The organism is Variovorax robiniae (genome assembly GCF_037889955.1).
GTDB classification, from domain to species: domain Bacteria; phylum Pseudomonadota; class Gammaproteobacteria; order Burkholderiales; family Burkholderiaceae_C; genus Variovorax; species Variovorax robiniae.
The window spans coordinates 1-55,037 of the sequence record NZ_JBBKZS010000014.1; the positions used below are offsets into that span (position 1 = coordinate 1).

Here is a 55,037-nt window from a genome sequence, read left to right on the forward strand (position 1 = left end):
GAAAGGGGGAACGAGCTACAGTTATCCACAGTCGGCGTTCACGATGCCGGCCTCCGTCCCCGGGTCAAAGTTCAACCGGCAGGGTGGGTCAGAATTCAACCGGCGCCGACATGACAAGGCGCGATCTCGTAGTTGTCCTGCAAGGTCCTGTAGTCGACGCGCCTGGCGCGCGAAAAGAACATCCGCGCTTGCGCATGCGACAGCGCCACATCAGAGGGCCGACACGAGGCCGGCGCTGCCGAGCGGAAGTCCGCCACATACAAGTCGGTGAATCGGTCCCGCGCATATCCTGGCGCACCACAGGCAGCGAGGAACACCGCTGTGGCAAGCGCACCGACGCGGACAACTATTGCCATCGCGGAGCGGAGCGCCTGGCCAAGACCCGGCTGTCGATCAGCATCCCGTCCTTGTCGATGGTGGACATGTGTTTTCTCCCTGAAGTTGTCTTTGTGGAATCCGCCGCAATCGTAGCCTGCTGCATTGCAGCGAAAATGCACGCCACCGCACACTGACGGACCCATCGCCCTACCGGACCGCCTTATCCAGAACTCGCCAAAAACCCTGCGCCAACCCGCATGGCCATTGAGGAATAAGCTTATCCGCATAAGGCGTGCACCAAAAAATAGTTTGCTTCCATAAGCACTCCTCCGAGAATCGCCGCCTCTTGGGCTGGCGTTGGCCGCACCCGACTTCAAGACTTTCACGATGTACCAATACACAGATTTCGATCGCCAGTTCGTGCAGCAGCGCGCGGCGCAATTCCGCGACCAGTTGGAGCGCTGGCAAGCCGGCAAGCTGCATGAAGACGAGTTCCGCCCGCTGCGCCTGCAGAACGGCTGGTACGTCCAGCGTTACGCCCCGATGCTGCGCGTGGCCGTCCCCTACGGCGAACTCTCCAGCAAGCAACTGCGCGTGCTGGCCCGCATCGCGCGCGAATACGACGAGCCCGAGGCCGAGGTCTACAAGAACGCCCTCAAGACCCAGGGCAAGCTCGGCACGCACAAGCTGCCGACGCACTACGCGCACTTCTCGACGCGCCAGAACGTCCAGTACAACTGGATCCCGCTGTCCAAGTCCGCCGACGTGATGGACCTGCTGGCCTCGGTCAACATGCACGGCATCCAGACCAGCGGCAACTGCATCCGCAACATCACCAGCGACGAACGCGCCGGCATCGCCATCGACGAAGTGGCCGACCCGCGCCCCTACGCGGAAATCATGCGCCAGTGGAGCACGCTGCACCCCGAGTTCGCCTTCCTGCCGCGCAAGTTCAAGATCGCCATCACCGGCGCCTCCGAAGACCGCGCCGCCACCGGCTGGCATGACGTGGGCCTGAACCTGGTCAAGAACGCCGCCGGCGAAATCGGCTTCCGCGTGCAGGTCGGTGGCGGCATGGGCCGCACGCCGATCATCGGCACCGTGCTGCGCGAGTTCCTGCCGTGGAACCAGATCATGAATTACATCGAGGCCGTGGTGCGGGTCTACAACCGCTACGGCCGCCGTGACAACATCTACAAGGCGCGCATCAAGATCCTGGTGAAGGCCGAAGGCCAGCGCTACATCGACGACGTCGAGGCCGAATACAAGCAGATCGTCGAACACGACGGCGGCCCGCACACCATCACGCAGGCCGAGTACGACCGCGTCGCCGCCTCCTTCGTCCCGCCGACGCTGGCCACCCGCGTGCTGCAAAGCGCCGAGCAGACCGACGCCGACCTGCGCCGCTTTGCCGCCGACGACGTTCAATTCGCGCGCTGGCTGGCCCGCAACGTCGCGCCGCACAAGAACCCCGCGCTGCGCGCCGTCACGCTGTCCTTCAAGCGCCTGCACCAGGCGCCGGGCGATGCGGATGCCAACCAGCTCGAGACCATCGCCACGCTGGCCGACCGCTTCTCGGCCGGCGAAGCCCGCGTCACGCACGACCAGAACGTGGTGCTGCCCTGGGTCCACGCCGAAGACCTGCACGCCCTGTGGCTCAACGCCCGCGAGGCCGGCTTCGCCAGCGCCAACGTGCGCCTGCTGACCGACATGATCGCCTGCCCCGGCGGCGACTTCTGCGCGCTGGCCAACGCCCGCTCGATCCCGATCGCCGAAGCCATCACCGAGCGCTACCAGGACCTGGACGAGCTCGACGACCTCGGCGAGATCGACCTGCACATCAGCGGCTGCATCAACTCCTGCGGCCACCATCACAGCGGCCACATCGGCATCCTCGGCGTCGACAAGGACGGCAAGGAGTGGTACCAGGTCACCCTCGGAGGCTCCGACGGTTCGCTGCTCAGCGGCACGCCGCAGGCCGGCAAGGTGGTCGGCCCGTCGTTCTCGGCAGCCGAAGTGCCAGACGTGATCGAAGCCGTGCTCGGCACCTACCGCGACACGCGCAACGCCGGCGAGACCTTCATCGACACGCTGCGCCGCGTCGGCATCGACCCGTTCAAGGCTTCCGCCAACGGTGCGCGCTTCAAGGTGGAGGTGGCAGCATGAACCGCGCACTCCAGATCCTCGCCGCGGAAGAGCACATCGACGATGGCGACCCGAAGGTGCTCCAGCTCCCGAACGATGCCGACCCGCAGGCCATCGAGGTCTGCCTGGCCGACATCGAGCGCATCGACCTGGTGTTCCCCAAGTTCACCGACGGCCGCGCCTACAGCCAGGCCTTCCTGCTGCGCCGCCGGCTCGGCTTCAAGGGCGACATCCGCGCCACCGGCGACGTGCTGATCGACCAGTTGGTGCAGATGCAACGCACTGGCTTTTCCAGCGCGGTGCTGAAGGAAGGCGTCGACGCCTCCGATGCACAACGCCAGTTCGATCGCTTCGCGGCCTTCTACCAGGGCGACGCGGTGCAGACCGCGCCGCACTTCACCGCCACGGCCTGAGCCCGTAGCGTGCAACGCACCGGCAACCCGCTCGACGAGCGGTGCCGGCAAGCAGCGTGCATTCCGCGCCGCCCGGCGGAGACTTTGAGCAAGTCCTCCGCCGGCCCCACATCCGCCACCTTGGCAGTCACAGCTGCGAACTCTCGCCGCAACTACGTGCCTGAGGCCCTCGCGCGGCCACCCTCCTGTCCGCCCTGCGTCACCTCCTGGTGCGTCTCCTGCGCAAACTTGTCGGCCAGCGCCAGCAAGCCGCGCGCGCTGATCGGACCGCCATGGACATGGCGCGTGTAGTGCCAGTTGTGCAGCACGATCTCCAGGAAGGTGCCCTCCTCGACCGACACCACGTGCACGAACCCGTAGCGCGTGCGAATGGCGCCCAGCAAGGCCTTCTGGTCGGTCGAATCCTCGATCGGATGCAGCCCCCAGGACACGGGCTTGGTCACTGCCTGGCGCGAAGTGCTTGATTCGAAGTTCATTGGTTCTCCGGGGAACGTGGGCGACGGCTCGCACTGGACCTCGCTCACTCCAGCAAGGCTCGCATCATGAATGATCAATTGCCGTGCATTTTGGAAACCTTTGAAACCAAAAGCATTACAACTCCGCACTTGATCCCGACTGAGGCGCACTCGTCGGCTGGCTCGACCCTCACGATCCCTCGCCCCGCTTGCCGCAGAACGCCGGCTGCAACGCCTCGCCGCGTTCTTATCCGGATTGACGCCCTGATCGCCCCGCAACCCGCATGAACACTGGCGCATTTGCTTATCCGCATATAGCGCGAATAAAAAGATAGTTTGTTTTCATAAGCACCCTCCCTACAGTTCGATCCCGACCGAGCCCACGCTGCCAAGCACGGCGAGCCGGCCCTTGATCCCTCGATGCACATGAACGCCATTTCCCTCTACGCCAAGCCCTCCGCCGACTTCGACGCGAAGGTCGCCGAAAGCGTCGCGCTGTTGCAGCGTGCCGTCCGCGACTACGCACCCATCACGCAAGCTTCGAGCCTGGGTGCGGAGGACATGGTGGTCACCGACCTGTTGCAGCGCCACCATGTGCAGTCGTCCATCTTCGTGCTCGAGACCGGCAAGCTGCATCCGGAGACCGTCGCGCTGATCGACCGCCTCGAATCGCACTACGGCCGCGAAGTCGACCGCTACTATCCGAACCCCGCTGCCGCCGCCGCCTTCGTTGCCGAGAACGGCGAAGAAGCGATGTACCGCAGCCTCGGCCTGCGCAAAAGCTGCTGCGACATCCGCAAGATGGAGCCGCTGGAGCGCGCCCTCGCCGGCAAACGCGCCTGGATCACCGGCCTGCGCCGCGAGCAATCGGGTGCGCGCGCCGAGGTCGAATTCATCGAGCATTCGCAAGTCACCGACAGGAACGGTGTCGAAAGCACACGCACCAAGATCAACCCGCTGGCCCGCTGGACCTGGGGCGACGTGTGGCACTACATCGCGACCAACAAGGTGCCCTACAACCCGCTGCACGACCAGTTCTTCCCCAGCATCGGCTGCGCCCCCTGCACGCGCGCCGTCACCCTCGGCGAGGACTTCCGCTCCGGCCGCTGGTGGTGGGAGCAGGAAAGCGCCAAGGAATGCGGCCTGCACGTGGCTGCCGACGGCACGCACGAGGGCGAGGAGCCCGCGGCGTTCGAACCGTTGTCGGCCGTGTCCGTCATCCCGATCCGCGCCATCCCGAATTGAATTTCCACTGAGCCTCATGAACGCACGTACCGATACCGAACTGCTGCAACCGATGCACTCCCCTGCGCGCCTGTCCAACACGCACCTCGACGCGCTCGAGGAAGAAACCATCTTCATCCTTCGCGAAGTCGCTGCGGCCTTCGAACGCCCGACACTGCTGTTCTCCGGCGGCAAGGATTCACTGGTGCTGCTGAAGTGCGCCGAGAAGGCCTTCGGCGTGGGCCGCATTCCGTATCCGCTGCTGATGATCGACACCGGCCACAACTTCCCCGAAGTGACCGACTACCGTGACCAGCGTGCCAAGGAACTCGGCGCTGAACTCATCGTGCGCAGCGTCGAGGATTCGATGGCCCGCGGCACCGTTCGCCTGGCGCATCCCGGCGAGTCGCGCAACGCGCACCAGTCGGTGACGCTGCTCGAAGCCATCGAGGAATTCCGCTTCGACGCCCTCATCGGCGGTGCCCGCCGCGACGAGGAAAAGGCACGCGCCAAGGAGCGCATCTTTTCGCACCGCGATTCCTTCGGCCAATGGCAGCCGAAAGACCAGCGCCCGGAACTGTGGACCCTGTTCAACACGCGCCTGGCCCCGGGCGAACACTTCCGCGTGTTCCCGATCTCGAACTGGACCGAGCTCGACGTCTGGCAATACATCGAGCGCGAACACGTCGGCCTGCCGTCCATCTACTACACGCACAAGCGCGAAGTGGTCGAGCGCCGCGGCCTGCTGGTGCCGGTGACCGGCCTCACGCCGGCACGTGACGGCGAGCAGATCCAGGTGCGCGACGTGCGCTTCCGCACCGTCGGCGACATCACCACCACCTGCCCGGTCGAGAGCCTGGCCGCCGATGCCGGCGACGTGGTGATCGAGACGCTGAGCGTGGACGTGAGCGAGCGCGGCGCGACGCGCATGGACGACATGACCTCCGAGGCTTCGATGGAGAAGCGCAAAAAAGACGGCTACTTCTAGCCCACCCCCAAGGGCTTCGCCCTCCCCCTTCGAGGGGGCAACACCAGCGGCCCGGCAAAGCCGGTTCCGCGGTGTTTCCCGAACAGAGATCTGAGAGCTGGAGATTGATTTGAACGCGACGACTTTTTCTGAAGCATCGACCATTGCGCAAGCCGCCCATGGCGACACCAGCACGGCCCTGCGCTTCATCACCTGCGGCAGTGTCGACGACGGCAAGAGCACCTTGATCGGCCGCCTGCTGGTCGACAGCAAGACCGTGCTGCAAGACCAGCTGGCCGGCGTGCAGCGCGGCGGCGAGACCGACCTGGCCCTGCTCACCGACGGCCTCTCCGCCGAGCGCGAGCAAGGCATCACCATCGACGTCGCCTACCGCTATTTCTCGACCGCCAAGCGCAAGTTCATCATCGGCGACGCGCCGGGCCATGAGCAGTACACGCGCAACATGGTCACCGCCGCCTCGGCCGCCGACGCCGCCGTGGTGCTGGTCGATGCCACCAAGCTGCCCTGGGCCGGCGAAGTGGCCGACGGCGAGATCGTCGTTCAGGACTTGCTGCCGCAGACGCGCCGCCACACCCTGCTGTGCAACCTGCTGCGCGTGCAATCCATTGTGTTCGCAGTCAACAAGCTCGACGCGATGAACGATGCCGAGGTCGCCTTCGAGCGCATCTCGACTGCGCTCATCGCCTTCGCCGAAGCGGCCGGCGTGCAAGTCGCGGCCATCGTGCCGATCTCCGCGCTCAAGGGCTGGAACGTGGCCTCGCGCCATGCCGACTGGTGCAACTACGAAGGCCCGAGCCTGCTCGAACTGCTGGAGCAACTGCCCGTAACCGAGAAGGACGAGGCCGTGCCCTTCGCCTTCCCGGTGCAGTGGGTCGAGAAGTTCTCCTCGTCGGCCGACACCTCGCAAGGCCGTCGCGTGTTCTGGGGCCGTGTGGCCAGCGGCCACATCGAACCCGGCCAGCGCGTGACCGTGCTGCCGAGCAAGCAGACCGCCACCGTGGCCCAGGTGCTGAACCATGTGCGCCAGCCGCACGCCGTGCATGCGGGCCACAGCGCCGGCATCGTCCTGGACCGTGAGCTCGACGTCTCGCGCGGCGACTGGCTGCTGGAGCCCGAAGCCTTCGAGCCGGTGCGCGAGATCACGGCCACCATCGCCTGGCTCGACGACGAGCCGCTGGTCGCGGGCCGCGTCTACTGGGCGCTGCAGGGCCATCGTTGGGTCAAGGCCAAGGTCGCGCGCATCATCGACCGCGTCAACATCACGACGCTCGGCTCTGAGCCCGCCACCCAGCTGGAAGCCAATTCGATCGGCGACGTGGTGCTGTCGTTGCAGCAGCCGCTGGCCGTGCTGCCCTTCACCAGATCGCGCGCGCTCGGCTCGCTGGTGCTGGTCGACACAGCCACCCACAAGACCTCTGCAGCCGTGCTCGTGCAGCCTTCCGCCACAACCAACTAAAATAGCGGGTTTCCCCCGATCACCAGCTTCAGCAAAAGAACATGACCCACGTCGTCTCCGAATCCTGCATCCGTTGCAAATACACCGACTGTGTGGACGTGTGCCCCGTGGACTGCTTCCGCGAAGGCCCCAACATGCTGGTGATCGACCCCGACGAATGCATCGACTGCGCCGTGTGCATCCCGGAGTGCCCCGTCAACGCGATCTACGCCGAGGAAGACCTCCCGGCCAACCAGATCGCCTTCATCAAGCTCAACGCCGAACTTTCGCTGGCCGACGGCTGGAAGAGCATCACCAAGCGCAAGCCCGCGCTGCCGGATGCGGAAGAGTGGAAGGATGTGACGGACAAGATTGGCGAGTTGGTTCGCTGAACTGTTTGAAACGGACATCCGCACGCAGAGGACGCGAAGGTTTCGCGAAGGACGCGAAAGGACATCCGAAATTCTCTCCTTGACTCTTTTGCGTTCTTCGCGCACTTCGGCGCTCTTCCTGGCGGCTCGCGACCGCTTTCGAGTCAATGCAGCCTCTCATTGAAACCGACGCGCTGATCATCGGCGCCGGCCCGGTCGGGCTGTTCCAGGCCTTCCAGCTCGGGCTGCTCGAGATCTCCTGCCATATCGTCGACGCGCTGCCCCGTGCGGGCGGCCAATGCGTCGAGCTGTATGGCGACAAGCCCATCTACGACATTCCCGGCACGCCGCGCACGACCGGGCGTGGGCTGGTCGAATCCCTGCTCGAGCAGATCGCGCCGTTCAAGCCGACCTTCCACTACGGCGAGCAGATCGCGACGCTGGAACGCCAGCCGGATGGTCGCCTGCTGCTGGGTACTTCGGCAGGCAAATCCTTTCTGGCGAAGACCGTCTTCATCGCAGCCGGCGTCGGCGCGTTCGTGCCGCGTCGCATGACGGTCGAAGGCATCGCGCGCTTCGAGGGCACAAAGCTTTTCTACCACCCCGATGCGCTGGAGCGCTTCGCCGGCCAGGACGTCGTCGTGCACGGCGGCGACGATGCAGCCCTCGACACCGCGTTGTCACTGGTCGGCCAAGTCAAGCAGGTCACCCTGCTCTTCCGCCGCGATGCCTTTAATGCCGACGACGCGCTGGTGGCGCGTTTCCGCGAAGCCGTCTCCGCAGGCGCAGTGAAACTGGTCATCGGCCAACCCACGACCTTCGACGGCACGCAGGTACAGGTGGCAACACCCGACGGACAAACCATCGAACTCCCCGTCGACGCCCTGATCGCCTGCCTCGGCATCTCCCCCCGCCTCGGCCCCATTGCCGATTGGGGCCTGGAACTGGAGCGCAAGCAGGTCCCGGTCGACACCGAGCGCTTCGAAACCCGCGAGCGCGGCGTCTTCGCAGTGGGCGACATCAACACCTATCCCGGCAAGAAGAAGCTCATCGTCTGCGGCTTCCACGAGGCCACCCTGGCCGCCTGGGCCGCCACCACCATCGTCTTTCCGGGCCAGTCGATCCCGCTGCAATACACCACGACCAGCACGCGCTTGCACACGCTGCTCGGCGTCGGCTGAACCTCCAGAAACGCGGCGTTCAGCCTGTCACCTTCGCGGCGCCGACAGCGCTGGCGAGGACGTCGAATTCATCCGACCATTCACGCATCCACGCATCGCGCGTGCTGCCGTCGATCCAGGCTGCGCGAAGCCCGTTCAGCATGAAGTCGCGGAGTTGCGCAATCGAGCAGCCCAGGTGCGTGTACATCAGTTGCCAGGCACCCGTCGGTGTCACGTTGTGCATCGTCGGGTCGTCGGTGTTGGGATGGACAGCGAGGCCGAGTTGCACCATGCGCCGGATCGGATGGTCCAGCGCCCAACGCTCCGGCGGCAAGGTGCGCAGGTAGTGCGAGTTGGTCGGCACCACCGTGAACACGATGCCGCGCTCGGCGTATTGGCGCGCAAGCTCGGGGTTATCGACGATGGTGTAGCCGTGGTCGATGCGGTCGCAGTGCAGCAACTCGACCGCGGTGCGTACATTGGGCCAGGGCATCCCGAACTCGCCTGCGTGAGCCGTCGTGCGCAGCCCGGCACGTCGGGCGCTGGCGTAGGCGGTGGCGAACCATTCCGGCGGATGGTCCACCTCGCGGTAGTCCATGCCGATGCCCACCACCTCGGGAACGCGGTGCGTCGTCACCCAGTCGACCATGGCGACGGCTTCGGCGGGGTCGGCTTCCCGATCGATGCTCGGCACCAGGCGGCCGATGATGCCGTGGTCCCGTTCGGCATCGCGGATGCCGGCGACGATGGCGGCTTGCGCCTCGGGATAGGGGATGCCGGAGACGCGGACCGTGCCTGTCGGATTCCAGAAGAACTCGCTGTAGCGCACGCCGTGGGCTGCCGCGTCTTCGAGGTATTCGAAGGTGATCCGGTAGAGGTCATCCGCGGACACCAGCAGGTACTGGTCGAGCGCGCGAAGTGCCTTCAGCACGCCGACCGGCTTCTCGCCACGGATGTAGAAGGCGTCGATTTCCTGCGTCGACATCGGCGCCCCGCTCTTGCGCGCCAGCGCGGCAAAGGTCGCATGGCGCACGCTGCCGAGCAGGTGGCAGTGCAGTTCCGCCTTGGGCATCTGGCGAAACAGCGCGTGGTGCGCTGGGGTCAGCGCCGGGGAGGTCGGCGCCGGTGGCATCACGCCGTGGGTTTCGTAGTTCATGGGATCGGGAGAGCTGTGCTCAATGCGGATGCACGATGGTCCAGAAGTAGTACGCCATGGGCGCGGCCAGCACGTACATGCCCCAGTGCAACTCGCGCGGCCGGCCGCTCAGCAACTTCACCAGCACGAAGCACAGCAAGCCACCCGCGATGCCGGTGCCGAAGCTGTTCGACAACAAGGTCAGCAGCACCATCAGCATCACCGGCAGTCCATCGCTGAAGTGCTCGAAGTCGACGTGCCGGATGGTGCTGAACATCGACAGGCCGATGACGATCAGCGCTGGCGCCGTCGCCTCCTTCGGGATGGCCAGCGCGATCGGAATGAAGAACAGCATCAGCGCGAACATCACCGCGGCGGCCAGGGCCGCCAGGCCCGTGCGCCCGCCCGCCTCCACGCCGGCCGCAGACTCGATCAAGGCGGTCAGCGCCGGCACGCCCAGTGCGGCGCCCACCGTTGCCGCGATCGAATCGACGACGAAGGGGCGGTTCACATCCGGCATGTTCCCGTGCGCGTCGAGCAGGCCCGCCTTGGCGCCCACGGCCAGCGTCGTCCCCAGCGTCGAGAAGAACTCCGACGCAAAGAACACGAACATGAACGGCGCCGCCGCAAGGGTCAGCGCGTCGGCGATGTTCAACTGGAAGGCCACCGGCGCCATGCTGTGCGGCAGCGCGACCCACTCGCCGGGCAGCTTCGTGACACCAAGCGGAATGCCGGCGAGTGCGGCAAGGATGATCGCGAGCAGGATCGCGCCCGGCAGCTTGCGTCCTTGCAGGAAGACGATCAGGGCCAGGCCGATCAGGGCGACCCACACGCCTGGGTGGGTGAAATCGCCCAGCGCGTAGGCATTGGTCTTGGCATTGGCGACCAGCATGCCCGCGTTGCGGAAGCCCAGGACGGCAATGAAGATCCCGATCGAGGCGCCCAGGCCCATCTTGATCTGCATCGGGATGATGCGCGTCACCACGCTGCGCGCACCGGCGAGCGTCAGCGCGAGGAACAACAAGCCCGACAGGCACGCGATGCCCAGGCCCGTCTGCCACGGCATGTGCGCCTCGGCGGCGAGCGTCACGCCCAGCAGCACCGAGCCGCCGATGCCAGGGCCGACGAGAAAAGGCAGGTTCGCATAAAGGGCCATGAAGGTCGTCCCCAGCGCAATCACGACGATGGTCGCCGTGGTGGCCGCACCCCGGTCCATGCCGCCGACGGCCAGAAGCGACGGAATGACCACCAGCAGATAGGCCGCCGCCAGGAACGATGTCAGGCCGGCGGTCAGTTCGACGCGTGGGTTCGTGCCTCTTGCGTGCAGCTTGAAGCGTCGCTCGAGCCAGGATGCCCCCCGCACCCCGGGCGACGAATTCATGGAAGGCGGCTGAAGGGGCGAATCGGCATCGATGAGCGTGGACATGGCGGGCCTCGGCGTGTGGCGGAAACGGCGACCAGACCGGCATTGCGGCTGGAACGGAATCGAGTCTAGGATCCGGATCTCGATAAAGACAGCCAATATTTTTTATAGAAGCATTGATCCAGCTTATGGCCGAGAAAGCCCCTGTCGCGCCCCGGATTCCCCTGCTGCCCGCACTCACCCTGCGCCAGGTGCAGTACTTCGTCGTGCTCGCGCATGCCCGCAGTTTCACCCTGGCCGCGCAAAGCCTGTCGATCAGCCAGCCGGCGCTGACCGCGGCGATCCGGCAGATCGAGTTCCTGCTCGGGGGACGTCTCTTCGATCGTTCTTCGCACCTGCTCGCCCTCACCGAGGCGGGAACCAATGTGTTGCCGCTCGCGGAGCGCCTGCTCAATACCGCCCTCGGCACCTTCGACGACGTGGCCAGCCTGTTGGCCGAAGGCGTCCAGACCGTGCGCATCGGGCTGATTCCTTCCGCCGCGGACTGGCTGATGCCCCGCCTCAAGACGCTGCGCGCACAACAGCCCGGCCTGGTGTTCAGGCTCTCCGACATGTCGAACACCGCACTCATCGAGGCCGTGCAGAGCCGACGCGTCGATGTCGGCATCGGCGTCAAGGATGCGCAGGCGCTCCGGCACGACCTCGTGTTCGAGGACCTGTTCGAGGACGACATCGTCGTCGTCGTGCATGCCAAGGACCCTTTGGCACGCCACAAGAAGGTCGCCTGGGCACAACTCGCGGGACAAGCGCTCGCCGTGTTCGCGCATGGGAATGTCAGCGAGACCTTGGCGCAGGCCGGCACCGCCTTGGGGCTGCAGCTCAGGCCGTCGTTCCAGATGGATTACGTCGAACCCATCCATGCGCTGGTTCGAAACCAGATGGCCTTGGCGATCATGCCGCGCCTGTACACGCTGAACCTGCATGACCCGGTGCTGGTGACGCTCGGGCTCACGCAACCGCATGTCACCCGGACGATTTCCATGCTCTCTGCCGCGATGGAAGACCGCAGTCCGCAGGTGGCCGCCTGCCGCGCGTGGATTTCCCGGCAGGTCTGAAGCCTTGCCGGCGACACGACGCACCGTCCGGCGTCGAAGCCTAGAATGCAGGTTCGCTAGGGGTGCTGGGTCGGCTTGCCGTCCCGGCTGAGAAAGTCCCTTTGAACCTGATAGCGCCCCCGTGCTTGCATGGAGGCCCGAGGTAATCCTCGCGCAGGGAAGCTGGTCCGGCGGCCTCCACGTTGTCTCGCGTGCACTCACAGCCATCGGACCGCGACCTGCCAATCACTTTGCAATGGAGCAAATGGATGGCGCAGCCTTCTGACAATTCTTCTTCCCCGGCCCGCAACGAGGCACTCACGCCGTTGCCGGATTCCGCCCGCGCCTTCCGCTGGCACGACCATGCGTCGCTGTGGTTCAGTCTGGGCGTCGGCCTGCTGGTGATGCAGGTCGGGGCCTACCTGGTGCCCGCCGTGGGCACCCGCGACGCGGTTGTGGCCATCCTGCTCGGCTCCTGCGTCGGCGCCGGGCTGCTGGCCTGGACCGCGCGGCTCGGCTGCGAAAGCGGGCTGGCAAGCGCCGGCCTCATGCATGCGACCTACGGCAGCGCCTTCGCGCGACTGCCAGTGCTGCTCAACATCGTGCAACTGGTGGGCTGGACCACCTTCGAGATCGTCGTGATGCGCGAGGGTACGCAGGCGATCGGCAAGCAGGCCTTCGGGCTGGCGCTGGACAGCACGACCGGCATGCTGCTCACCACGCTGCTCTGGGGCGCGGTGCTGCTGGCGCTGCTCGCCGGTTCGATGGTGAAGCTGGTGCGCCGTTTCGTCAGCCGCTTCGGGCTGCCGCTGGTCGTGATCTCGCTGGTCTGGCTCACCTGGCAGTTCGCCGGGCAATTGAATGCCAAGGGCTTCGAGGCCTTCTGGTCGCGCGCCGGCGACGGCAGCATGGGCATGTTCAGCGCGCTCGACCTGGTGATCGCCATGCCGGTGTCCTGGCTGCCGCTGGTGGCCGACTATGCGCGCCATGGCCAGCGCAGTGGCGGCGGCTTGGGCAGCGCCTTCAGCGGCACCTGGGTCGGCTACCTGGTGGCCAACATCTGGTGCTATGCGCTGGGCGTGATGGTGGTGAGTTCGGCCGACACCGGCACCAGCCTCGTCACCGCGATTCTGCTCGCGCAAGGCGGCCTGCTCGCGCTGGGCCTCATCCTCGTCGACGAACTCGACAATGCCTATGGCGACGTGTATTCCGGCGCCGTGTCCACCCACAGCCTGCTGCCCCAATGGAGCGTGAAGCAATGGGGGCTGCTGATCGGGGCGCTGTGCGTCGTGCTGGCGCTGTTCCTGCCGATGCACGCGCTGGAACCCTTCCTGCTGCTGTTGAGCTCGGTGTTCGTGCCGCTCTACGGCGTGATCCTCGGGCGACTGGGCACCGGCGTGGCGCCGACCCAGGTGGGCACGCGGCGCGTCGACTGGAGCGCCGCCGCCATCTGGATCATCGGCATCGTGCTGTACCACAGCCTTGCCAAGTGGGCGCCGCAGTTCGGCTCCGCCCTGCCGACGCTGCTGCTGACCTTCGTGACCGCCTGGCTCAGCCGGGCACCGGCGACAGGCGGTGCATCGGCACTGGCGCAAAGCCGTGGTTGAGCGGGCCGTGGCCTGCGCCGACCTTCACGTCGACGCCGGCCGTCATCGCGCCGATCACATAGGCTCGCGCCTGCTGCACGGCCTCGGGCAGCGCGTGGCCGAGTGCAAGGTACGCCGCGATCGCCGAGGAGAGCGTGCAGCCGGTGCCATGCAGGTTCTGGCTCGCGATGCGGGCCGAGCCGAAGCGTCGCGCCGGGCTGCCAGCCTCTGCCAGCACGTCGACGATCTCCTCGCCCTTCAGGTGACCGCCCTTGAGCAGCACCGCATGCGCGCCGAGCGCCAGCAGGTCGCTGGCCGCGCGGTCGAGGCCGTCCACGCCATCGATCTCGCGCCCGATCAGCAAGGCCGCTTCGTCCAGGTTCGGCGTGATGACCATCGCACGCGGGAACAAGTCGTTCACGAGCCGCTGCACCGTCGCGTTCTCGATCAGGCGATCACCGCTGGTCGCGACCATCACCGGGTCCAGCACCACGTTGGGCAGCTTGTAGTGGTCGATGGCCCAGGCCACCACTTCCACCACCTCGGGCGCATGCAGCATGCCCAGCTTGACCGCGTCGACGCCGATGTCCTCCACCACCGCCTGGATCTGCGCCTTCAGGAAAGCCGGCGGCACCGCGAAGATGCCGCTCACGCCGCAGGTGTTCTGCGCGGTCAGCGCGGTGATCGCGGTCATGCCGTAGCAGCCGAGCGCACTGAAGGTCTTGAGGTCGGCCTGGATGCCGGCACCGCCGCCACTGTCGGAACCGGCGATCGAAAGCACGCGCGCGTAGCGCAAGGAAGCATTGGTCATTCGCAAAATTATCAACCACCCGCATGAACTCTCCTGAAGCGCTTCCGTTCGACGCAGCCACCGTGCTGGGCGCCGGCCTCATGGGCCGGTTGCTGGCGCTGACGCTGGCGCGGCGCGGATGCCAGGTCTCGTTGCACGATGCAGGCGGCCAGGAGGCCGATGGTGCCGCAGCGCGCGTGGCGGCCGCCATGCTGGCCCCGCTGGCCGAATCGGCGGTGGCGCCCGCCTCGGTGGTGCGCATGGGCCAATACGGGCTCGACCGCTGGCCTGAGCTGCTGGAATCGCTCGCGCAACCCGTCTTTTTCCAGCGCGAAGGCACGCTGGTGCTGTGGCATCGCCAGGATGCGCCCGAAGCCGCCCGCTTTGCTGGGGTGCTCGCTCGCACCGTCAGCGAAGTGCCCGGACTGCCCGCGATGCAGCGGCTCGATGCGGCGGGTGTCGACGCCATCGAGCCGGCCATCGGCAAGCGCTTCGCACAAGGCCTGCTGCTGCCCGGCGAAGGCCAACTCGACAACCGGCAGCTGCTCGCCGCTTTGTTGACGTCCCTGCAAGCACTGCCCAACGTGCGAATGCATTGGCACAGCGCACGCGCTCCCGGTGACTTCGAGCCTGGCGAGTCCGAGCGCATCATCGATTGCCGCGGACTCGGCGCCAAGCCGCAATGGTCCAACCTGCGCGGCGTGCGTGGTGAGGTGATCCGCGTGCATGCGCCCGAGGTCAGCCTGCGCCGCCCAACGCGCCTCGTGCACCCGCGCTACCCGCTCTACATCGCACCCAAGCCGGACGGCGTGTTCGTCATCGGCGCAACCGAGATCGAGTCCGAGGACATGTCCCCCGCCAGCGTGCGCTCCACGCTGGAACTGCTGAGCGCCGCCTATTCGGTACACAGCGGTTTTGCGGAAGCGCGCATCCTGGAAATCTCGACACAATGCCGCCCCACGCTGCCGGACAACCTGCCCGCCATCCGATGGCTCGCGCCGCGCGTCATGCAGGTCAACGGCCTGTACCGCCACGGCTTCCTCATCGCACCGGCGATGCTGGACACCACCATCGAACTCTTGACCGCCAACACCTCGGCGCTGGCCTCAAGCTTCGCTCTCGCAACCGAATGAACATCCTGATCAACGACACCCCCCGCGAGTTGCCGGCCGGCGCGACGCTGGCCGACGCGATCGCCCTGCTGGCCCCGGTGCCGCCCTATGCCGCCGCCGTCAACAAGCAATTCGTTCCGCGCTCCGGCTACGCCGCCTGCGCGTTGCACGACGACGACCAGGTCGAAGTGATCCGCCCCGTCACCGGCGGCTGACACCGCATCACCAGAACAGCGCCATGAAAAGAGATCCCATGAACGCAAACGACCCGCTGGTCCTCTACGGCCAGACCTTCCACAGCCGCCTGCTCCTTGGCACCGCGCGCTACCCCGCGCCCGACGTCCTCGAGGCTGCAGTCAAGCGCGCAAGACCCGCCATGCTGACCGCCTCCCTGCGACGCCAGATCGCCTCGCCCTCCGACCGGCAGGACAACGGCTTCTGGGAACTGCTGCGCCGGCTCGACGTGCCCGTGCTGCCCAACACCGCCGGCTGCCACAGCGTGCAGGAAGTGATCGCGACCGCGCAGATGGCGCGCGAGCTGTTCGACACGCCATGGATCAAGCTCGAACTGATCGGCGACGACTACACCCTGCAGCCCGACACGCTCAACCTCGTCGATGCCGCCTCGCAACTGATCCGCCACGGCTTCCAGGTGCTGCCCTACTGCACCGAGGACCTCGTGCTATGCCAGCGCCTCGTCGACGTCGGCTGCCAGGCCGTCATGCCTTGGGCCGCGCCCATCGGCACCGGCCGTGGCCCCGTCAACCCCTATGCCTTGCAACTGTTGAGAGAGCGGCTCGATGTGCCGATGCTGGTCGACGCCGGCCTGGGCCTGCCCTCGCATGCCTGCCAGGTCATGGAATGGGGCTACGACGGCGTGCTGCTGAACACCGCCGTTGCGCTGGCGCAGGACCCGGTGGCGATGGCCGGTGCCTTCGCCGACGCGGTGCAGGCCGGCCGCGCAGCACGCCGCGCCGGCGCCATGTCCGCCCAAGAGTCGGCCCAGCCGAGCACCCCCGTTCTGGGCACCCCTTTCTGGCACCAGGCATGACCGCAGCACCTTCCGCACAAGCCATCTTCGACGCCCACACCGCGCGCTTCGGCGCCGCAACTGGCGATATCGCTGCAAGCTTCACCCGCGACGACCCCGTCTATCGCGCGGCCAAGGAAGCGTGCCTCCGTCTCGGCTTCATCGAATCGGATGCAGAAGTCCTCGCCCAAGCCTGGCAAGCCCGCAGCGCGCGCCTCGGCTTCGACGCCGCAGCCTGGCCCGAAGACCCCATCGACTTCGGTATCCAGCCCTGGCCGCGCGACAACGCCTTCGCGCCATGTCCCAAGGCTTTGGGCCTCTACGCCGTGCTGCCCGATGCCGCCTGGGTCGGCCGCATGGCGCGCGCCGGCGTGCCCACGGTGCAGTTGCGCTTCAAGTCCAATGACCCACGCGCGGTCGAGCGCGAAGTGCGCGCAGCCATCGATGCCGTTGCCGGCACGTCCTCGCTGCTCTTCATCAACGATCACTGGCAAGTCGCCATCGACGCCGGCGCCTACGGTGTCCACCTCGGGCAGGAAGACATCGACGAGGCCGACCTCGGCGCCATCCGCACCGCCGGCCTGCGCCTTGGGCTCAGCACGCACGGCTACGCCGAAATGCTCCGCGTCGACGCCCTGAGCCCCAGCTACATCGCCATGGGCGCCGTGTTCCCGACCACGTTGAAGGACATGCCCACCGCCCCACAGGGCCCGGCCCGCCTCGCCGCCTATGCCAGGCTGCTGCGCGACTATCCGCTGGTCGCCATCGGTGGCATCGACCTGGGCAAGCTGCCGGACGTCCTGCCAAGCGGCGTCGGCTCCGTGGCCGTGGTCCGCGCGCTGGTGGCCGCCGAGTCTCCCGAGGCGGAAGTCGAGCGCTTCAAACAGGTGCTGCAAAACTGCTAGAGCAGTTGCCCTAACTATCGACACGTTCTAGCTTTTTCCGACTAGGTGTTTGCTGGGAACATACGTTTCATTCCAAACCCCTCTTCACAGGAAAAGATCATGTCGAACCAATCCCTCGCCACCGTTGCCACCCACGTCGTCGACCAGTACAGCGCTGCCGGCAAGACCCTGAACAACGCCTACCGCGCCACCGTCGAGCGCGTGCTCGGCGACGCCAAGGGCCGTTTCGTCAAGGCCCTGGAAGCCCGCTCGCTGCCCCTGATCAACGACCAGGTCAAGTCGGAACTCGTGAACGCGCAAGACGTCCTGGCTGGCTTCATGCTCAAGGGCGTGCAAACCGCCTACGACCGCGCTGACCAAGCCATCGAAACGATCGCCACGCGCACCAACAGCGGCATCCAGTCGATCGACAGCACCGTCGCTCGCGTCGAATCCGCTTTCAACATCGCCAACCTCGACGCCGTGCGCGCCCTGGTCGCACCGGGCGCCACGCTGGCTTCGCAAATCGCCGACAAGGTTGCCGAAGGCGCCAAGGCCCTGGAAGCCCGCATCGGTGCCGTCGTCGAACAAGGCACGGAAGTCGCCGTCGTTGCCAAGCCGGCACGCCGCGTCGCTCGCAAGGCTTAAGCCAAGGCTCAAGTCCTGATAGGCTGCATGCCTGCGCCATGAAATTGGGCGCCCCACGAAAGTTCGCATGCCATCGCCCACCGCCAAGAAGACTGTCGCGTCCAAGAGCTCCAAACCCAAGACCGTTGCCGCCGTCAACGACGCGCGCAAGGTCAAGGCCAAGGCCAAGGAGCCAGCGGCAGACAAATCGGGCGGGCCGGGCGAGAACCTGCTGACCGTGGGCCTCAAGGTCCTGGGCGACGCACGCAACCATCAGAACCGGGTCGTCGAATCCCTGCTCGGCATTCCCAAGGGCACGCCCACCGGGACCCGCCCTGCCGGCAAGAAGACCCCGCTCGATACGCTGGGCGACACCCTCGGCTTTCGCAAGCTCGAGGACGTGTTCGACCAGCGCATCGCCGCCGCCCTGGTGCGGCTCGGCATTCCCACCGCTGAGGAATTGGCCAGCTTGCGCAGGCAGGTCAACCAGTTGATCGAAGAGCGCGACAAGGCACTCGCGCAGGCGCAACCCCGCCGCAAACGCTGACCCCTGCGACGCGCATCGCGCCGGTATCGCCTGTGGCCAGTTCCAACACCCGTGAGCGGATTCTCCAAACGAGTCTGGCGCTGTTCAACGCGCACGGATTGCCGTCGGTGTCCACACACCGCATTGCTGCCGAGATGGGCATCAGCACCGGCAACCTCCACTACCACTTCAAGACCAAGCGACTGATCGTCGAATGGCTGTTCCGTCGTTTCGACGACCGGCTCGCGACCATTGACGAGGCCGGCGTCGGCGTTCGCGCGATCGATGACCTCTGGCTGGCGCTGCACCTGCGCTTCGAGGCCATCAGCGAATATCGCTTCGTCTACCGCGACATGGCCCACCTCGAGAGCGAGTACCCCGAGACGGCCGACAAGTCCCGCGCCCTGATGGCGCGCAACCTGCTGAACGCCCGCGCGTTGTGCGAGAACCTCGCCGCCCTCGGCGTCATCAATGCCTCCGCCGAAGAGGCCGAGATGCTGGCGCTGCAGATCGTCTTCACCACCACCTGCTGGCTTTCGTTCGAGCGGTTGGTCACGCAGAATGCGGCCTCGACGCGGCCGTCCGACACTGGGCTCGCCGCGTACTACACGCTGACCTTGCTCACGCCGTACGTCGATCCGCAGTCGCGGGCGTACCTCGACTACCTGCGCTCCAAGTACGTGCAATAGCCACGCTGTTCACCAATCAGAGTTCCATGGCTCGCCCCGCTTCCCCACCCTCCATCAAGCCTCCTTCGCGTCTTCTGCAGATCGCCGAATTGCGCGCAGGCTGGGAGCTGGGCGCCACCTTGTCGCTCTGGCCGCTGCTCAAGCTCGCGCCCAAGGGCGACGGGCATCCCGTGCTCGTGCTGCCCGGACTGGGCGCCGGGGACCGGTCGACGCAACTGCTGCGCCGCTACCTGCGCGGGCGTGGCTACGACGTTCATGGCTGGGGCCTGGGGCGCAACCTCGGCCCACGGGAAGGTGTCGAGGCCGGCATGTTCAAGCTGCTCGAATCGCTGCACAAGAAAGACGGCCGCAAGGTCAGCCTGGTCGGCTGGAGCCTGGGCGGTGCCTACGCGCGCCTGCTGGCATCGAAGCGGCCGGCGCTGGTGCGCTGCGTCATCACGCTCGGCAGCCCCTTCGCCGCCGGCCCGCGTTCGACGAACGCGTGGAACATCTACGAAGAAGTGAGCGGGCAGAGTTCCGACGACCAGACGCGCATGAAGCATGTGCGCCCCACGCCGCCCGTGCCCACCACCTCCATCTTCAGCCGCAGCGACGGTGTGGTCGCCTGGCGCGGCAGCCTTGAAAAGCCGGGCCCGACCGCCGAGAACGTCGAGGTCTTCGCCAGCCACGTCGGCCTGGGCGCCAATCCTTCCGTGCTGCTTGCCATCGCGGACCGCCTCGCCCAGCCCGAGGGCGCCTGGAAGCCCTTCACCCGCAAGGCGCTCGGTGCGCTGATCTATCCCAACCCGCACCGCCGCCTTTGACAGCGGTGGCGCGGGCCGATCACTTGACACCCAGGTAGTCGCGAATGTCTTGCAGCGACTCGCCCGCAGCCGCCACGGCGTAGCGCAACTGCATTTCGGACACGCCGAACTCCCGGGTCCAGAACAGGATTTGCCTGGGCTCGGTCACGTCAATGAACGGCTGGGAAAGTGTCGCGGGTTCCGTGGCAGGTGTCATGGTGATCTCCGTGGGAGGATGAACGGAGCGTGCCGACACCGGTCGTCCGGTGTGCCGGAAAAAGCCGCATGCGGATGCAGGAAGCCGGCGAAAGCGCCATGAAAAAGCCTGCTGTCGAATCGAACAGCAGGCTTCTCTTGCGGGGCTCCCGGCCTTGGCATTGCACCGGCCAGCGTTGCTGCGCCGGCGCGGTTTTCAACCCATCATGCGGCGGCGGCCGAGTCGGCCAAGGCTTCGGTTGGCGTGTCGGCCGGAACGTCGACGGGTGCGCCAGCGGTCACAGGGGCGGCCGGCTTTGCACGCTTGCGCGCAGGCGCCTTCTTCGCCGGCGCGCTGGCCGCCGACTTGGCAACCGCACGGCGGGGCTTCGTGGCCACCGCGACCTCCTTCTTCGCAGGGGCCTTGCGGGCACGCTTGACCGGCGCCTCTTCGACCTCCTTCGCCGCGGGCGCGGGCGCCTTGCCCGCCGTGAGTTCTTCCAGGGCCTGGGCCATCAACCTGGCGAGATGCTGCGGATCGGGAATCGTCTTGTTCTGCGAGGTGATGCCCACGTGGATCTGCCCGGCGTTCGAGACCAGCGTGACGCTCAGCCCCATGCCAACGCTCAGCACATTCACCGGGAACACTGCCAGCATCTTCGAGCCGCCCAGGTACATCGGCTTGTTCGCGCCCGGCACATTCGAGATCACCATGTTGGCCAGCGGACGCTTGACGCCCAGCTTGCCCAAGGCTTGTGCCAAGGCGTAGATCGCCACGCTGTAGCCTCCCGCGGCCGATTTCGACATGGCCTTGACCTCGGTCTTGGCGTCCTTCATGGCGTCCACGACCTGCTTGAGGCGCGGCGCGATGGCGGCCCCGGATTCGCCCATCGGCACCACCACCGCGGAGATCCGGGTCGTGGCTTCCAGGTCGCCGGGCTCGCGCAGGTTGACGGGCACCAGCGCCAGCAGGCGCTTGTCCAGCGGTTGCTTGCGTTCCTTCAGGTAGGTGTGCACCGCCGAATCAACCAGCGCCATCGCCGCATCATTCAGCGTGCCGCCGGCCGCCTTGCCCGCGATGCGCATCGGCTCCAGCGGCAAGGTCACGCGCGCGAATGAACGACCCTGCTGGATCGGCACATTGAACAGCGTCATCGGTGCCTCGAAAGGCAGGCTGCCGGAAGCCGGCGCGCCGCCTGCGCGGGCCAGCGCCTTCTTCCAGAAGCTGGTGGACAGGTCCATCGCCACCTTGTAGCGATTCAGCAGGTCGGTGGTGGTGCCCCCCAGAAGGGACACCAGGCCCTTCGGCGCTTCCTGGCGCGGCTTGCTGCCCACGTTCACGGCAAAGAAGGGCACGCCGATCGGATCTGCCGGATCGGCAGAGACTCCCGCCAGGATGCGCGCGATGGCGGACGCCCCGTCGATGATGGAGTGGTGGATCTTCACGTACATGGCGAAGCGATTGCCCGCCACCCCTTCGACGATGCACATCTGGAACAACGGCTGGCTCCGATCGAAGGCCACGCTGTGCCAGCGCTCGACCAACTCGTCGAGTTGCTTCTCCGAACCCGGCGCGGGCAACGCGTGATGTTGGACGTGATAGTTCATGTCCATGTCCTTGGCATCCACCCAGCGCGGGCGCGAGGACAGCGACATCTTCGGAATCACGTTGAACGGGTAGATGGGCTTGGCGTCGCGGTAGCGCTGCACGAGGTCGGCGATGGTCCAGCCCGACTTGGCAGAGGGGTTCTCGAACAGCAGCACGCCTGCCACATGCTGCGGGGTCTCGCGAGACTCCGCCAGCAGGAACAGCATGTCAATGGTGGGAATCGGTCGGCTCATGTTGTTGTCTCCTTTGGTTTGGTTGTAGTGATATGTCTGACGAAGGCCTCCACCTGGTTGAGTGCAGCCTGGGATTCATTCAGGAACTTGGCGACCTGGAACACGTGCGGCAGGTCGTGCCAGATGGAGATCTCTGCGCGGCCGCCCGCGGCGCGCACCTTCTCCACGAAGCGGCGCGAGTCGTCGAGCAGCAGTTCGGTGTCGCTCACCTGCATGAGCAACGGGGGCAGGCCCCGCAGGTCGCCATGGAGAGGCGAGACCCACGGATTGTTCACCTGCGCGGGATCGCTCAGGTATTGCGACTGCACGAAGGAAGCCGCTTGCGGCATGAACATCACGTCCTTCAGCGCATTCATGCGGACCGAGTCGCCCGTGAACGCCAGATCGGTTGCGGCTGAAAACGTGAAGGCACAAGCTGGAAGCGGCAGGCCTTCGTCGCGCGCGCGCAGCAAGGTCGTCAGCGTCAGGTTGCCGCCCGCGGAGTCCCCTGCGATCATGAATTGCGAAGGCTCGACGCCTTGCGCGAGCACATGCTTGTAAGCGGCCAGGCAATCGTCCGAACCCACCGGAAAGCGGAAGTCTGGCGCCAGCCGATAGTCGGGCAGGAAGACGCGCGCCTCGAGTTGCTGCGCCAGGCGCCGCGCAAACCCCCGGTACAGGCGCGGCGCGCGCGTGATCCAGGCGCCACCATGCAAGTAGAGCAAGACCCGCTTGGGCGCGACGCCCAAGGGCTCGAACCATTCGCCTTCGCAATGCTGAGGGATGTATTCGGGCCGGCCAGGCATGGCGTCGCGCGCGGGCAAGCGGGCACTCAACTGGTCCATCATGTGCTGCATGTCCGCAGCCGTGAGATGGGGGCGCTCCCACATGGGACGGGCCTGCTTGCGCAGCATCCAGTTGAACGCCTTGCGCTTCATCCAACCCCAGACGCTGTTGCCGGTATCAGCCTGCTGCATTTGCGCGCACTCCCCACTCGTGAATCGCGCCTTCGATGCGAACCGCGCCGAGGGGCGAGACTGCCGCGGGCAGCATACAAGCCATCAGCCCGCCGGCGAAACAAATTGAGCGTTCGTCAGGCGTGAGCGAGGCGCTGCGCCAAAGATTGGCAGCGGTATTGAGCACGGGTTTCCTCCTTGAATTTGCGAAATCGGGTTTCATTGCGCAGGCCGCGTCCGCACGTTGGACCTTTCGTTCGCCCGGCCGGCGCGGCAGTACCGAAAGTGTAGGGTTGTTTTGCGCCAATCTGAACTCCCAATCGCGTGCTTGCGTATTAGTCGACCAATGCAAGCCTTGAGCGACTGCGAAGCAACAGGCGCCCGGCAACATGTCCGACGAGGCAAATGCAAAAAGCCCACAGTCTTGCGACTGCGGGCTTTTGGGTTGCCTTGCGGCTTTGTCTTGGCTCCTCGACCTGGGCTCGAACCAGGGACCTACGGATTAACAGTCCGGCGCTCTACCAACTGAGCTATCGAGGAATATTGAATATTGCTGAGCCTCGAATTATAGCGTGGTTTTTTCGGACTTCTCAAGAACTCACAACATCGCGCGAACTTCTCTCGCAGCTTCAAACAAAAGTGGTAAGAGCTCGTGCTGCAACTGCGCCTCCGAACGCGGCCCGCCCGCAAGCACGACGTTGAGCGCCGCCACGGTGTGACCGTGCATGTTGCGCAACGGCACGGCCATGGCCTGCACGCCCAGTTCATGCTCCTCTGTCGCGATGCAATAGTCATCGGCGCGCACCTGCGCGATGCGCTGTCGCAGCGCCTTGGTCTGCGTCAGCGTGTGTGGCGTCAAGCGAGGCAGCAGACGCCCCTTGAGCCATGCACCAAGATTCGCAGCGCTCATCGACGCGAGGAGCACGCAGCCCGTCGACGTGGCATGCACAGGCAATCGCGCACCCAGGTGCAGGCCGTAGGCCAGCGCGCGCGTCGGCGCGCCGTAGTTGCCACTGCGCGCAACGATGACCACCTCCTCCCCGTCCAGCACGACCGCCGAGAACGACTCATGCGTTTGCGCGGCCAGGCGATTGAGCGTGGGCTGCAAGGCGCGCGGCAACCTCGATGACGCCAGGTAGCTGCCCGAAAACCGCAACACCTTCGGCGACATCCAGAAATAGCTGCCATCCGTCTCCAGGTAGCCAAGGTGCGTCAGCGTCAGCAGATGGCGACGCGCCGCCGCACGGGTCAGCCCGGCACGCGCCGCCGCCAGCGTCGCATTGAGGCGCTGGCGCTCGGTATCGAAGCTCTCCAGCACCGCCATGCCCTTGGCGATGCCTTCGATGAAATCAGGTTTGGCGATGGTCACTCGGCTACTCGATCGTTGCTGCGCGATCATCGCGCAGCTATGCCAATCATCGCACACAGCCCTCGCGCCGGGCTTCTGCCTTCGACGCCCGCCGCCTACGCTTGGGCGATTCAGGAGACACCATGAAAACGCAAGTCGTCATCATCGGCGCTGGCCCCGCGGGCCTGTTGCTCGGGCAGCTTTTGTACCGCGCCGGCATCGACAACATCATTCTCGAACGCCAGAGCGGCGACTACGTGCTGGGCCGCATCCGTGCCGGCGTGCTGGAGCAGGTCACCATGGACCTGCTGCACCAGGCCGGCGTCGATACACGCGCGCACGACGAAGGCCTGCCGCACGAAGGCATCGAGCTGCTCTTCAAGGATGCCCGGCACCGCATCGACCTGCACGGCCTGACGGGTGGCAAGCAGGTCACCGTGTACGGCCAGACCGAGGTCACGCGGGACCTGATGGCGGCCCGGGCGGCAGAAGGCCTCACGACGATCTACACCGCCGCACCCGTCAGCCTGCACGACTTCGACACTGCCAAGCCCACCGTCCGATACCAGAAGGATGGCGCCACACACGAGATCGCCTGCGATTTCATCGCCGGCTGCGACGGCTACCACGGCATCAGCCGCGCCAGCGTGCCCGGCGATGCGCTGCATCTCTACGAAAAGGTCTACCCCTTCGGATGGCTCGGCGTCCTGGCCGACGTGCCGCCGGTCTCGCACGAATTGATCTATGCCAACACCTCGCGCGGCTTCGCGCTGTGCAGCATGCGCAGCGAGCACCGCAGCCGCTATTACCTTCAGGTGGCGAGCGACCAGAAAGTCGAGAACTGGAGCGACGAGTCCTTCTGGAATGAACTGCGCCTTCGCCTCGACCCCGAAGCCTGCGAGCGCCTGGTCACCGGGCCATCGCTGGAAAAGAGCATCGCGCCACTGCGCAGCTTCGTCGCCGAGCCGATGCGCTTCGGCAGCCTTTTCCTTGCCGGCGACGCCGCCCACATCGTTCCACCCACCGGCGCCAAGGGCCTCAATCTCGCGACCGCCGACGTCGGCTTCCTGTCGCGGGCTCTCGAGATCCACTACCGCGAAGGCAGCCAATCCGCCCTCGATCGCTATTCCGAGTTGTGCCTGCGCCGCGTCTGGAAGGCCGAGCGCTTCTCGTGGTGGTTCACCTCGCTGATGCACCGCTTCCCGGAGAACGGCGAGTTCGGCCAGAAGATCCAGGAGGCCGAACTCGACTACCTCGTCAACTCCCGCGCCGCGTCCACGTCGCTCGCAGAAAACTACGTAGGACTGCCATTGGAATCCTTCTGAACCCGAGGGAAGACACGCAAACGCGTGTATACCTCCGGCATGCAAATCACATGGATCGCGCCCGGCGAATCGCTGCCTGACCCGGCCCTGGCCTGGGGCCCGGATGCGCCCGTGCCCGGCCTGCTCGCTGCCGGCGGAGAACTGGGCGTGGAGCGCTTGCTCGAGGCCTATGGCAATGCGATCTTTCCGTGGTTCAGCGACAACCAGCCGATCCTCTGGTGGAGCCCCGACCCGCGCATGGTGCTGGAGGTGGCGCGCTTTCGCCTGCACCGTTCGTTGCGCAAGACGCTCGAGAGGTTTCGCCGCCAGGACGGCTACGAAGTGCGCATCGACCACGACTTCGAGGCTGTGATCCGGGCTTGCGCGGCCGCGCCGCGCGCCGGCCAGTCCGGCACCTGGATCGTGCCGGACATGGTGGAAGCCTACCTCGGCCTGCATCGGGCCGGCCATGCGCACAGCGTCGAGACCTGGATCGACGGTCGATTGGCCGGCGGACTCTATTGCGTGGCGATTGGCCGGGCGGTGTTCGGCGAATCCATGTTTGCGCGCCAGGCCGATGCATCCAAGATCGCCCTGGCGGCGCTGGTGAGTTTCTGTCGCCGGCACGGGATGCCCATGATCGACTGCCAGCAGAACACGACCCACCTGGCCAGCCTTGGCGCCCGGGAAATGCCGCGCAGCGCCTTCATCTCGCACGTAGCGCGCGCTCGCCGACAAGAGGGCCCCGCATGGCATTTCGACCCTTTATACTGGGACGAACTCCTGCTTGCGCGACCTTTGCCACTGACGTGACGCACCTCAAGGATCTTCCGCTCCACACGCTGCAGTTCTATGCCACTGCGCCCTATCCGTGCAGCTACCTGCCGGACCGGCAGGCGCGCTCCCAGGTCGCCACGCCCAGCCACCTGATCCACAACGACGCGTACTCCGACCTCGTGCTCGCGGGCTTCAGGCGCAGCGGCATGTTCACCTATCGCCCCTATTGCGACGGTTGCCGTGCGTGCGTACCGCTGCGCGTGAAGGTGGATGAGTTCAAGCCCACGCGCAGCCAGCGTCGCGCCATGTCGCGCCACGGCAACCTGCAGGCACGCGTGCTCAAGCTCTGCTTCGTGCCCGAGCACTACCAGCTCTACCTGCGCTACCAGAACGGCCGCCACGCGGGCGGCGGCATGGACCACGACAGCATCGACCAGTACACGCAGTTCCTGCTGCAAAGCCGGGTCAATTCACGCCTCGTGGAATTTCGCGAAACCCTGCCCGACGGCAGCGCGGGCGCCCTCAAGATGGTGTCCATCCTGGATGTGCTGAACGACGGACTCTCGGCGGTCTACACCTTCTACGAGCCCGATGCGGGCGCGGGCTACGGCAACTACGGTGTGCTGTGGCAGATCGCCCAGGCCCGCACGCTGGGGCTGCCGCATGTCTACCTGGGCTACTGGATCGCCGGCAGCGCCAAGATGAACTACAAGGCCCTCTATACGCCACACGAATTGCTGGTAGACGGCCGTTGGCAAGCGCAAGACGATTTCACAAAGTAAAATGGCAGGCGATACAACCCCGTACCGCCGCCCATGAGAAAACCCCAATCCGACGTCACCGCGACACCTGTCATCCAGGTGATCGAACGCATGTTTGCCTTGATCGACGTGCTGGCCTCCCGCGAGGAAGCCATCTCGCTCAAGGAGATCAGCGAGAAAACCGGATTGCACCCCTCCACGACCCACCGCATCCTCAACGACCTGGCCGTGGGCCGCTTTGTGGACCGGCCGGAAGCCGGCAGCTACCGGTTGGGCATGCGCCTGCTGGAACTGGGCAACCTGGTCAAAGGCCGACTCAACGTGCGCGACGCCGCATTGACGCCCATGCGCGAACTGCACAAGCTCACCCAACAGCCGGTCAACCTGAGCATGCGCCAAGGTGACGAGATCGTGTACATCGAGCGCGCCTACAGCGAGCGCTCCGGCATGCAGGTGGTCCGCGCCATCGGTGGCCGCGCCCCGCTTCACCTCACCTCCACCGGCAAGCTGTTCCTCGCCGCCGACGACCCCCAGCGCGTGCGCAGCTATGCCACGCGCACCGGCTTGGCGGGCCATACGCGCAACAGCATCACGCAATTGCCGGCATTAGAACGCGAATTGTCGAAAGCCCGCCAGTACGGCATTGCCCGCGACAACGAGGAACTGGAACTGGGTGTGCGCTGCATGGCCGCCGGCATCTACGACGACCAGGGCAAGCTCATCGCCGGCCTGTCGATCTCGGCACCGGCAGACCGTCTCGATGACGGCTGGCTGCCGAAGCTGCAAGCCACCGCCAACGAGATCTCAGGTGCGCTCGGTCACAGCACTGACGCGCCGGCCGCAACGTCGGCCTGAGATTTATCTTTTGACGAAGTAGCCGCCGCAGCCACTGCGGCGGTGGTCTCGGTCAGCCTGCCGCGCCGACCGTCAAGGCTTGATGGCGTGCCGCAGGCGTCGACATCAATTGAGTGGCCTCCACCCAGCGGCGGACGCGCTCCGCATCACCGATGCGGCTCAGTTTGCCGGCCGAATCCAGGAACACCATGATCAGCTTGCGTCCGGCGATCTTTGTCTGCATGACCAGGCATTGGCCCGCTTCCGAGATGTAGCCCGTCTTCTGCACGCCGATATCCCAATCCGGGTTCTTCACCAGCCGATTGGTCGTGCTGAACTGCATCATCCGATTGCCGACTTCGACCTGATACTCCGGCGAGGTGGACAACTCGCGCACCGTGGCGTCGGCCGACGCTGCATTCACTAGCAAGGCAAGATCCTGTGCACTCGACTGGTTGCTGCTCGACAAGCCAGTCGGCTCGACATAGCGGGTGTCCTTCATGCCGAGCGAACGCGCCTTGGCATTCATCATGCTCACAAAGGTTGCCAGGCCACCGGGATAAGTGCGACCGAGCGCATGCGCGGCACGGTTCTCGCTGGACATCAGCGCCAGGTGCAGCAACTCGCCACGCGACAAGGTGGTGCCGACGCGCAGGCGCGAGCGGCTGAACTTCTCGGTGTCGATGTCTTCCTCGGTGATCATGATCGGCTCGTCCATCGGCAGACGCGCTTCGCTTACGAGCAGGCCGGTCATCAGCTTGGTCAAGGAGGCAATCGGCAACACGGCATGGTCGTTCTTGCTGAACAGCACTTCGCGCGTGTCCTGGTCGATGACAAGCGCCACGCTCGACTTCAGGTCGAGTTCGTCCTGGCTGTGCAGGCCTGCGAGTTGGCCGTACGAAAGCCTGGCCGGTGCAGCATCCGCCAACCGGACCACGGAGCGGCGCTGCACGGCAACAACTGTCTTGCCGTGGCGCGTGCGAGCCGTGGCCACCACGTTCTTGCCGGCGCGAACCGTGCGGTCGGACTTGTCGGTGCGTGCGGCCTTGGCCGGCGCAGACTTGGCGGTGACGGCCGGCTTTTGCTTGGCTGCGGTACTACTGGCAGTCTTCTTGGCGGAAGCCGCGTCCGAATGCTTGGCCGCCTGTGCTGCGGGCAACAAAAACGCCGTGGCACACAGAGCGACGGCGATCTTGCGGAATGCGGATTGGAACCGCTGGCTGGAAACTCGATGTAGGCGGGCTTCGGGCATTGATAAATCTCCAGCGGGCGAAAGGAAGCGCGCAGTTTAACGAGTTAGAAAAAGACACGCAATATCAGTTACTTGCATTCGCTTCCTCATTCGAAAACAAAGGAACCCTCCAACACCTAACCTTGCGCCGCAATTCTCTCAGCTTGGCTCTGTAACTTGTTGAGGGCGCTCAAATATGCCTTGGCGGAAGCCACGACGATATCGGGATCAGCCCCGACGCCGTTGACCACCCGGCCGGCATTCTGCAAGCGCACAGTTACCTCACCCTGACTTTCGGTCGATCCACTGATCGCATTCACCGAATACAAGACCATCTCCGCCCCGCTCTTCACGTGCGACTCGATCGCCTTCAGCGAGGCGTCGACCGGTCCGTTGCCGTCCGATTCGCCAGTGACTTCCTTGCCGTTGGCCGTGAACACGACGCGTGCCTGCGGCCTCTCGCCAGTTTCGCTGTGTTGGGACAAGGAAACAAATGCAAACTGCTCACCAACGTGCGACCCATCCTCGTCGCTGACCAATGCGAGGATGTCTTCATCAAATATTTCACTCTTGCGGTCGGCCAGCTCCTTGAAGCGGGCAAAGGCAGCGTTGATGTCACCCTCGCTTTCCATGGTCACGCCAAGTTCCTGCAAGCGCTGCTTGAAGGCATTCCGGCCGCTGAGCTTGCCCAGGACGATCTTGTTGGTCGTCCAGCCCACGTCCTCGGCGCGCATGATCTCGTAGGTGTCGCGGGCCTTCAGGACGCCGTCCTGGTGGATGCCCGAGGCGTGGGCAAAGGCATTGGCGCCCACCACCGCCTTGTTCGGCTGCACGACGAAGCCGGTTGTCTGGCTCACCATGCGACTGGCGGCGAGGATGTGCTGGGCATCGATGTTCATCGTCAGGCCGAAGTAGTCCTTGCGGGTCTTCACGGCCATGACGATTTCTTCCAGCGAACAGTTGCCGGCCCGTTCGCCCAAACCGTTGATCGTGCACTCGACCTGCCGCGCGCCGCCCAGCTTGACGCCCGCCAGTGAATTGGCCACTGCCATGCCCAGGTCGTTGTGGCAATGCACCGACCAGATCGCCTTGTCGCTGTTCGGAATACGCTCGCGCAGCGTCTTGATGAAGTTGCCGTAGAGCTCCGGGATCGCGTAGCCCACGGTGTCGGGCACGTTGATCGTCGTCGCGCCTTCGGCGATCACGGCCTCCAGCACGCGGCACAGGAAGTCCATGTCGCTACGGTAGCCGTCCTCCGGGCTGAACTCCACGTCGCCGATCTGGTTGCGCGCGAAGCGCACGGCCAGCTTGGCCTGCTCGAACACCTCGTCGGGCGTCATGCGCAGCTTCTTTTCCATGTGCAGCGGCGACGTCGCAATGAAGGTGTGGATGCGACCACGGGCCGCGCCTTTCAGCGCCTCGGCCGTGCGCGAGATGTCGCGGTCGTTCGCGCGCGCCAGCCCGCACACGGTCGAGTCCTTGATGACGTTGGCGATGGCCTTGACGGCCTCGAAGTCACCATTGGAGCTGGCCGGGAAGCCGGCCTCGATCACGTCGACCTTCAGCCGTTCGAGTTGCCGGGCAATGCGCATCTTCTCGTCGCGCGTCATGGACGCACCCGGGGATTGCTCCCCATCGCGCAAGGTGGTGTCAAAAATGATCAGCTGGTCGGTCATCGTGTCTCTCCGTACTTTGAATATGCCGCTCTGCGCCTCAGGCCGGCTCAGCCACCGATTGTGCGCTGCGCGCGCCCTGCCCCCGCGCACGCTCCAGGCCCGAGACGATGGCTTTCAGCGAGGCCGAAATCGTGTCCGCATCGATGCCCACGCCGAACAGAGTTTGCGACTCGTCGACACGCAATTCAAGATAGGCCACCGCCTGTGCGTCGGCGCCGGCGCCAATCGCATGCTGGTGATAGTCGATCACGCGCACGGCATGGCCGGTGGCATCGACAAGTGCATGGATGAAGGCATCGATCGGCCCGTTGCCGCGGCCCTCGATGTGGCAGGTCTCGCCGTCCCATTGCAGGTCGCCGCGCAGCACGATCGATGCGCCTGCACCCTCGCCCTGCTCTTCCAGCACGCGGTGCTGCAAGGCATGCACCGTCTTCAAGCCGTACTCGCGCTCGAACAGGGCGTAAAGGTCGGCCGCACTCAATTCCTTGCCGGCCACGTCCATCACGCGCTGCACCGTCTGCATGAACTCCATCTGCAGGCGGCGCGGCATCTCGATGCCGTATTCGCTTTCGAGCAGGTAGGCCATTCCGCCCTTGCCCGACTGGCTGTTGACGCGGATCACGGCTTCGTAGCTGCGGCCCACGTCCTTCGGGTCGATGGGCAGATAAGGCATGTCCCACATGTCGCCCTCCTTGCGCGCCGAGAACGCCTTCTTGATCGCGTCCTGGTGCGAGCCCGAGAACGAGGTGTAGACCAAGTCACCGACATACGGATGACGCGGATGCACCGGGATCTGGTTGCAGTGCTCGACCGTCGCGCGGATGTCGTCGATGCGGGAGAAGTCCAGTTCCGGCGACACGCCCTGCGTGTAGAGATTGAGCGCGACGTTGACCAGGTCCAGGTTGCCGGTGCGCTCACCATTGCCGAACAGGCAGCCTTCGATACGGTCGGCGCCGGCCATCAGCGCGAACTCGCCGGCCGCCGTGCCCGTGCCGCGGTCGTTGTGCGGGTGGACCGAGAGCACGATGCCGTCACGACGCGCGAGGTTGCGATGCATCCACTCGATCATGTCCGCGAAGATGTTCGGCGTGGAATGCTCGACGGTGGAAGGCAGGTTGATGATGCACTGGTTCTGCGGCGTCGCGCCCCATACCTCGGTGACCGCATCGACCACCCGCTTGGAGAACGCGAGATCGGTGCCCGAGAACATTTCGGGCGAGTACTGGAAGGTCCATTGCGTGAGCGGCTGCTTCGCCGCGCAGTCCTTGAACATCTCGGCATGCGTCGTGGCGAGCTCGACGATCTCATCCTCGCTCATGCCCAGCACCACCTTGCGCATCACCGGCGCGACGGCGTTGTAGAGGTGGACGATGGCACGCGGTGCGCCCTGCAACGATTCGAAAGTGCGCGTGATGAGATGGTCGCGCGCCTGAGTCAGCACCTGGATCGTCACGTCATCGGGAATGCGGTCTTCCTCGATGAGCTTGCGCACGAAGTCGAATTCCACCTGCGAGGCCGACGGAAAACCGACCTCGATCTCCTTGAAGCCGATGGCCACGAGTTGCTCGAACATGCGCATCTTCCGCGCAATGTCCATGGGCTCCACCAGCGCCTGGTTCCCGTCGCGCAGGTCCGTCGACAGCCAGATCGGGGCTTGGGTCAGCACGGCGTCCGGCCAGGTGCGGTCCTTGAGGCCGATCGGTGCGAACGCGCGGTACTTGCGGTCGGGTTGCTTCAACATTTGATTCTCTCCATTGAGGGTGGTGAACCAGCAACCCAAAGCAAAACGGCCCGTTGCTGGTGCGAACGGGCCGTGTGAAAAGGTTTGCGCGTGCGCTACCGTCTCCGCCCGAAGGGGATCAGTAGTAGGGCCAGCGAAATCTTTTGCATGAGGGTGCGGAGTGTAGCAGAGAGAAATTCAGTTGTGCAGGCCGCGCTCGTCGGGTTCGTCGGTCGACGTGCTGATCACACTCACCGGATGGCCCTTGGCCTTGCGCCACGCATACACCACATATCCGCTCAAGCCGTAGGCGACGAATACACCGAACAGCACCGTCGGCGGGTCGATGTTGATGACCGCGATACCCAGCGCAATAAGAACGATCACCGCGAAAGGCACGCTCTTCTTCATCTGGATGTCCTTGAAGCTGTAGAAAGGCGCGTTGGTGACCATCGTCAAGCCCGCGTACAGCGTGAAAGCAAAGGTGAGCCAACTGATCTGGTTCCACGTGAGGTACAGGGCTTCGCCGCCTCGCTTTCCGGACTCGGTCATGAGCCAGATGAACCCGGCGACCATGGCGGCGGCAGCCGGCGACGGCAGACCCTGGAACCAGCGCTTGTCGACCACGCCGGTATTCACATTAAAGCGCGCCAGGCGCAGGGCCGCGCAAGCGCAATAAACGAACGCCGCAATCCAGCCCCAGCGCCCCAATCCCTTGAGCGACCATTCGTAGGCAATCAACGCTGGCGCGGCGCCAAAGGACACCATGTCGGAGAGCGAGTCCATCTGCTCGCCGAAAGCGCTCTGCGTGTTGGTCATGCGGGCCACGCGACCGTCGAGGCTGTCCAGGATCATCGCGGCGCCCACGCCCATCGCGGCCAGGTCGAAGCGCGAATTCATCGCCATGACGATCGAATAGAAGCCACCGAAGAGCGCGGCCAGCGTGAACAGGTTCGGCAGGATGTAGATGCCCTTGCGGCGCTTGCGCGGCAGGACATCGCTGTGCACGGTGTCGTCATGCATCGAATTGGCCTCCAGTGCATACGCCTTGGGCGCATTCAGCTATCAAACTCATAGCAGGATGGGGGTTGATTCGCATCGTGGGCAGTGTAGTTCAGGCGCCATCGCGCGCCAGTAATGAAAAAGGCCACCCGCGAGGGTGGCCAGTTGAGCCCCCAGGGCCGGGCCGCGCCCGGCCCGCCCCCCGAGGGGGATCAAGTCGAGATGGCAAAGCCACATCGACTTGAGTCATCACAGAGGCGCTCAGTTGCGGGTCTGGTCGACCAGCTTGTTCTTCTTGATCCAGGGCATCATCGCGCGCAGCTTGTCGCCGACGACTTCGATCTGGTGCTCGGCGTTCAGGCGGCGGCGGCTGATGAGGGTCGGGGCGCCACCGGCGTTTTCCAGCACGAAGCTCTTGGCGTACTCACCGGTCTGGATGTCCTTGAGCACTTGCTTCATGACCTTCTTGGTCTCTTCCGTCACGATGCGCGGACCGGTGACGTACTCGCCGTATTCGGCGTTGTTCGAGATCGAGTAGTTCATGTTGGCGATGCCGCCTTCATAGATCAGGTCGACGATCAGCTTCAGTTCGTGCAGGCATTCGAAGTACGCCATTTCGGGCGCGTAGCCGGCTTCCACCAGCGTTTCGAAACCGGCCTTGATCAGCTCGACCGTGCCGCCGCACAGGACCGCTTGTTCGCCGAACAGGTCGGTCTCGGTTTCTTCGCGGAAGTTGGTCTCGATGATGCCGGCCTTGCCGCCGCCGTTGGCAGTGGCGTAGCTCAGGGCCAGGTCACGGGCCTTGCCGGACTTGTCCTGGTGCACGGCCACGAGGTGGGGCACGCCGCCGCCTTGCGCGTAGGTGCTGCGCACCGTGTGGCCCGGGGCCTTGGGCGCGACCATCCACACGTCGAGGTCGGCGCGCGGCTGCACGAAGCCGTAGTGCACATTGAAGCCGTGCGCGAAGACCAGCGAGGCGCCTTCCTTGATGTTCGGAGCGACGTCGTTCTTGTAGACGTTGGCGATCTGTTCGTCGGGCAACAGGATCATGACCACGTCGGCCGACTTCACGGCGTCGGCGACTTCGGCGACCTGCAGGCCGGCCTTGCCGACCTTGTCCCACGAGGCGCCGCCCTTGCGCAGGCCGACCACGACCTTGACGCCGCTGTCATTCAGGTTCTGTGCGTGCGCGTGGCCTTGCGAACCGTAGCCGATGATTGCGACGGTCTTGCCCTTGATGAGGCTGAGGTCCGCGTCCTTGTCGTAATAAACCTTCATGAGATGCTCCTTCGTTGAATTCAGTGTGAGTGGTGGGATGGGGCATTTGCAGAACCCCGGGTGTTTTCCAGAAACACCGCAGGGCCGGCTTTGCCGGACTGCTGGTGTTGCCCCCGGTCGGGGGTTGGCGAAGCGACACGCAGTGCGCGAAGACTGGGGGCGAGCGACATGACTAGACGCGCAGGATGCGCTCGCCGCGGCCAATGCCGCTGGCGCCGGTGCGCACCGTCTCGAGGATCGCGCTGCGCTCGATCGCCTCCAGGAATGCGTCGTTCTTGCCGTGGTCGCCGGTGAGCTCGATGGTGTAGCTCTTGTCGGTGACGTCGATGATGCGGCCGCGGAAGATCTCGGCCATGCGCATCATCTCCTCGCGTTCCTTGCCGACCGCGCGCACCTTCACCATCATGAGCTCGCGCTCGGTGTAGGAGCCTTCGGTGAGGTCGACGACCTTCACGACTTCGATCAGGCGGTTGAGGTGCTTGGTGATCTGCTCGATGACCTCGTCCGAGCCGCTCGTGACGATGGTCATGCGCGAAAGGCTCGCGTCTTCGGTCGGTGCGACCGTGAGCGATTCGATGTTGTAGCCACGGGCCGAGAACAGGCCCACCACGCGGGAGAGTGCGCCGGGCTCGTTCTCGAGCAGGACGGCAATGATGTGTTTCATAAGCGATGGACTCCTCTTTTCGCCGCCCTCCCCCGCGCACGGTAATGCGCGGGCTTGGCGGGCAATAGATTCGTCTTCTGGTTGATTAAAGCGGGATCGGGCAGGCGAACGCAGAGGGCGCGAAGGTCTCGCAGAGGTCGCAAAGGGAGTACCGAAAAATCTTCAATGCCTTCTTTTGCGACTTCAGCGTAACTTTTGTCTTTATGCGTCCAGCAGTCCGGATTAAAGGTCTTCGGAACCCAGCAGCATCTCGGTGATGCCCATGCCGGCCTTCACCATCGGGAACACGTTCTCGGTCGGATCGGTGCGGAAGTCCATGAACACCGTGCGGTCCTTGAGCTTGCGCGCTTCGCGCAGCGCCGGCTCCACATCCTGCGGGCGCTCGATCAGCATGCCGACGTGGCCGTAAGCCTCCGCCAGCTTCACGAAGTTGGGCAGCGCATCCATGTAGCTGTGGCTGTAGCGGCCGGAATACTCGATTTCCTGCCACTGGCGTACCATGCCCAGGTAGCGGTTGTTCAGCGAGACGATCTTGATCGGCGTGTTGTACTGCAGGCAGGTCGAGAGTTCCTGGATGCACATCTGCACCGAGCCTTCCCCGGTGATGGTGAACACCTCCGCCTCCGGCTTGGCCAGCTTGATGCCCATGGCGTAGGGAATGCCCACGCCCATGGTGCCGAGGCCACCCGAGTTGATCCAGCGGCGCGGCTCGTCGAAGCGGTAGTACTGCGCAGCCCACATCTGGTGCTGGCCGACGTCGGACGTGATGTAGGCATCGGCGTCCTTGGTCATGTTCCAGAGTGTCTCGACCACGTACTGGGGCTTGATGACGTCCGTGTTGCCGCGGTCGTACTTGAGGCAATCCTTGCCACGCCAGGCTTCGATGGTCTTCCACCAGTCGGCCAATGCGCCAGCGTCCGGACGGGTGGTGGTCTCGCGGATCATCGAGATCAATTCGGTCAGCACGTCCTTCACGTCGCCGACGATCGGGATGTCGACCTTCACGCGCTTGGAAATGCTCGACGGGTCGATGTCGATGTGGATGATCTTGCGTTCGTTCTGGGCGAAGTGCTTCGGGTTGCCGATCACGCGGTCGTCAAAGCGCGCGCCGACAGCCAGCAGCACGTCGCAGGTCTGCATGGCATTGTTGGCTTCGATTGTGCCGTGCATGCCCAGCATGCCCAGGAACTTGCGGTCGCTCGCCGGATAGGCGCCCAGGCCCATCAGGGTGTTGGTGACCGGGTAGCCCAGCATGTCGACCAGCGTGCGCAACTCGTTGGTGGCGTTGCTCAACAACACGCCGCCGCCGGTGTAGATGTACGGACGCTTGGCGTTCAGCAACAGTTGCAAGGCCTTGCGGATCTGGCCGCCGTGGCCCTTGCGCACGGGGTTGTACGAACGCATCTCCAGCCTTTCCGGGTAGCCGGTGAACGTCGTCTTCTTGAAGGACACGTCCTTCGGCACGTCCACCACCACCGGGCCGGGACGGCCGCTGCGGGCGATGTGGAAGGCCTTCTTCATCGTCAGCGCCAGGTCCTTCACGTCCTTGACGAGGAAGTTGTGCTTGACGATGGGGCGCGTGATACCGACGGTGTCGCATTCCTGGAAGGCATCGAGGCCGATGGCGGCGGTCGGCACCTGGCCCGAGATGATGACCATCGGGATCGAGTCCATGTAGGCCGTCGCGATGCCGGTGACCGCATTGGTCAGGCCGGGGCCGGAAGTGACCAGGGCCACGCCGACTTCGCCGGTGGCACGCGCATAGCCGTCCGCCGCGTGCACCGCCGCCTGCTCATGCCGCACCAGCACGTGCTGCATGGTGTCCTGCTTGTACAGGGCGTCGTAGATGTAGAGAACCGCGCCGCCGGGATAGCCCCAGATGTACTGGACGCCTTCGGCCTGGAGTGCCTTGACCAGCACCTCCGCGCCCATGAGTTCTTGTGCCTGGTTGCCCATCCCGGAGGATGCGGCTGCTGCGGAAGCGAGTTCCGATTTAGAGATTTCCATGATCAACCTTTTGTGATTTTCGGGAACGAAAAACCTTGGGTGCCCCTTGCCAACCCTTGTGAGGTCGCGTCGGGACTTGAGGCCAAAGCCATGAGCGGACTGGATGCTCCGCCGGACTGTGACCCGTTTGCGATTTGCAGTGCGACCGCGATTATGACACCTCAAATGGCCGAACTTCGGACCAGCAGCAGTCAAAAGTACCGATGCGATAATCCGCGCGGTCCAAAACATAACGCCTAGAAGAGACAACCCACGCTGCGCTTCACCGCGTTCATACCCGTTTGGCTACTGAAAAAGAACTCTCCGACTTTCTCAAGAGTGTCGAAAGACGCGCCTTCAAGCGCTCGGTCTACCACGTGCGCGACGAGGAAGCGGCACTCGACATCGTGCAGGACAGCATGATGAAACTGGCCGAACACTATGGCGACAAGCCGGCCGGGGAGTTGCCGATGCTGTTCCAGCGCATCCTGTCAAACTGCACGCTCGACTGGTTCCGTCGCCAAAAGACACGCCGGGCACTATTTTCGAACCTGAGCGACTTCGAAGCCCCTGAAGACGACGGCGAATTCGATCTGCTGGGAAACTTCAACTCGCCCACCGACTCCCGCGAGACAGAGAGTGCCGAGGACACCACCCGCCGTGCGCAGATATTCCACGAAATCGAAGAAGAGATTGCCGCACTCCCCGCGCGTCAACGCGAGGCGTTTCTGATGCGTTACTGGGAAGAAATGGACGTTGCCGAGACCGCCGCAGCCATGGGGTGTTCGGAAGGCAGCGTCAAAACCCATTGTTCCCGCGCCGTTCATGCCCTGAGCAAAGCGCTCACGGCCAAAGGTATATCGCTATGAACGCAACACTTTCGAAGACCTCCTCCGCTCTTGAAGAGCAATTCGCCCGCCGCCTGACGGCCCGCCTGTCGGCCGGGGACGAACTTCCGCATGACATCGGCGAACGCCTGCGCGTTGCGCGCCAGCAAGCCGTGGCCCGACGCAAGCTCGCCCCGGCGCTGCAACCTGCGCAGGTGGTCGTGGCCTCGGGCGGCGCTGCCGCACTGGGCGGCGGTTGGTGGACACGCGTTGGCGCAGTGGTGCCGTTGATCGCTCTGGTGGTCGGATTGATCACCATCAGCATCATCCAGGACGAGAATCGCGTGAACGACATGGCCGAAGTCGATGCCGCCCTGTTGACAGACGACCTTCCGCCTGCCGCATTCACCGATCCGGGGTTCGCGCAGTTCCTCAAGACAGACGCCACCGACACAGCCTCACGTTGAACCTCCGCCACACCGCCCGAATGGTCCCACGCCCGGCCTCTCGCGCTCCGGCGCTCTCATCGCTTCGCCCGCAACCGTCGGGCGTTGTCATTTGGGGCGGCTTGCTCCTGGCGGTCGTGGTGGCAACACTGACCTTGCTGCAAGCGGCACCCGCCTCCGCGCAACCGCCGCCCGCCGGAACATCCGAGACAAATGGCAAGAACCCGGCCCTGTCGAAGCCGCTCTGGACCAGCCTGACGCCCGGCCAGCAAGCGGCCCTGAAGCCCTTGGCGCCGCACTGGAACACCATCAGTGGCGTCCAGAAAAGCAAATGGCTGGCGATCTCGCGCAACTTCGACTCCATGAAGCCTGAGGACCAGGCCACGCTGCACAGCCGGATGAGCGAATGGGCCACGCTGAGCGCCCAGCAGCGCGCGCAGGCCCGGCTGAATTTCGCCGAAGTCAATCGCCTGCCTGCTGACGAGCGGAAGGCCAAATGGGAGGCCTACCAGGCGCTGAGCGAGGACGAGAAGCGTGACTGGGCAGAGCGTGCGCAAGTGCGCCAGCCGAGCGCCGCCATTCCGGTGCGCCCCGTACCGGAGAGAAAGCTCGCGCCAGTACCGCCGACGACCTCCCTGCTGGGCAAAGGCGAACACAGTCCGCGCATCCAGCTTGCGCCACCGCCGGCGCCGGTCGCGGCAGCGCCCACGCCCGCTCCGGCACCGGCTGCGAGCACCCCGGTGCCGCCTGCCGCCGAAGCCCAGATTCCGGCGCCTGCAGCAGCCGACGCGCCTGCGGCACCTGCTACGATTCCGCCGGTCCGCACAACCGAGCAACCCTCCTCCGCGCCCTGACCCGGCGCCGGGCCCATGAACGCTGGCGCCACCATTCACTCCGACCCCGCTACCCCCGCCGCCCCGTCCACACAAGCGCTGACCGATCTCACCGCCCCGGGCCTCTGGCGCCGCATGGCCTGCTGGACGTATGAGAGCGTGTTGTTATTTGCGGTCGTCTTTCTCCCTGCCTATCTTTTCAGTTCGCTCTCACAGATGCGTAACGCGATAGACCCCATCCGCCTTCCGTTGTTGCAGGCGTTCATGTTTATCGTCCTCGGGCTCTACTTCGTCTGGTTTTGGATCCACGGTCAAACTCTTGCAATGAAGACATGGCGCATTCGAGTGGTCGACCGCGTTGGCCAACCACTTAGACAGGGACGCGCTCTTTGGCGCTATCTCTTGAGTTGGATTTGGCTCTTGCCGCCGCTAGCGGTGATGGCCGCACTAAGACAACTGCGAGCCGTAGACCTACTTCTACTTCCTGCGTGGTGGATCGTCTGGGCCTTGCTGGCGCGATTCCACCCGCAACGACAGTTCTGGCATGACGCCTGGGCCGGTACGCGCTTGATTCCCTCCAAGCCGATGAGCCGTCGATGAGCCAGCACGACCCGGTCGTCAACCCCCAAAAGGGGCGCAGCGGACTGTCGCGGGTGTTCCACGCTACGCTGATCTCGCTGAATGGCCTGCGCGCGGGCTGGGGCGAGACGGCGTTCCGGCAGGAGGTGCTCATTGCGATCGTGCTGGTGCCGCTGGCCTTCTGGCTCGGCCGCAGTTGGGTGGAAGTGGCGCTGCTCGCCGGCAGCGTGGTGTTGGTGATGATCGTGGAACTGCTCAATACCGCCGTGGAAGCGGCCATCGACCGGATCGGGCCGGAGTGGCACGACCTGTCGAAGCGGGCGAAGGACATGGGCAGCGCCGCGGTGCTGCTGGCCTTGGTGCTGTCGGGCGGGATCTGGCTGGCTGCGCTCTGCACCCGTTTCGTCACTTGAACGCGGCATGATCGGGGCATGAACCCTGATTTTTCGATTTGCGTCTATTGCGGCTCGCGCCCCGGCGAGCGACCCGAACACACCCAGGCCGCGCAGTCCGTCGGCCGCTGGATCGGCGAGAACGGCGGACAACTCGTCTACGGCGGCGGCCGCACCGGCCTGATGGGCACGGTGGCCGAGGCCACGCGCGCAGCCGGCGGCCGGGTGGTCGGCATCATCCCCAAGGCATTGGTCGACAAGGAACTGGCCAACCCGCTCTGCGACGAATTGCACGTCGTCGAGACGATGCACGAACGCAAGGCCATGATGGGCGAACGTGCCGATGCCTTCGTGGCCCTGGCCGGCGGCATCGGAACCTTCGAGGAGTTGTTCGAGATCTGGACGTGGCGGCAGCTGGGCTACCACGACAAGCCGGTCGGCATTCTCAATACCGCCGGGTATTACGACTCCATGCTGGCCTTCCTCGCGCAGAGCGTGCGCGAAGGCTTCATGGGGGATTGGCAGATGGGGCTTGTGCGCAGCGGCCTGGAGCCGGCCGTGCTGCTGGGAGAATTGCGGGAAGAAGCACGTCGCCACCCGAAGGGCGACAAGCTGGCAGAGGTGCTGTAGCCCCCGAAAAATCAGATCGCCGCTTCGTCCTGCTCGCCGGTGCGGATGCGGACGATGCGCTCGACGTTCGTGACGAAGATCTTGCCGTCCCCGATCTTGCCGGTGCGCGCGGCGCCGACGATGGCTTCGATGCAGCGCTCGACGTCGTCGGTGTTCACGACCACCTCGACCTTCATCTTCGGCAGGAAATCGACCACGTATTCCGCACCGCGATAAAGCTCGGTGTGACCCTTCTGGCGGCCGAAGCCCTTGACTTCGGTGACCGTCAGCCCGGTCACGCCTACGGTTGCCAGCGCCTCGCGCACGTCTTCGAGCTTGAAGGGTTTGACGATGGCGGTGATCTGTTTCATTGCGGAGGTTCTCCCGGAGGTTTCGGAAAAGGGGGCGGCCGATTATGTCATTCGCGCACTGTTAGGCTCTCGGGTCGATGAGTGCAAGTCCCCCCGTCACCCCTGCTGCATCCGGCTTTTCGACGCTGGTCCGGTGGAGCAACAGCCAAGCCTGGCTGCTTCTGGTCTTCACCACGCTGATCTGGGGGGCCAATGCCGTGGCGGCACGGCTCGCGGTCGGCGAAGCATCGCCGATGCTGGTGACTTCCGCACGATGGATCGTCTGTTGCGTCGCGCTCGGCCTGACTTCGCGCGGCGAGATCGCCACTCACTGGCGCGCGCTGGTGCCGCACTGGCGCTTCGTGGTCCTGATGGGGACGCTGGGCTTCACCGGCTTCAATGCCCTCTTCTACACGGCCGCGCATCACACCACGGCGATCAACATCGCGATCATCCAGGGCACCATTCCGGTGTTCGTGCTGATCGGCAGCCTGTACCTCTACCGCACCCGGATCACAGTGCTGCAGGTCTTGGGCGTGACGCTGACGCTGGCCGGCATCGCGGTGGTGGCCTCGCAGGGGCACCTGGAACGGCTGGCCCAGTTCCAGTTCAACATCGGCGATGTGTGGATGCTGATCGCCTGCCTGCTCTATACCTTCTATGCGCTTGGCTTGCGCCGGCGGCCGGCCGTGCCGGCGATCGTGTTCTTTGCCGCGACGGCCGCCGTGGCGAGCATCGTGTCGCTGCCGTTGCTGGTAGCCGAGATCGCGATGGGCAACTTCATGGTGCCGACGGTGAAGGGCCTGCTGCTGATCTTGTTCATCGGCACTTTTCCCTCGTACATCTCGCAGCTCACCTTCATCCGGGCTGTGACGCTGATCGGGCCGGCGCGGGCCGGGGTGTTCCTGAACCTGGTGCCGATCTTCGGGCCGCTGCTGGCGGTGCTGGTGCTCGGCGAACCGCTCTCGGGGTTCCATGCGGCTGCTCTGGCGCTGGTGCTGGGCGGGATCTGGATCGCGGAATACCTGGGTGCACGCAAGACATGACCAAGCGCCCCCTGAGCGACGAGCCCATCCTGCGCATCCATGGCGCGCCGTCCGAGATCGATGCGAGCGCCTGGAACGAGTTGCTCGCGATGCAGGCTGCGCCCAGCCCCTTCATGCGGCACGAGTACCTGGACGCGATGCACGAAAGTGGCAGTGCCACGCCGGCAAGCGGATGGACCGCGGCTTTCGTCACGCTGTGGCAAGGCGAACGTCTCGCAGGTGCGTGTCCGGTCTACATCAAGGATCACTCTTACGGGGAGTACGTGTTCGATTGGGCCTGGGCCAATGCCTATGAGCAACACGGACTGCGCTACTACCCAAAGGCGGTCGCGGCGGTGCCGTTCACGCCGGTACCGGGAGCGCGCTTGCTGGCACGAGATGCGCAGAGCCGCGCACTGCTGGCGCAGGGGCTGGTGCAGTGGTGCAAGCAGGCTGGGTTGTCGTCCCTGCATCTGCTCTTCGGGGCCGATGAGGACATCGCTGCTTGTACAGATGCCGGGATGATGCTTCGGCACACCGTGCAGTTTCACTGGTCGAATGCCAACTACCCGGACTTCGAAGCCTTCCTCGCCAGCCTGTCCCACGACAAGCGCAAGAAGATCCGCCAGGAACGTCGCAAGGTGGCGGATGCGGGTGTCACTTTTCGTTGGGCACGCGGCGCGGACATCTCGCCGGCCGACTGGGAATTCTTCTACCGCTGCTATGCCCGCACCTACCGCGAGCACGGCAATCCGCCTTACCTCAAGCGCGACTTCTTCCAGCGGATGGCCGACACCATGCCCGACACGTGGCTGCTGTTCGTCGCGGAGCGTGGTGGATATCCGATTGCGACGAGTCTCATCGCCCTTTCGGAAGACAGGCAGCGTGAAGATGGAACCCGCGGCCCCGAGGTGGCCTATGGCCGCTACTGGGGTGCGCTGGAGCGCGTGGATTGCCTGCATTTCGAGGCTTGCTACTACCAACCGCTCCAATGGTGCATCGCGCATGGGGTGCAGCGCTTCGAAGGCGGCGCGCAGGGCGAGCACAAGATGGCCCGCGCATTGATGCCTGTGAAGACGACCAGCGCGCATTGGTTGGCGCATCCGTCGTTCGCCGACGCGGTCGAGCGCTTCCTGGAACGCGAGGGCGAAGGCATCGCCAACTACATGGAGCACCTGGACGAGCGCAGTCCGTTTCGATCGGGCTGAGCGCTTCGGCACGTGGTCGTCGCAGACACAAAAAAGCGCCGGGAGCGGCGCTTTTCTGCGGCAAAGAAGCCGAGTGAAGGATCAGCCCTTGGCCTTGTACGCAGCCACGCCGTCCACGATTTCCTTGCGCGCTTCGTCCAGGCCCTTCCAGCCGAGGATCTTGACCCACTTGCCGGCTTCCAGGTCCTTGTAGTGCTCGAAGAAGTGGGAGATGGTCTTCAGGCGCATCGCGTTGACGTCGTCGATCGACTTCCAGTGGCTGTAGATCGGCAGCACCTTGTCGGTGGGCACGGCCAGCACCTTGCCGTCGACGCCGGCTTCGTCTTCCATCATCAGGATGCCCAGCGGGCGGCAAGGGCAGACCACGCCGGGCGGCAGCGCATAGGGAGCGATGACCAGCACGTCGACCGGGTCGCCGTCGCCGCTCAGGGTTTGCGGGACGTAGCCGTAGTTGGCCGGGTAGTGCATCGACGTGGTCATGAAGCGGTCCACGAAGATCGCGCCGGAGTCCTTGTCCACTTCGTACTTGACGGGATCGGCGTTCATCGGGATCTCGATGACGACGTTGAAGGCTTCGGGGAGGTTCTTTCCTGGGGAAACTTTATCGAATGACATGTCTTTATTCGTTGATTGAATGAAACAGCGGGGGACTCGGACAAACCCGAAGTTTAAGACGCGCGTCATTGTCAAGTCATACGGATTGTGACTTTTCACTGTTAAATTGGACTTGTTGGCCAATCGGTCTCCTTTTTCACAGGAGGCTTCGAGGAAGCAACGCGGCGGAAGCAAAGACCCGTACGCGTTGCGCGCAGGGCCTCTGCTTTCGTCTCCACCAGTCCCAACGAACTTCTGGAGTAAGCAAAGCATGATCGGCAACACCCCCCTGATACTTGCCATCGTCTGCGGCCTCGTGGCCGTAGCCTATGGCTTCTGGGCCCGCAGTTGGATCCTCGCCAAGGATGCCGGCAACGCACGAATGCAGGAGATCGCAGCGGCGATCCAGCAAGGCGCGTCGGCCTACCTGGCCAAGCAGTACACCACCATCGCCGTCGTCGGCGTCGTGCTGGCGGTGCTCATCGCCGTCTTCCTCGACCTGACCACGGCGGTCGGCTTCATCATCGGCGCGGTGCTCTCGGGCGCCTGCGGCTTCATCGGCATGAACGTGTCGGTGCGGGCCAATGTGCGCACGGCGCAGGCGGCCACCAAGGGCATCGGCCCGGCGCTGGACGTGGCGTTCCGCGGCGGCGCGATCACCGGCATGCTGGTGGTCGGGCTCGGGCTGCTGGGCGTCGCTGGCTTCTTCTGGTTCCTCGGCGGCGGCAGCCAGACGGATGGCAAGGCGCTGTCGCATCTGCTCAACCCGCTGATCGGCTTTGCCTTCGGCTCCTCGCTGATTTCGATCTTCGCGCGGCTCGGCGGCGGCATCTTCACCAAGGGCGCCGACGTGGGCGCCGACCTGGTGGGCAAGGTCGAGGCCGGCATTCCGGAAGACGATCCGCGCAACCCGGCGGTGATCGCGGACAACGTGGGCGACAACGTCGGTGACTGCGCAGGCATGGCAGCCGACCTGTTCGAGACCTATGCGGTGACGCTGATCGCGACCATGGTGCTCGGTGCGCTGATGGTCACGGCGGCGCCGGTCCACGCGGTGATGTACCCGCTGGCGCTGGGCGGCGTGTCGATCATCGCGTCGATCATCGGCTGCTTCTTCGTGAAGGCATCGCCGGGCATGGTCAACGTGATGCCGGCGCTCTACAAGGGCCTGGCGGTGGCGGGCATCCTGTCGCTGATCGCGTTCTGGTTCGTCACGAGCTGGCTGATCCCCGACAACGCGATTGCCGCGAGCGGCAGCCAGTTGAAGCTGTTCGGCGCCTGCTTCGTCGGCCTGGCGTTGACGGCGGCCCTCGTGTGGATCACCGAGTACTACACCGGCACGCAATACAAGCCGGTGCAACACATCGCGCAAGCCTCGACCACGGGCCACGGCACCAACATCATCGCGGGCCTGGGCGTGTCGATGCGCTCGACGGCCTGGCCGGTGATCTTCGTCTGCATCGCGATCCTGGCCTCGTATTCGCTGGCCGGCCTGTTCGGCATTGCAGTGGCTGCCACTTCGATGCTGAGCATGGCCGGCATCGTGGTCGCACTGGACGCCTACGGTCCCATCACCGACAACGCCGGCGGCATCGCCGAGATGAGCGAATTGCCCGACAGCGTGCGCGCCGTGACCGACCCGCTCGACGCGGTGGGCAACACGACCAAGGCGGTGACCAAGGGCTATGCGATCGGCTCCGCCGGCCTCGCATCGCTGGTGCTGTTCGCCGACTACACCCACAAGCTGGAAGGCTTCGGCCAGGCAATCGACTTCAACCTGAGCGACCCGATGGTGATCGTCGGCCTGTTCATCGGCGGGCTGATCCCCTACCTCTTCGGCGCGATGGCGATGGAAGCGGTGGGCCGCGCGGCCGGTGCAGTGGTAGAGGAAGTGCGCCGCCAGTTCCGCGACATCAAGGGCATCATGGAAGGCACCGGCAAGCCCGAATACGGCAAAGCGGTGGGCATGCTGACGGGCGCGGCGATCAAGGAAATGATGATCCCGTCGCTGCTGCCGGTGGTGGTGCCGATCCTGGTCGGCCTGCTGCTTGGACCGAAGGCGCTGGGCGGCCTGCTGATGGGCACGATCGTGACGGGTCTCTTCGTGGCGATCAGCATGTGCACCGGCGGTGGCGCCTGGGACAACGCGAAGAAGTACATCGAGGACGGCCACCATGGCGGCAAGGGCAGCGAGGCGCACAAGGCGGCCGTCACCGGCGACACCGTGGGCGACCCCTACAAGGACACCGCCGGCCCGGCCGTCAACCCGCTGATCAAGATCATCAACATCGTGGCGCTGCTGATCGTGCCGCTGGTGGTGCAATTCCACGGCACCAAGGCGGCTGCGGTGCCGGTGCCTGCGCCAGTCAGCGCGCCCGCCCCGGCGCCTGGCCCCGCCGCCGCGGCAAGCAGCGAAAGCGCGATGGTGAAGATCGAGAACGGCATCGTGAAGTTCTACTTCGCGACCGGCAGCAATGACATCGCGCCGAACGCCAAGGAGTCGCTCGCCGATGTAGTGAAGGCGGTGCAGGCCGGCAACGTCGCCCTGGTGAGCGGCTACCACGACGCCAGCGGCGACCCGGCCAAGAACGCAGAACTGGCCAAGCAACGTGCGGAGGCCGTGGCCGAGGCCTTGAAGGCGGCAGGCGCGCCGGCGGACAAGGTCGAATTGGCCAAGCCTGAGCAGGCGCAAGCCGATGGGCCGGCAGCCGAAGCACGCCGCGTCGAGGTCAAGATCAAGTCCTGATCGACATGCCGAGCGCCGAAAGGCTCGAGTCCTTCATCGCCGCCGTCGAAGGCGGCGACCATGTGAAGGCCATCGAGGACTACTACACCGAGAACGCCTCGATGCGCGAGAACCAGGCCGAGCCGCGGCGCGGCCGTCCTGCGCTGATGGCGAACGAGGCCGCCGTGCTGGCGCGCACGGCCTCGGTCGTGTCGAAGTGCGTGCGGCCGGCGCTTGTGAATGGCGACCACGTCGTGATCCGCTGGATCTTCGACTTCACCGGCAAGGACGGGCGCAACATGCACATCGAGGAGTTGGCCTGGCAACGCTGGGAAGGCGACCGCATCGCCGAGGAAGAGTTCTTCTACGATCCGGCGCAGATGCGGCCGCGCTGACCCTACAACAAGCCCTCCGGCACCAGCGGCCCCAGCGCCCGGATCTTGAGGCGTTGCAGCCAGGTCGATTCAGGCTCGTAGGTCAGGACCACCTCCTTGTCCTCGTCCATCGTCAGCCATTCGATGCTGCGTCGCTTGGCCACCCATCGCAGGCGATAGGCGCTCTCCAGCTTGCTGATGTTGATGATGCGCAGCAGTTCGCGCGCCAGTTGGGGGCTGTCGACCATGATGCCGAGCTCCGTGTTGTCCATGGCGGAGCGCGGGTCCAGGTTGACGGAGCCAACGAACAGCTTGCGCTTGTCGACCACCGCGGTCTTTGCATGCAGCCGGCCGAGCGACTTGCCGAACATGTCGAGGCGCTGATTCTTCGTGGTGCGCGCCGGGCTCAGTTCATAGAGGTCGCAGCCTGATTCCAGCAGCCGTTCGCGATAGCGCGCATAGCCGCTGTGCACCAGCGGCTCGTCGTTGGCGGCCAGCGAATTGGTCAGCAGCGTCACGCTCACGTCGCGCTTGCGCAGCGCCTCGAAGGCTTCCATGCCATTCTCCCCCGGCACCAGGTAGGGCGAGGTCAGTTGCACCTCGTTCTCGGCGATGAGCAGTTGCGACCAGAAGCGCATGGTCACGCTGGTGGCCAGGGCCTCATCGTCCGTCATGTAGCGCAGCTTGGTGGGCGGGTCGGCGACCGCGTTGGCGGGGCCCCACAGCAGGCCGATCCGCCCGGCGTCGAGCTCTTCACCGATCGGCCCGTAGCCGAGCACGTCAGTAGCCGGCAGCACGACCTTGGGCGGCCTGGCGCGCATGCCGACGCGCCGGTCGAAGTCCTCGATCATCGCGGCGTGGCCCCGCTGCGGCTTGACGATGTCGCCGATCGGGTAGACCACCTCGCTGTTCCAGTAGGCGTCGTAGATACCTTCGAGCTGCGGGATGACCTTGCCGACGATGAGCGCATCCATGTCTATGAAGTTGGTCGCATCGTTGAGCACGAAGTACTCGTCGGCGATGTTGCGACCGCCTGCCACGGCCATCACACCGTCGGCAATGAAGAGCTTGTTGTGCATGCGGTGGTTGAGCCGCGGGATGTCGGCCGCCGAGGCGGCGAAGCGGCCCGCCAGGCTGCCGCGCGCACAGCAGAAGGGGTTGAACAGCCGCACCTCGATGTTGGGCGTCGCCGACAGGGCCAGCAACAATTGCTCGGTGTGCGCCGTGTAGAGATCGTCGATCAGCAGACGCACGCGCACGCCGCGCAGCGCCGCCTCCTTGAGCGAGCGCAACAGCAATCCGCCGGCGCCGTCGTTCTCGAAGACGTAGTACTGGAGGTCCAGCGAGCGCCGCGCGCGCCGGGCGAGCTGGATGCGCGCATCGAGCGAGTAGACGCCCAGCGGCATCAGGCGGAAACCCGAATGCTCGCCGGGCGGCGTGGATGCGGCCACGATCTTCGCGAGGGCCGTGTCGGGGCTGGTGTCGAGCGCTGCGACCATCGGGGTCAGGCTGCGCTGTGGCAATGCACCGCAGCCCGCGAGGACCGCAGCCATGCCGACGGCCAGCATGCCCCCGAGGCAGCGGCGCAAGAAGTGGCGAAATATGATGGCGCCCATCTGCCTGAAGGAATTGACCATGACGTTGCGATTTGACCGGTTGCTTGCCTGGGTGCCGATGATGCTCGCAATCGGGTTTTCCGCGCCAGCCGTCGCGGCGCTGGACGTGGGGCAGAAGGTGGCTCCCTTCACGGCGCAGGCCGCGCTGGCGGGCAAGCCCTTCACCTACTCGCTGCAGGAGGCGCTGGCCAAGGGACCGGTCGTGGTGTATTTCTTCCCGGCTGCTTTTTCAGTGGGGTGTTCGATCGAGGCGCATGCCTTTGCGGATGCGATGGACCAGTTTGCCGCGCTGAACACGTCAGTGATCGGGATCTCGACCGACGACATGGAGACGCTGGCGAAGTTCTCAAGCCAGGTGTGCCAAGGCAAGTTTCCGGTGGCTTCGGATGAGAGCCGCAACATCACCCAGTCCTTCGACGCGGTCATGCAGACGCGTCCGGAATATGCCAACCGTATCTCATATGTGATTGCGCCGAACGGCACTGTGGTGACCTACTACCAGAGCCTGAATCCCTTCAAGCATGTCGAGAAGATGCTGGATGCGGTGAAGCTGATCAGGAAGTAGTCAGTACTTGATCTTCACGCCGGCCTTGGCGCCGGTGTTGTTCTTGCCGTCCGAATGGGCCTCGACCGAGAACGAGGTCTTGCCGCCGGTCTCCGCACCGGCCGAATAGCTTGGCTTCGGCCCCGAGGTGTCCATGCCGCCGAAGGTCTTGCTGCCGTCGGGGCGCTCGACGCCCACTGTCGCGCCCTTGGTGTTGACCGAGTCCTCGGTGGAAGTGACGTTGGGGCTGACGTAGACGGTGCCCTTGTCGTCGCTGTCGACGGGGAGCTTGAGCTCATCGGCAAGCGCGCTGCCGCATGCAGTGGTGAGGCAAACCAATAGACCGAGACCGAAGTGGATTCGCATGGCCCATTCTGTGATGGCGAGCCCGATTCAGGCTGTAGGCAAAGCACGAATGCGCGCGAGCGATGGAGGGCTTGCCGCAGTGCCGGGCGAGCCGTAATATTCTTACTTTGGCAAGTAAGAATCACGGAAATCGAATGAAGATCACAAGCAAGGGACAGGTCACGATCCCGCAGGCAGTGCGAGAGCAGGCAGGCCTGCATCCGCACAGCGAGGTGGAATTCGAAGTGCGGGCGAACGGCGATGTGCTGCTGCGGCGCGCGCCTTCTGCCGAGTCGCCTGTGCGCAGTGCCTTCCAGCGCGTACGCGGCTCCGCCACCGCCGCGCAATTCAAGGGCATGGGCACCGACGAGTTCATGCGCTTCCTGCGTGGCTAGTCGCGCTTCACGTGCTTCCGAACCGGGCGCACGCTATCTCGCCCGACCATCCGCCACGCTCGTCGACAGCAATGTGCTGATCGACGTGCTCGCCGACGATCCCCAATGGGCGGATTGGTCGCTCGACCAACTGGACCGCCTGGGCCAGCAAGCCGCACTCGTCATCAATCCGCTGATCCTGGCGGAGCTCAGCCCCCGATTCGAGCGAGCCGCCGATCTCGAAGACGCACTCGCCGGCCTTCCGCTCAAGCGGGAACCATTGCCCTGGGATGCGGCCTTCCTGGCCGGCCAGGCATTCCGCGCCTACCGCAGCGCGCCGGGCGCTGGAACCGGCCGGGCTCGTTCGCCACTGCCGGATTTCTACATCGGCGCACATGCGCTTGTGAACGGGCTACGCTTGCTGACCCGCGACGCCAAGCGCTATCGCAACTACTACCCCAAACTCGACATCATCTCGCCCTGACCGGCACACTGAACCCTCCCCCAACATGCAACTCAACTACATCGCCAACACCAGCGTCGTCTCCGCCTCCGGCCGCACGCTGCCGGTCCTGGACCCGTCCGACGGCCAGCCCTTCGACGAACTGCAGCGCAGCAACGCGGCCGACATCGACGACGCGGTGGGCGCGGCGCGCGACTGCTTCGACAACGTGTGGCAGAAGGTCAGCGCGGCGGAGCGCTGCAGGCTGCTCTACAAGCTCTCGCAGAAGATCGCCGAGCACACCGACGAACTGGCGCTGCTCGAGCAACGCGACTGCGGCAAGCCGGTGAAGCAGGCGCGGGCCGATGCGCTGGCACTGGTGCGCTACTTCGAGTTCTATGCCGGCGCCTGCGACAAGCTGCATGGCGAGACCATCCCCTACCAGGACGGCTACAGCGTCTTCACCTGGCGCGAACCGCACGGCGTCACGGGCCATGTCATTCCGTGGAACTACCCGATGCAGATCTTCGGCCGCAGCGTCGGCGGCGCCTTGGCCGCCGGCAATGTCTGCGTGGTCAAGCCGGCGGAAGACGCGTGCCTGTCGCTGATTCGCGTCGCACAACTGGCTGCGGAGGTCGGATTCCCTCCGGGCGCCATCAATATCGTGACGGGCTACGGCCATGAAGTCGGTGATGCGCTGGCGCGGCATCCCGGCATCGACCACATCAGCTTCACCGGAAGCCCGAAGGTGGGCACGCTGATCCAGCAGGTCGCGGCCGAACGGCATTGCCCCGTGACGCTGGAACTTGGCGGCAAGAGCCCGCAGATCATCTTCGCGGACGCCGACCTGGCCTCGGCCATTCCAGTGCTCATCAACGCCATCGTGCAGAACGCAGGACAGACCTGCTCGGCGGGATCGCGCGTGTTGATCGAGCGCAGCATCTACGAGCCGCTGCTCGAACGGCTTGGCCATGCTTTCGAGGCATTGCGTGTCGGCCCCGCGGCGATGGACCTCGATGTCGGGCCGTTGATCCGGCAATCGCAGCAGCAGCGCGTCTGGGACTTCCTCAGCGACGCGCAGCATGCCGGCATCCCGATGGTGGCCCAGGGCGTGATCGTCGACGAGGCGCCCGACAGCGGCTTCTACCAGGCGCCCACGCTTCTGCGGGACGTGCCGGTGACGCATCGGCTGGCACAGGAAGAAGTGTTTGGCCCCGTGCTGGCCGCGATGGCATTCGATGACGAAGACCAGGCCGTCGCGCAGGCCAACGCGACGCAGTTCGGGCTGGTCGCGGGCATCTGGACGGCCAATGGGGCACGGCAATTCCGCATGGCCAAGCGCGTGCGCAGCGGCCAGGTGTTCATCAACAACTATGGCGCTGGCGGCGGCGTGGAACTGCCCTTTGGTGGGGTCAAGTCGTCTGGTTACGGCCGCGAAAAGGGCTTCGAGGCGCTGTTCGGATTCACCACGCTCAAGACCGTCGCTGTGCGGCACGGCTGACGCGCGGGCGTCACCCGCAATTTCAAGAATCGATTCAAGACAACTCCAGGAGACTTCATGCGCGTCAAGGGCAAATCCATCATCGTCACCGGCTCGGGCGGCGGCATCGGCGAAGGCATCGCCAAGCGGCTGGCGGCCGAGGGTGCACAAGTGATCGTCAACGACGTCAATGCGGCCGCTGGCCAGCAAGTGGTCGAGGCGATCCTGCGCGACGGCGGCCGGGCCTCCTTCTTCGCAGCGGATGTCACGAAGACGGCCGACATGAAGGCGCTGGTCGGCGCTGCCGTCGAACGACACGGCAAGCTCGACGTCATGGTCAACAACGCCGGCTGGACGCACCGCAACCGCCCTGCCCTCGAAGTCAGCGAGGAAGAGTTCGACCGCTGCTTCTCGGTCAACGTGAAGAGCATCTACCTGTCGACGATCCACGCCGTACCGGCGTTTCGCGCCAATGGTGGCGGCGTCTTCATCAACATCGCGTCGACGGCCGGCGTGCGCCCTCGCCCCGGCCTCAGTTGGTACAACGGCTCCAAGGGCGCGGTCATCACCACCAGCAAGTCGCTGGCCGCCGAACTCGGGCCGGACAACATCCGCGTCAACTGCATCAACCCGGTCTTCAATCCGGACACCGGCCTGGCCGCCGAATTCGCGGGCGGCCCGGTGACGGAAGAGCGCAAGGCCAAGTTCCTCGCCACCATCCCGCTCGGTCGCTTCTCGACCGCGCTCGACGTGGCTAACGCGGCGCTGTACCTGGCGAGCGACGAGGCTGCGTTCATCAGTGGTGTGTGCATCGAGGTGGACGGGGCGCGTTGCGTCTGATGAGGTCGTCGCCTTGACGAGGACCATGCACTGGATGGTGCCGGCGCTGTTTCACAGCGGACTGCACCATCCCGCCCTTGGGCGCAACATGGGTTTGCGTGACCATGGTCAAGTGCCCTGACACCCCTGAGGGCGGAGGCGATGGAGTAAATTGGCCCCTCCCATGAACAGCAAAGTGATCCCCGTCTCCGCCATAGGCCGTGCGCATCGCATCGCGTCCGCGCCACAAGCGAAAGTGCCCGCCATCGGGCACCTCGAAGACCGCCTCGGCCGGCCGTTGACCGACCTGCGCATCAGCGTGACGGACCGCTGCAACTTCCGTTGCAGCTATTGCATGCCGAAGGAAGTCTTCGACAAGGACTACAAGTACCTGCCGCATTCGGCCCTGCTGAGCTTCGAGGAGATCACGCGACTCGCGCGCCTGTTCACCGCGCACGGCGTGCACAAGATCCGCCTCACCGGCGGCGAGCCCTTGCTGCGCAAGAACATCGAGGTGCTCATCGGGCAACTCGCGCAATTGCGCACGGCCGATGGCGCACCGCTGGACCTCACGCTGACCACCAACGGCTCTCTGCTCGCACGCAAGGCCGTGGCACTCAAGGCCGCGGGCCTGCAGCGCGTGACGGTGAGCCTGGACGGCCTCGACGACACGATCTTCCGCCGGATGAACGATGTCGACTTCCCGGTCGCCGACGTGCTGATGGGCATCGACGCGGCGCATGCCGCCGGGCTCGGGCCAATCAAGGTCAACATGGTGGTCAAGCGCGGCACCAACGAGCAGGAAATCCTGCCGATGGCCCGCCACTTCCGCCATACCGGCGTGGTGCTGCGCTTCATCGAATACATGGACGTGGGCGCCACCAATGGCTGGCGCATGGACGAGGTCATGCCCTCGGCCGAGGTCATCGCGCTCATCGCACGGGAGTTCCCCTTGCGGCCGCTCGAAGCCAGCGCGCCGGGCGAAACCGCCCAGCGCTGGGCCTATGCCGACGGCGCGGGCGAGATCGGCGTGATCAGCAGCGTCACGCAGGCCTTCTGCCACGACTGCAGCCGCGCGCGCCTGTCGACCGAGGGCCAGCTGTACACCTGCCTGTTCGCGAGCCATGGCCACGACCTGCGCCCGCTGTTGCGCGGCGATGCGGACGACACGCAATTGCTCTCGGCGATCGGCCACATCTGGCAGGGTCGTGCCGACCGCTATTCCGAACTGCGCGCGTTGCGCGATCCGGAACTGACCACCGACGTCGGTGCAGCACGTCGCGTCGAGATGAGCTATATCGGCGGCTGACGATGGATCGCACCACACCCATCGCCACGTCGGACATCACAGGCCTCGTCCTCGCCGGCGGACGCGGCTCCCGCATGGGCGGCGTCGACAAGGGCCTGCAAAAGTTCAACGGCACGCCATTGGCCCTGCATGCGGTGCTGAGGTTGGGCGCTCAGGTCGGCGAGATGATGGTCAATGCCAACCGCAACCTCTCGGCCTATGAATCGTTCGGCGTCCCTGTCTGGCCGGACGGGCTGGCCGACTATGCCGGGCCACTGGCCGGCTTCCTGACCGGGCTGGAGCGCTGCGAGACACCCTGGCTGCTCACCGTCCCGTGCGACACGCCCCTGTTCCCGACCGATCTGGCGAAGCGGCTGGCCGATGCGCTCGTCGAGGCCGACGCGGAGATCGCCATGGTCAGCGCGCCGGAGCCAGTGGACAACGGTGGCGCCCCAATCCTGCGTGCGCAACCCGTGTTCTGCCTGCT

General features: G+C 65.2%; 58 protein-coding genes and 1 tRNA gene (1 of these 59 running past the window's edge). 38 read left to right on the forward strand and 21 right to left on the reverse strand.

The features are described from left to right. The first annotated feature begins 705 nt into the window (after window positions 1–705). Together WKW79_RS25720 and WKW79_RS25725 are read left to right on the forward strand one after the other, a co-directional pair. A complete protein-coding gene (locus WKW79_RS25720; RefSeq protein ID WP_340338064.1) occupies window positions 706–2,484 on the forward strand; it encodes a nitrite/sulfite reductase in 1,779 nt (592 codons plus the stop codon). Continuing rightward, complete coding sequence (locus WKW79_RS25725) at window positions 2,481–2,876, forward strand: DUF934 domain-containing protein (RefSeq protein ID WP_340338065.1); 396 nt, start codon at window positions 2,481–2,483, stop codon at window positions 2,874–2,876. The genes WKW79_RS25720 and WKW79_RS25725 overlap by 4 nt, the downstream gene beginning before the upstream one ends. A 152-nt stretch (window positions 2,877–3,028) precedes the next feature. On the opposite strand, the gene WKW79_RS25730 is transcribed toward WKW79_RS25725, so the two are convergent. After that, window positions 3,029–3,352 carry a hypothetical protein gene (locus WKW79_RS25730; RefSeq protein ID WP_340338066.1) on the reverse strand — a complete coding sequence of 108 codons (324 nt, stop codon included), beginning with the start codon at window positions 3,350–3,352 and terminating at the stop codon, window positions 3,029–3,031. Between the two features lie 405 nt (window positions 3,353–3,757). Here WKW79_RS25730 and WKW79_RS25735 point away from each other — a divergent pair, with 405 nt between their 5' ends. The 5 genes from WKW79_RS25735 (at window position 3,758) to WKW79_RS25755 (ending at window position 8,530) form a co-directional block, all read left to right on the forward strand. Then, window positions 3,758–4,576, forward strand: a complete 819-nt coding sequence (locus WKW79_RS25735; RefSeq protein WP_340338067.1) for a phosphoadenylyl-sulfate reductase — start codon at window positions 3,758–3,760, stop codon at window positions 4,574–4,576. A gap of 16 nt (window positions 4,577–4,592) precedes the next feature. Beyond that, window positions 4,593–5,543, forward strand: a complete 951-nt coding sequence (gene cysD / locus WKW79_RS25740) for a sulfate adenylyltransferase subunit CysD (protein WP_340338068.1) — start codon at window positions 4,593–4,595, stop codon at window positions 5,541–5,543. A 109-nt stretch (window positions 5,544–5,652) separates the two neighbouring features. Further along, on the forward strand, window positions 5,653–6,999 hold the full coding sequence (locus WKW79_RS25745; protein WP_422823966.1) for a sulfate adenylyltransferase subunit 1: 1,347 nt from the start codon (window positions 5,653–5,655) through the stop codon (window positions 6,997–6,999). Between the two features lie 41 nt (window positions 7,000–7,040). Further along, entirely contained in the window at window positions 7,041–7,370 is a 330-nt protein-coding gene (gene fdxA / locus WKW79_RS25750) for a ferredoxin FdxA (protein ID WP_340338069.1), read from the forward strand. A 146-nt stretch (window positions 7,371–7,516) separates the two neighbouring features. Then, window positions 7,517–8,530, forward strand: a complete 1,014-nt coding sequence (locus WKW79_RS25755; protein ID WP_340338070.1) for an NAD(P)/FAD-dependent oxidoreductase — start codon at window positions 7,517–7,519, stop codon at window positions 8,528–8,530. 19 nt (window positions 8,531–8,549) lie between these two features. Here the strand turns inward: WKW79_RS25755 and WKW79_RS25760 are convergent, their stop codons facing one another. Together WKW79_RS25760 and WKW79_RS25765 are read right to left on the reverse strand one after the other, a co-directional pair. Continuing rightward, entirely contained in the window at window positions 8,550–9,665 is a 1,116-nt protein-coding gene (locus WKW79_RS25760; RefSeq protein WP_340338071.1) for an adenosine deaminase family protein, read from the reverse strand. A gap of 19 nt (window positions 9,666–9,684) precedes the next feature. After that, complete coding sequence (locus WKW79_RS25765; RefSeq protein ID WP_340338072.1) at window positions 9,685–11,070, reverse strand: NCS2 family permease; 1,386 nt, start codon at window positions 11,068–11,070, stop codon at window positions 9,685–9,687. Between the two features lie 125 nt (window positions 11,071–11,195). Here WKW79_RS25765 and WKW79_RS25770 point away from each other — a divergent pair, with 125 nt between their 5' ends. Next, complete coding sequence (locus tag WKW79_RS25770) at window positions 11,196–12,122, forward strand: LysR family transcriptional regulator (RefSeq protein WP_340338073.1); 927 nt, start codon at window positions 11,196–11,198, stop codon at window positions 12,120–12,122. 248 nt (window positions 12,123–12,370) lie between these two features. Next, window positions 12,371–13,708: a purine-cytosine permease family protein gene (locus WKW79_RS25775; protein ID WP_340338074.1), complete on the forward strand. Its 1,338-nt coding sequence runs from the start codon at window positions 12,371–12,373 to the stop codon at window positions 13,706–13,708. Here WKW79_RS25775 and thiD read toward each other — a convergent pair. Beyond that, window positions 13,653–14,498, reverse strand: a complete 846-nt coding sequence (thiD, locus tag WKW79_RS25780; RefSeq protein ID WP_340338075.1) for a bifunctional hydroxymethylpyrimidine kinase/phosphomethylpyrimidine kinase — start codon at window positions 14,496–14,498, stop codon at window positions 13,653–13,655. The two genes, WKW79_RS25775 and thiD, sit on opposite strands and share 56 nt — an antisense overlap. A 23-nt stretch (window positions 14,499–14,521) precedes the next feature. On the opposite strand from thiD, the gene WKW79_RS25785 reads away from it, so the two are divergent. The 8 genes from WKW79_RS25785 to WKW79_RS25820 all read left to right on the forward strand — a co-directional run bounded on the left by WKW79_RS25785 (window position 14,522) and on the right by WKW79_RS25820 (window position 20,148). Further along, window positions 14,522–15,610, forward strand: a complete 1,089-nt coding sequence (locus WKW79_RS25785) for an FAD-dependent oxidoreductase (RefSeq protein WP_340338076.1) — start codon at window positions 14,522–14,524, stop codon at window positions 15,608–15,610. Beyond that, window positions 15,607–15,804, forward strand: coding sequence for a sulfur carrier protein ThiS (gene thiS / locus WKW79_RS25790; RefSeq protein WP_340338077.1), 198 nt, complete (start codon window positions 15,607–15,609; stop codon window positions 15,802–15,804). The genes WKW79_RS25785 and thiS overlap by 4 nt, the downstream gene beginning before the upstream one ends. Window positions 15,805–15,842: 38 nt before the next feature. After that, on the forward strand, window positions 15,843–16,640 hold the full coding sequence (locus WKW79_RS25795) for a thiazole synthase (protein WP_340338078.1): 798 nt from the start codon (window positions 15,843–15,845) through the stop codon (window positions 16,638–16,640). Beyond that, window positions 16,637–17,524 carry a thiamine phosphate synthase gene (locus WKW79_RS25800; protein WP_340338079.1) on the forward strand — a complete coding sequence of 296 codons (888 nt, stop codon included), beginning with the start codon at window positions 16,637–16,639 and terminating at the stop codon, window positions 17,522–17,524. Before WKW79_RS25795 ends, WKW79_RS25800 begins: the two co-directional genes overlap by 4 nt. A gap of 99 nt (window positions 17,525–17,623) precedes the next feature. Further along, complete coding sequence (locus WKW79_RS25805; RefSeq protein WP_340338080.1) at window positions 17,624–18,151, forward strand: hypothetical protein; 528 nt, start codon at window positions 17,624–17,626, stop codon at window positions 18,149–18,151. Between the two features lie 67 nt (window positions 18,152–18,218). Next, window positions 18,219–18,677: a phasin family protein gene (locus tag WKW79_RS25810; RefSeq protein WP_340338081.1), complete on the forward strand. Its 459-nt coding sequence runs from the start codon at window positions 18,219–18,221 to the stop codon at window positions 18,675–18,677. Between the two features lie 32 nt (window positions 18,678–18,709). Next, complete coding sequence (locus WKW79_RS25815) at window positions 18,710–19,345, forward strand: TetR/AcrR family transcriptional regulator (protein WP_340338082.1); 636 nt, start codon at window positions 18,710–18,712, stop codon at window positions 19,343–19,345. A gap of 26 nt (window positions 19,346–19,371) precedes the next feature. Continuing rightward, a complete protein-coding gene (locus WKW79_RS25820) occupies window positions 19,372–20,148 on the forward strand; it encodes an esterase/lipase family protein (protein WP_340338083.1) in 777 nt (258 codons plus the stop codon). 19 nt (window positions 20,149–20,167) lie between these two features. Here the strand turns inward: WKW79_RS25820 and WKW79_RS25825 are convergent, their stop codons facing one another. The 6 genes from WKW79_RS25825 to WKW79_RS25850 all read right to left on the reverse strand — a co-directional run bounded on the left by WKW79_RS25825 (window position 20,168) and on the right by WKW79_RS25850 (window position 24,498). Further along, window positions 20,168–20,344 (reverse strand): DUF3606 domain-containing protein, encoded by a 177-nt coding sequence (locus tag WKW79_RS25825; RefSeq protein ID WP_340338084.1) that lies wholly within the window; start codon window positions 20,342–20,344, stop codon window positions 20,168–20,170. A 203-nt stretch (window positions 20,345–20,547) separates the two neighbouring features. Beyond that, window positions 20,548–22,164: a wax ester/triacylglycerol synthase family O-acyltransferase gene (locus WKW79_RS25830; protein WP_340338085.1), complete on the reverse strand. Its 1,617-nt coding sequence runs from the start codon at window positions 22,162–22,164 to the stop codon at window positions 20,548–20,550. Beyond that, window positions 22,161–23,120 (reverse strand): alpha/beta hydrolase, encoded by a 960-nt coding sequence (locus WKW79_RS25835; protein ID WP_340338086.1) that lies wholly within the window; start codon window positions 23,118–23,120, stop codon window positions 22,161–22,163. Before WKW79_RS25835 ends, WKW79_RS25830 begins: the two co-directional genes overlap by 4 nt. Beyond that, on the reverse strand, window positions 23,107–23,286 hold the full coding sequence (locus WKW79_RS25840; protein ID WP_340338087.1) for a hypothetical protein: 180 nt from the start codon (window positions 23,284–23,286) through the stop codon (window positions 23,107–23,109). Before WKW79_RS25840 ends, WKW79_RS25835 begins: the two co-directional genes overlap by 14 nt. Before the next feature lie 277 nt (window positions 23,287–23,563). Further along, window positions 23,564–23,639, reverse strand: a tRNA-Asn gene (locus WKW79_RS25845). A gap of 58 nt (window positions 23,640–23,697) precedes the next feature. Then, window positions 23,698–24,498 carry an IclR family transcriptional regulator domain-containing protein gene (locus WKW79_RS25850; protein ID WP_422823967.1) on the reverse strand — a complete coding sequence of 267 codons (801 nt, stop codon included), beginning with the start codon at window positions 24,496–24,498 and terminating at the stop codon, window positions 23,698–23,700. 92 nt (window positions 24,499–24,590) lie between these two features. Between WKW79_RS25850 and pobA the strand changes: the two genes are divergently transcribed. The 4 genes from pobA to WKW79_RS25870 are packed head-to-tail and all read left to right on the forward strand — an operon-like array spanning window position 24,591 to window position 28,144. Next, complete coding sequence (pobA, locus tag WKW79_RS25855; protein WP_340338089.1) at window positions 24,591–25,772, forward strand: 4-hydroxybenzoate 3-monooxygenase; 1,182 nt, start codon at window positions 24,591–24,593, stop codon at window positions 25,770–25,772. A 39-nt stretch (window positions 25,773–25,811) separates the two neighbouring features. Further along, window positions 25,812–26,564 (forward strand): leucyl/phenylalanyl-tRNA--protein transferase, encoded by a 753-nt coding sequence (gene aat / locus WKW79_RS25860; RefSeq protein WP_340338090.1) that lies wholly within the window; start codon window positions 25,812–25,814, stop codon window positions 26,562–26,564. Further along, window positions 26,561–27,310: an arginyltransferase gene (locus tag WKW79_RS25865; RefSeq protein ID WP_340338091.1), complete on the forward strand. Its 750-nt coding sequence runs from the start codon at window positions 26,561–26,563 to the stop codon at window positions 27,308–27,310. The genes aat and WKW79_RS25865 overlap by 4 nt, the downstream gene beginning before the upstream one ends. A gap of 33 nt (window positions 27,311–27,343) precedes the next feature. Next, a complete protein-coding gene (locus tag WKW79_RS25870; protein WP_340338092.1) occupies window positions 27,344–28,144 on the forward strand; it encodes an IclR family transcriptional regulator in 801 nt (266 codons plus the stop codon). Between the two features lie 52 nt (window positions 28,145–28,196). Here the strand turns inward: WKW79_RS25870 and WKW79_RS25875 are convergent, their stop codons facing one another. From WKW79_RS25875 to WKW79_RS25905, 7 genes are all read right to left on the reverse strand, one after another. Next, window positions 28,197–29,375, reverse strand: coding sequence for a serine hydrolase (locus WKW79_RS25875; protein ID WP_340338093.1), 1,179 nt, complete (start codon window positions 29,373–29,375; stop codon window positions 28,197–28,199). 116 nt (window positions 29,376–29,491) lie between these two features. Beyond that, a complete protein-coding gene (locus WKW79_RS25880; protein WP_340338094.1) occupies window positions 29,492–31,030 on the reverse strand; it encodes a 2-isopropylmalate synthase in 1,539 nt (512 codons plus the stop codon). A 37-nt stretch (window positions 31,031–31,067) separates the two neighbouring features. Beyond that, window positions 31,068–32,771, reverse strand: coding sequence for a 2-isopropylmalate synthase (leuA, locus tag WKW79_RS25885; protein ID WP_340338095.1), 1,704 nt, complete (start codon window positions 32,769–32,771; stop codon window positions 31,068–31,070). Between the two features lie 177 nt (window positions 32,772–32,948). Then, a complete protein-coding gene (gene pssA, locus WKW79_RS25890) occupies window positions 32,949–33,773 on the reverse strand; it encodes a CDP-diacylglycerol--serine O-phosphatidyltransferase (RefSeq protein ID WP_340338096.1) in 825 nt (274 codons plus the stop codon). Between the two features lie 240 nt (window positions 33,774–34,013). Beyond that, window positions 34,014–35,030 carry a ketol-acid reductoisomerase gene (gene ilvC, locus WKW79_RS25895; RefSeq protein ID WP_340338097.1) on the reverse strand — a complete coding sequence of 339 codons (1,017 nt, stop codon included), beginning with the start codon at window positions 35,028–35,030 and terminating at the stop codon, window positions 34,014–34,016. Window positions 35,031–35,202: 172 nt separating this feature from the next. Next, window positions 35,203–35,694 (reverse strand): acetolactate synthase small subunit, encoded by a 492-nt coding sequence (ilvN, locus tag WKW79_RS25900; protein WP_213959179.1) that lies wholly within the window; start codon window positions 35,692–35,694, stop codon window positions 35,203–35,205. A gap of 222 nt (window positions 35,695–35,916) precedes the next feature. Continuing rightward, the gene (locus tag WKW79_RS25905; protein ID WP_340338098.1) at window positions 35,917–37,701 is read right to left on the reverse strand and encodes an acetolactate synthase 3 catalytic subunit; all 1,785 of its coding nucleotides are present in this window, start codon (window positions 37,699–37,701) and stop codon (window positions 35,917–35,919) included. A gap of 281 nt (window positions 37,702–37,982) precedes the next feature. Here WKW79_RS25905 and WKW79_RS25910 point away from each other — a divergent pair, with 281 nt between their 5' ends. The 6 genes from WKW79_RS25910 (at window position 37,983) to WKW79_RS25935 (ending at window position 41,387) form a co-directional block, all read left to right on the forward strand. After that, complete coding sequence (locus WKW79_RS25910; RefSeq protein WP_340338099.1) at window positions 37,983–38,549, forward strand: RNA polymerase sigma factor; 567 nt, start codon at window positions 37,983–37,985, stop codon at window positions 38,547–38,549. Beyond that, entirely contained in the window at window positions 38,546–38,974 is a 429-nt protein-coding gene (locus tag WKW79_RS25915; RefSeq protein ID WP_340338100.1) for a DUF3619 family protein, read from the forward strand. Before WKW79_RS25910 ends, WKW79_RS25915 begins: the two co-directional genes overlap by 4 nt. Before the next feature lie 119 nt (window positions 38,975–39,093). Further along, a complete protein-coding gene (locus WKW79_RS25920; protein ID WP_340338101.1) occupies window positions 39,094–39,807 on the forward strand; it encodes a DUF3106 domain-containing protein in 714 nt (237 codons plus the stop codon). A gap of 15 nt (window positions 39,808–39,822) precedes the next feature. Next, on the forward strand, window positions 39,823–40,386 hold the full coding sequence (locus WKW79_RS25925) for an RDD family protein (protein WP_340338102.1): 564 nt from the start codon (window positions 39,823–39,825) through the stop codon (window positions 40,384–40,386). Next, window positions 40,383–40,778: a diacylglycerol kinase gene (locus WKW79_RS25930; RefSeq protein WP_340338103.1), complete on the forward strand. Its 396-nt coding sequence runs from the start codon at window positions 40,383–40,385 to the stop codon at window positions 40,776–40,778. Before WKW79_RS25925 ends, WKW79_RS25930 begins: the two co-directional genes overlap by 4 nt. 18 nt (window positions 40,779–40,796) lie before the next feature. Next, a complete protein-coding gene (locus tag WKW79_RS25935; protein ID WP_340338104.1) occupies window positions 40,797–41,387 on the forward strand; it encodes an LOG family protein in 591 nt (196 codons plus the stop codon). 11 nt (window positions 41,388–41,398) lie between these two features. Here WKW79_RS25935 and WKW79_RS25940 read toward each other — a convergent pair whose 3' ends face one another. After that, window positions 41,399–41,737 carry a P-II family nitrogen regulator gene (locus tag WKW79_RS25940; protein ID WP_213959171.1) on the reverse strand — a complete coding sequence of 113 codons (339 nt, stop codon included), beginning with the start codon at window positions 41,735–41,737 and terminating at the stop codon, window positions 41,399–41,401. 77 nt (window positions 41,738–41,814) lie between these two features. Between WKW79_RS25940 and WKW79_RS25945 the strand changes: the two genes are divergently transcribed. Together WKW79_RS25945 and WKW79_RS25950 are read left to right on the forward strand one after the other, a co-directional pair. Next, complete coding sequence (locus WKW79_RS25945; RefSeq protein ID WP_340338105.1) at window positions 41,815–42,762, forward strand: DMT family transporter; 948 nt, start codon at window positions 41,815–41,817, stop codon at window positions 42,760–42,762. Beyond that, on the forward strand, window positions 42,759–43,949 hold the full coding sequence (locus tag WKW79_RS25950) for a GNAT family N-acetyltransferase (RefSeq protein ID WP_340338106.1): 1,191 nt from the start codon (window positions 42,759–42,761) through the stop codon (window positions 43,947–43,949). The genes WKW79_RS25945 and WKW79_RS25950 overlap by 4 nt, the downstream gene beginning before the upstream one ends. An 81-nt stretch (window positions 43,950–44,030) precedes the next feature. On the opposite strand, the gene ppa is transcribed toward WKW79_RS25950, so the two are convergent. Beyond that, a complete protein-coding gene (gene ppa / locus WKW79_RS25955) occupies window positions 44,031–44,564 on the reverse strand; it encodes an inorganic diphosphatase (protein WP_340338107.1) in 534 nt (177 codons plus the stop codon). Window positions 44,565–44,814: 250 nt separating this feature from the next. Here ppa and WKW79_RS25960 point away from each other — a divergent pair, with 250 nt between their 5' ends. Together WKW79_RS25960 and WKW79_RS25965 are read left to right on the forward strand one after the other, a co-directional pair. Continuing rightward, on the forward strand, window positions 44,815–47,289 hold the full coding sequence (locus WKW79_RS25960; RefSeq protein WP_340338108.1) for a sodium-translocating pyrophosphatase: 2,475 nt from the start codon (window positions 44,815–44,817) through the stop codon (window positions 47,287–47,289). Between the two features lie 5 nt (window positions 47,290–47,294). Further along, window positions 47,295–47,663, forward strand: coding sequence for a nuclear transport factor 2 family protein (locus WKW79_RS25965; RefSeq protein ID WP_340338109.1), 369 nt, complete (start codon window positions 47,295–47,297; stop codon window positions 47,661–47,663). 2 nt (window positions 47,664–47,665) lie between these two features. Here WKW79_RS25965 and WKW79_RS25970 read toward each other — a convergent pair whose 3' ends face one another. Then, window positions 47,666–49,195, reverse strand: coding sequence for a phospholipase D family protein (locus tag WKW79_RS25970; RefSeq protein ID WP_340338110.1), 1,530 nt, complete (start codon window positions 49,193–49,195; stop codon window positions 47,666–47,668). A gap of 121 nt (window positions 49,196–49,316) precedes the next feature. Here WKW79_RS25970 and WKW79_RS25975 point away from each other — a divergent pair, with 121 nt between their 5' ends. Then, complete coding sequence (locus WKW79_RS25975; protein ID WP_422823971.1) at window positions 49,317–49,823, forward strand: peroxiredoxin; 507 nt, start codon at window positions 49,317–49,319, stop codon at window positions 49,821–49,823. Here the strand turns inward: WKW79_RS25975 and WKW79_RS25980 are convergent, their stop codons facing one another. After that, the gene (locus tag WKW79_RS25980; protein ID WP_340338112.1) at window positions 49,824–50,168 is read right to left on the reverse strand and encodes a hypothetical protein; all 345 of its coding nucleotides are present in this window, start codon (window positions 50,166–50,168) and stop codon (window positions 49,824–49,826) included. A 134-nt stretch (window positions 50,169–50,302) separates the two neighbouring features. Here WKW79_RS25980 and WKW79_RS25985 point away from each other — a divergent pair, with 134 nt between their 5' ends. From WKW79_RS25985 to mobA, 6 genes are all read left to right on the forward strand, one after another. Then, window positions 50,303–50,542, forward strand: coding sequence for an AbrB/MazE/SpoVT family DNA-binding domain-containing protein (locus WKW79_RS25985; RefSeq protein WP_340338113.1), 240 nt, complete (start codon window positions 50,303–50,305; stop codon window positions 50,540–50,542). 73 nt (window positions 50,543–50,615) lie between these two features. Next, window positions 50,616–51,005 carry a type II toxin-antitoxin system VapC family toxin gene (locus WKW79_RS25990; protein ID WP_422823968.1) on the forward strand — a complete coding sequence of 130 codons (390 nt, stop codon included), beginning with the start codon at window positions 50,616–50,618 and terminating at the stop codon, window positions 51,003–51,005. 25 nt (window positions 51,006–51,030) lie between these two features. Then, window positions 51,031–52,464 (forward strand): aldehyde dehydrogenase family protein, encoded by a 1,434-nt coding sequence (locus tag WKW79_RS25995; protein WP_340338115.1) that lies wholly within the window; start codon window positions 51,031–51,033, stop codon window positions 52,462–52,464. 57 nt (window positions 52,465–52,521) lie between these two features. Continuing rightward, complete coding sequence (locus WKW79_RS26000; RefSeq protein WP_340338116.1) at window positions 52,522–53,283, forward strand: SDR family oxidoreductase; 762 nt, start codon at window positions 52,522–52,524, stop codon at window positions 53,281–53,283. 163 nt (window positions 53,284–53,446) lie between these two features. Further along, window positions 53,447–54,571, forward strand: a complete 1,125-nt coding sequence (gene moaA / locus WKW79_RS26005) for a GTP 3',8-cyclase MoaA (protein ID WP_340338117.1) — start codon at window positions 53,447–53,449, stop codon at window positions 54,569–54,571. A gap of 2 nt (window positions 54,572–54,573) precedes the next feature. Beyond that, window positions 54,574–55,037 carry the 5' portion of a molybdenum cofactor guanylyltransferase MobA gene (gene mobA / locus WKW79_RS26010; protein WP_340338118.1) on the forward strand. It continues 187 nt past the right edge of the window, so 464 of the gene's 651 nt are visible here — the first part of the coding sequence; the start codon lies at window positions 54,574–54,576; its stop codon lies off the right edge, out of view.

Excerpts from the sequence above, each read along its gene's own strand:
- WKW79_RS25720 (WP_340338064.1), top strand. The coding sequence starts at position 706 with ATGTACCAATACACAGATTTCGATCGCCAGTTCGTGCAGCAGCGCGCG.
- WKW79_RS25725 (WP_340338065.1), top strand. The coding sequence starts at position 2,481 with ATGAACCGCGCACTCCAGATCCTCGCCGCGGAAGAGCACATCGACGAT.
- WKW79_RS25730 (WP_340338066.1), bottom strand. The coding sequence starts at position 3,352 with ATGAACTTCGAATCAAGCACTTCGCGCCAGGCAGTGACCAAGCCCGTG.
- WKW79_RS25735 (WP_340338067.1), top strand. The coding sequence starts at position 3,758 with ATGAACGCCATTTCCCTCTACGCCAAGCCCTCCGCCGACTTCGACGCG.
- cysD (WP_340338068.1), top strand. The coding sequence starts at position 4,593 with ATGAACGCACGTACCGATACCGAACTGCTGCAACCGATGCACTCCCCT.
- fdxA (WP_340338069.1), top strand. The coding sequence starts at position 7,041 with ATGACCCACGTCGTCTCCGAATCCTGCATCCGTTGCAAATACACCGAC.
- WKW79_RS25755 (WP_340338070.1), top strand. The coding sequence starts at position 7,517 with ATGCAGCCTCTCATTGAAACCGACGCGCTGATCATCGGCGCCGGCCCG.
- WKW79_RS25760 (WP_340338071.1), bottom strand. The coding sequence starts at position 9,665 with ATGAACTACGAAACCCACGGCGTGATGCCACCGGCGCCGACCTCCCCG.
- WKW79_RS25765 (WP_340338072.1), bottom strand. The coding sequence starts at position 11,070 with ATGTCCACGCTCATCGATGCCGATTCGCCCCTTCAGCCGCCTTCCATG.
- WKW79_RS25770 (WP_340338073.1), top strand. The coding sequence starts at position 11,196 with ATGGCCGAGAAAGCCCCTGTCGCGCCCCGGATTCCCCTGCTGCCCGCA.
- WKW79_RS25775 (WP_340338074.1), top strand. The coding sequence starts at position 12,371 with ATGGCGCAGCCTTCTGACAATTCTTCTTCCCCGGCCCGCAACGAGGCA.
- thiD (WP_340338075.1), bottom strand. The coding sequence starts at position 14,498 with ATGACCAATGCTTCCTTGCGCTACGCGCGCGTGCTTTCGATCGCCGGT.
- WKW79_RS25785 (WP_340338076.1), top strand. The coding sequence starts at position 14,522 with ATGAACTCTCCTGAAGCGCTTCCGTTCGACGCAGCCACCGTGCTGGGC.
- thiS (WP_340338077.1), top strand. The coding sequence starts at position 15,607 with ATGAACATCCTGATCAACGACACCCCCCGCGAGTTGCCGGCCGGCGCG.
- WKW79_RS25795 (WP_340338078.1), top strand. The coding sequence starts at position 15,843 with ATGAACGCAAACGACCCGCTGGTCCTCTACGGCCAGACCTTCCACAGC.
- WKW79_RS25800 (WP_340338079.1), top strand. The coding sequence starts at position 16,637 with ATGACCGCAGCACCTTCCGCACAAGCCATCTTCGACGCCCACACCGCG.
- WKW79_RS25805 (WP_340338080.1), top strand. The coding sequence starts at position 17,624 with ATGTCGAACCAATCCCTCGCCACCGTTGCCACCCACGTCGTCGACCAG.
- WKW79_RS25810 (WP_340338081.1), top strand. The coding sequence starts at position 18,219 with ATGCCATCGCCCACCGCCAAGAAGACTGTCGCGTCCAAGAGCTCCAAA.
- WKW79_RS25820 (WP_340338083.1), top strand. The coding sequence starts at position 19,372 with ATGGCTCGCCCCGCTTCCCCACCCTCCATCAAGCCTCCTTCGCGTCTT.
- WKW79_RS25825 (WP_340338084.1), bottom strand. The coding sequence starts at position 20,344 with ATGACACCTGCCACGGAACCCGCGACACTTTCCCAGCCGTTCATTGAC.
- WKW79_RS25830 (WP_340338085.1), bottom strand. The coding sequence starts at position 22,164 with ATGAGCCGACCGATTCCCACCATTGACATGCTGTTCCTGCTGGCGGAG.
- WKW79_RS25835 (WP_340338086.1), bottom strand. The coding sequence starts at position 23,120 with ATGCAGCAGGCTGATACCGGCAACAGCGTCTGGGGTTGGATGAAGCGC.
- WKW79_RS25850 (WP_422823967.1), bottom strand. The coding sequence starts at position 24,498 with ATGATCGCGCAGCAACGATCGAGTAGCCGAGTGACCATCGCCAAACCT.
- pobA (WP_340338089.1), top strand. The coding sequence starts at position 24,591 with ATGAAAACGCAAGTCGTCATCATCGGCGCTGGCCCCGCGGGCCTGTTG.
- aat (WP_340338090.1), top strand. The coding sequence starts at position 25,812 with ATGCAAATCACATGGATCGCGCCCGGCGAATCGCTGCCTGACCCGGCC.
- WKW79_RS25870 (WP_340338092.1), top strand. The coding sequence starts at position 27,344 with ATGAGAAAACCCCAATCCGACGTCACCGCGACACCTGTCATCCAGGTG.
- WKW79_RS25875 (WP_340338093.1), bottom strand. The coding sequence starts at position 29,375 with ATGCCCGAAGCCCGCCTACATCGAGTTTCCAGCCAGCGGTTCCAATCC.
- WKW79_RS25880 (WP_340338094.1), bottom strand. The coding sequence starts at position 31,030 with ATGACCGACCAGCTGATCATTTTTGACACCACCTTGCGCGATGGGGAG.
- leuA (WP_340338095.1), bottom strand. The coding sequence starts at position 32,771 with ATGTTGAAGCAACCCGACCGCAAGTACCGCGCGTTCGCACCGATCGGC.
- pssA (WP_340338096.1), bottom strand. The coding sequence starts at position 33,773 with ATGCATGACGACACCGTGCACAGCGATGTCCTGCCGCGCAAGCGCCGC.
- ilvC (WP_340338097.1), bottom strand. The coding sequence starts at position 35,030 with ATGAAGGTTTATTACGACAAGGACGCGGACCTCAGCCTCATCAAGGGC.
- ilvN (WP_213959179.1), bottom strand. The coding sequence starts at position 35,694 with ATGAAACACATCATTGCCGTCCTGCTCGAGAACGAGCCCGGCGCACTC.
- WKW79_RS25905 (WP_340338098.1), bottom strand. The coding sequence starts at position 37,701 with ATGGAAATCTCTAAATCGGAACTCGCTTCCGCAGCAGCCGCATCCTCC.
- WKW79_RS25915 (WP_340338100.1), top strand. The coding sequence starts at position 38,546 with ATGAACGCAACACTTTCGAAGACCTCCTCCGCTCTTGAAGAGCAATTC.
- WKW79_RS25925 (WP_340338102.1), top strand. The coding sequence starts at position 39,823 with ATGAACGCTGGCGCCACCATTCACTCCGACCCCGCTACCCCCGCCGCC.
- WKW79_RS25930 (WP_340338103.1), top strand. The coding sequence starts at position 40,383 with ATGAGCCAGCACGACCCGGTCGTCAACCCCCAAAAGGGGCGCAGCGGA.
- WKW79_RS25935 (WP_340338104.1), top strand. The coding sequence starts at position 40,797 with ATGAACCCTGATTTTTCGATTTGCGTCTATTGCGGCTCGCGCCCCGGC.
- WKW79_RS25940 (WP_213959171.1), bottom strand. The coding sequence starts at position 41,737 with ATGAAACAGATCACCGCCATCGTCAAACCCTTCAAGCTCGAAGACGTG.
- WKW79_RS25945 (WP_340338105.1), top strand. The coding sequence starts at position 41,815 with ATGAGTGCAAGTCCCCCCGTCACCCCTGCTGCATCCGGCTTTTCGACG.
- WKW79_RS25950 (WP_340338106.1), top strand. The coding sequence starts at position 42,759 with ATGACCAAGCGCCCCCTGAGCGACGAGCCCATCCTGCGCATCCATGGC.
- ppa (WP_340338107.1), bottom strand. The coding sequence starts at position 44,564 with ATGTCATTCGATAAAGTTTCCCCAGGAAAGAACCTCCCCGAAGCCTTC.
- WKW79_RS25960 (WP_340338108.1), top strand. The coding sequence starts at position 44,815 with ATGATCGGCAACACCCCCCTGATACTTGCCATCGTCTGCGGCCTCGTG.
- WKW79_RS25965 (WP_340338109.1), top strand. The coding sequence starts at position 47,295 with ATGCCGAGCGCCGAAAGGCTCGAGTCCTTCATCGCCGCCGTCGAAGGC.
- WKW79_RS25970 (WP_340338110.1), bottom strand. The coding sequence starts at position 49,195 with ATGGCTGCGGTCCTCGCGGGCTGCGGTGCATTGCCACAGCGCAGCCTG.
- WKW79_RS25975 (WP_422823971.1), top strand. The coding sequence starts at position 49,317 with ATGATGCTCGCAATCGGGTTTTCCGCGCCAGCCGTCGCGGCGCTGGAC.
- WKW79_RS25980 (WP_340338112.1), bottom strand. The coding sequence starts at position 50,168 with ATGCGAATCCACTTCGGTCTCGGTCTATTGGTTTGCCTCACCACTGCA.
- WKW79_RS25985 (WP_340338113.1), top strand. The coding sequence starts at position 50,303 with ATGAAGATCACAAGCAAGGGACAGGTCACGATCCCGCAGGCAGTGCGA.
- WKW79_RS25995 (WP_340338115.1), top strand. The coding sequence starts at position 51,031 with ATGCAACTCAACTACATCGCCAACACCAGCGTCGTCTCCGCCTCCGGC.
- WKW79_RS26000 (WP_340338116.1), top strand. The coding sequence starts at position 52,522 with ATGCGCGTCAAGGGCAAATCCATCATCGTCACCGGCTCGGGCGGCGGC.
- moaA (WP_340338117.1), top strand. The coding sequence starts at position 53,447 with ATGAACAGCAAAGTGATCCCCGTCTCCGCCATAGGCCGTGCGCATCGC.